Source organism: candidate division TA06 bacterium B3_TA06 (genome assembly GCA_005223075.1).
GTDB lineage: Bacteria > Hydrothermota > Tepidihabitantia > B3-TA06 > B3-TA06 > B3-TA06.
Window position 1 is genome coordinate 1 of sequence record NJBO01000001.1, and the last position, 57,671, is coordinate 57,671.

The following is a 57,671-nucleotide window of genomic DNA, read 5'->3' on the forward strand; positions in this document are numbered from 1 at the left end:
ATACCCCGAAGAGCTTTTCGGTTTTCAGATTGCAGATATCGGCAAGCTCGGGCACCGCCCCGTAGAGCTCGCCGGGCGTGAATGCAGGGATCACCGCGCCGGTGCGATAATCCAGTCTTGAGGCAATAGTACCACCCGTGCCCAGAAGGGTAACGTTCGGCTTGGCAGGGTCGTAAGGGAACTCCTGCTCCGGAATCTTGTAGTGAGCCTTGCGGAAGCCCTTCTCCTTTATCGATTTTATCCTGTCTACCGCCAGACCTATGTTGTAGCCGGTGAAGAGTTTGAGCACCACGTGCAGGTCGTCTGCCTGCTCCGAGCGCGGCAGGATTATGCCTTCAAAGATTCCCTTGTCCGTTTCTATCTCAACCTCCGCCCACACCCTTGCACCCATATACTCAAGCACCTTGCGTGCCCTTCCCCTGTAGCCCTTGAGTTGATCCTTTTCATCCATCACATGCTTCCTTTAAGCCGGGTGTTGATACTGAGAGTGATGATAGTCGGATGTAGCAAAATGTCAATCCAGCTTGTGGTTGTGGTTGGAGTTGAATACTTCAATCTTGTCAGTAGACTCCTGCGTGGTTTCTACAAGGATTGTGATTAGATGATCTGGTTGTGGGTGGAGTTTCTTGCATGTGCTGCTGTGATAGTCGCCGCTGGCTACTTCCTGGTGCGCTTCGGGGATGTGATTGCGGAGCGAACCGGCCTCGGACGATTGTGGGCCGGGGTAATCCTTATTGCTACCGCCACCTCATTGCCTGAGCTATTCACCGGGGTTAGCTCCGTTCTCATCTTCGACGTCCCGGATATCGCGGTGGGTTCTCTGCTCGGCTCCTGCGTCTTCAATCTGCTTCTTCTGGTCATCCTCGACTTTGCCTCGAAGAAGCGTTCGTTCTTCGACGGGGTTAATCCGGCATACATCGTGGAAACATCTTTCTCGTTGGTTATGGTAGCAATCGTTGCTCTGGGGTTGTTCTTGTGCAATGCTTTGGAGTGCTTCCCTTGGGTTTGGCCCGGGAGCCTTCTTATTCCGATTATATACGTCTTTGCTGTACGCGTCACTGTGAGGGAAGGCAGGTATCCTCCTTATACCCAAGAGATGGTTGCCAGAGAAGAACCCAAGTCGAAGAAACGCTCCAAACAGAGACCTGTCAGTTTAGGCAAAGCTATACTTGGCTATGCGATCTCGGCTGTTCTGGTTATTGGTGCCTCGATGTGGTTGCCTGGAGTGGCTGGAAAGATCGCTCAGCGTACTGGTTTGGGCTCTAGTTTCATCGGGGGGATACTTATTGCCCTTACTACCTCTCTTCCTGAGATCGTTACTACCCTTGTCGCGTTCCGTATAGGTGCGTCTGAGATGGCGTTCTCAAATATCATCGGTTCGAACATGTTCAACATGCTGATACTTTCCGTAGACGACATGCTTTACGTGCGTGGCCCGATTTTCTCTGCAGTCTCCGGTGTGCATCTTGCGACCGCGATTATAGTCATGGGTATGACCGGGGTGGTGATCACCGCGCTTGCCATCCGCAAGCAGCGTCAATTTCTGAGACTTTCCTGGGCAAGCTGGGTGCTTGTAGCAGGTTTCCTTCTAAACACCCTTATCTTGGCCCTACTGCGATAGGCTTCGTTTCTTGCCCCCACGTAGCGACAGGGATAAGGTGCAGAATTCATAATACTCTATTCGATTACAATATGGCTTAAAGCCCCAAATTCTCCCGAGAGCCCTTCCCCTTGACAATGAAAGGTAGGTGGCTATTATTATCTTCAATGTGCGGGTTCTTCGCAATCTCTTTTTCCAGCCAACGTTCCGATCTCGGTAAAATCCTCTACCGCGCCGGAACAAGGCTGGCCTACCGTGGATACGACACCGCAGGGGTGGCTACAATCTCTGAAGATGGTATCCTTGATCTACGCAAGGACGCGGGAGAGGTTGAGGATCTCAACGAGCGTTTGGGGTTCTCACAGATGACGGGGCAGCGCGGGATCATCCAGCTTCGCTGGGCAACCTTCGGGTTCCCCAATAAGGCAAACTCCCAGCCCCATCACGATTGCCGTCGCTTTCTGGTAGGTGCCCATAATGGGAATATCATCAACACCCGTAGCCTGCGCAAGGAGCTTTCCGAGGACGGACACACCCTTATTGGCGAGAACGACGGGGAGGTGATCCTGCATCTTCTTGAGGAACCTTTTTATCGTACCCGCAATCTTGCCTATGCTGCCCAGGAAGCTGCGGCCAGGATGAAGGGGGCCTATGCTTACGTAACCACCTCCCTTGATGGCGACGGATTTGTCTCTGTCAAGAACGGTTCCTCCCTCTTTGTAGGTATAGGGGATGGGTTCCGCTGTGTGTCAAGCGATCTGGTGGCTATCCTTGAACTTACCCGAAACGTGATTCAGTTACAGGATGGCGATCTTGTTCACTTTACGTGCGATTCCCATAGGGTTTGCAATATTCGGGATCTAGAGGTAGAGATCAATCGCGAGGTGCAGGAGCTTTCGATTACTCCTGAGAAGATAACCAAGGGGAACTACCCGCACTTCATGCTCAAGGAGATTCATGAGATCCCTTCGAAGGCTCAGGAACTCATACGTTATCTACCTAAGGCCGAGCACACCTGTACGGTGATTGAGAAGCTTGCATCGGCACGAAGGATTTTCTTCGTGGGTGCGGGCTCCTCGCACTTTGCAGGATTGCTTGGGTCCTTCTACTTTGGACGCTTGGCCAAGATACCGGTTACGCCCGCCTTTGGTAGCGAGTTCCTTGAAAAATATCCTGGTTGTGTGGATGAGCGCGACGTGGTTCTTTTGATCTCCCAGAGCGGGGAGACCAAGGATATAAAGAACGTCCTTGACGCAATCCAGAACCGAACCCAGGTAATCTCCCTTGTTAACAACATCGGCTCAACCCTTGCCATGCGCTCGAACTACGTAATACCTATAGCCTCGGATTTGGAGATCGCCGTGCCTGCGACCAAGACCTATGTGAACCAGGTGATAGCCCTGCTTTACCTTGCACTCAAGATTGCACAAACTAAAGGTACTAACGGGCTTTCGGCGCGTGAGTTCCTCTCATTGCCAGATTTACTGCATAGTGTCCTACAGGATGAAAGCAAGGTTGCTCCTTTTGCAGAAGAACTTGCCCGCTGGCCCGACGCCTACTACCTAGGCTACGGGATGAGCTATCCGGTGGTGCTGGAGGGGGCGTTGAAGATGAAGGAGATAACCTATTTGCACGTTGAAGGTATGTATTCCGGGGAGTTTAAGCACGGATCCATCTCCCGGCTTGAGGAGGGATATCCGGTTCTCTTTGTTGTATCTGAACCTGAGAAGTACTACGTTCTTTCCCACGTAAATGAGGTTCGCACACGCAAGGGTAAAGTTCTGACCATAGGTCCTCCCGACGAAGAACTTAAAGCCGAAAGTGACTTGTACTTCAAGCTGCCCGAGGCGCACCCGGTGCTTATGCCTATCCTTTCGACCGTTCCCCTGTATATGATTGCCTATCGGACCGCGGTAGACAGAGGGTGCAACCCCGATCGGCCTCGCAACATCTCCAAGACCATTACCGTCGATTGATCTTATGAGGTTGGCGCAGTCCGGACGGGTTCTGTTCCTTATTCTTCTTACGGCTGGCTCGCTTACTGCCCAGTACTACTACGGTAAAAACAAGGTTCAGCGGGAGGTTGAGCCTACGTATACCTATGAGACCGAGCACTTCTCCATATATATCCAGGAGGGGGGGGAGCCCTTAGCTCGTTTCGCCGCCCAGGTAATTGAGGAGGCCTACAAGCAACACTCATCTGACTTCGGGTTTGAGATCGGGGTAAAGATCCCGGTTATTATCTACAAATCCCAGCCTGACTTCGCCGCCACCAACATCATCCTTGAGCCGATTGAGGAGTCCATAGGCGGTTTCTCCGAACTCTTCAAGAACAGAGTTGTTGTGCCCTTCACCGGCTCCTACAAAGAGTTGCACCACGTGCTTTACCACGAGCTTACCCACATCTTCCAGTTCGAGCTTTACTTCTCGCTTGCCATCTCGAACATCTTTTCGCTCATCCCAGGCTTTATGCCGCCTCTCTGGATTATGGAAGGCTCTGCCGAGTTCTGTTCAACCCACGGTGATGAGGATGCAGACGCCTTCATGCGTGACCTGCTCGTATCCAACAATATTATTCCCTTAGAGGAGCTTGAGAACTGGTTGGGCTACATCGTCTACCGCCAGGGTGAGAGTGTGTTCCTTTTCATCGAGGAGCGTTACGGCCGGGAGAAGGTCTTTGAACTCCTGCATGCCATAAAACTTCGGAGCAACATGGACGCGGCCTTTGCAAAGGTCTTTGGGATGGACGTGGAGGATTTTGGCACCGAGTGGCTCAACTGGCTCAGGCTGCGTTACCTGCCGGATATGGAGAATCTTGAAAACCTCAAAACCCAGGCCCGGCTTCTTACCGACCACGAGAAGGATTTCAGCTACTATAACGGAAGCGTGGCGCTTTCACCCTCAGGGACCAAGATAGCCTACGCCACCAGCAAAGGCGACTACATCACCGTTAACGTGATAAGCGGTTTTGACGGCAAGCATCTCAAGAAGCTCGTTAAGGCCGGACGTTCCGCCACATTTGAGCGGTTGCCCCTTCTGCGTAGAACCCTTACATGGTCTGCTGACGAATCTCATCTTGCCGTAGTAGGCTTTTCACGCAACAAGCCGGTGCTCCTCTGGGTTGACTATGCTTCTACTAAGATAGAAAAACGCTACAAGCTCAAGGTGGACGACGCCTATGCCCCGGCTGTTTCCGCATCCGGTAAGCGCGTTGTCTACATAGGCATCAAGGAAGGGCAGAGCGATCTCTATTCCCTCGATCTTGCCTCCGGTCGTATCGAGCGTCTCACTTATGACCTGTACGAGGAGGCTGATCCTTCCTTTGACGGCGATCTTGTTCTCTACGTATCAGACAAACCTGATGCCGGTGAGGTCTGGGAGGTGGGGCATTACGCTGTATGGGAACTGCTTCCATCCGGACGAACCAGACGTATCTCTCCCCGGTTTGCGAATCTTGCTTCGCCGTATCGCATAGAGGGAAAGCTTTACTTCATCGGCCCGGATTTTCAGCTTTATGCCTTTTCTCAAGACGACTCGACCCTTACTGCGCTCACCAACTGGTTTGAGAAGATAGAAGAGTTTTCCCCATCCTCGAGCGGCAAGGCCGCGATGCTTATCTACAACAACACCGGCTGGGACGTGGCCATGCTTAACGGTCAAATTACCTCGTTGGTATCCACAGAGGAGGCTGATACATCAGAGGTTACTTCCGAACCCTACCTTTACGAGGAAGAGGAAGTTACTCTTGAAGATTTTTCCCGTTATCGTGCCTCGTTCTCACCTGACTACATCTACGGCTCAGGCGCCTACTCCTCTCTTTATGGAGCGATGGGAAACTTCAGTTTAGGCATAAGCGACATGCTGGGTGATCACCGTATCTACATAGATGCAAATCTTTACGGGGATATACTTTACTCCGATATTGCAGTCTCCTATTGGTTTCTCAAGCGCAGGGTAGATTTTGCGGTGGGTGCATTTCAGTTTGCCGATTTTTATATGTACTGGACCTCGGACTCCACCTTTAACTATATTGAACGTGCGAGACGTGGTGTAAGCACGCTTATCTCCATGCCCGCAAGCAAGTTCTTACGTATCCAGACAGGGGCGGATGCGATGGCAGTGACTCAGCACGAATATCTGGGCTGCCGGTTTGTGAGCTACTCGCAGTTTGAGCCGACTTATGACACGGTTTACACCCAACCCTTGTTCCAGGCCAACGGTGCGGTTATCTTCGACAACGCCTTGTGGAACTATGCTACGCCTATGCGCGGTCTTAGGTTAAGGCTGGGCGGATACTCCTCGGTGTTTTCTCCACTTGAGTATCAAACGGTGATGGCCGATCTAAGGGGATATCTGGGGATTACCCGCAGGGCTTGCTTTGCACTACGGAGCTTTGGCGGCGCAAGCTTTGGGGAGGATAAGGAATACTTCACCTTAGGCGGCGCATACGATGTGCGCGGTTACAGCACATACGAACCTTCGTTCGGGTCAAAGGTGATCTTTTCAAATCTGGAACTACGTGTGCCATTCATTGATCAACTGGATATGGCCTTTCCCCTCCCTCTTACCCTTGGAGGTATCCGCGGGGTTGTATTTACCGATGCAGGGGTCATCTGGGATGATGAGCCGCCTGTGTTATGGGAGAACGGCAATCTTGTGGACCTCAAGGCTAGCTACGGGGGCGGCGTACGATGGCTTTTCGGCTACTGGATGCTCAAACTCGATTTTGCAAGACCGTATCAAACAGAAGAAGATAAACCATGGCGCGTGCACTTCAGACTGGGAGCGGATTTCTGATGCGGAGATTGGCTTCTTTTGCGTTTTTTGCGGTAATCGTGGGTGCAGGTTGTGTTCGGGTTGTAAGGCCGCCTTCTGATCTGACCTACGAGGATGTTCCTCAGTACGCGTGGGAAGGTCTCAGGCAGCAGCGCTCTTTCAGGTTTGATTACTACGTGGCTCGCAGTTCTATGCAGTTTGAGGTTCAGGGCTCTGGGATCGTGGTTTTGCCGGATGCCCTGCGATTTAAGGGTACATGGCGGTTAGGTGAGGAGGAACGCGTTCTTAATCTGGCCGCCGCCGGAGACTACCAGCTTGAGAGACAGGGCAGCGAATGGGTTCCTCACCCCAAAAGCGAGGAGGCCAAACTCCTTGAGCAGGCTGATCGAGTGATCCGCAAGGCGCTTCTTCGCAGGAAGGGGAGGGGATTTGGGCTGGTTGAAGACGATGGGGAAACGATTACTTACTCATTCCAGCCGAACCTCTTTTATCTTGATCCCGGCTTTGAGAAGAAATACACCGCCGAGCTTGTGGTGGATGGACGCACGCTTCTTCCTAGAAAGATAAACGCCCGCTCCGAAGATGACGACATCCAGTTCAAATTCAGCGTCTCGGGTGTCAACAGGCGCAAAAAAATCAGGATTCCGTTTTCGGAAAACTTCAAACTCACCTATGCTCTTGAAGAAGGTAGATTTGCCAGGGCGAAGTCGGTGCTTCGCAAGCGCCTGAAGGATGTGGGCCGCGCGTCACGTATGCGTGTCAAAGCAGGTAATCTCGAAGCGGCACTCACCTTTCCTGTGGATAAGCAGATGGCGCAGATCCTTGCAGAACCTGGACAGCTGGTTATTTTGGGTCTTAACCTTGATGGCCCAGGACCTCAGATCAACACGCGTGGAGAGATCTCGGATATCTTCCACATCGCCGATACCCTGGCCTTGCCCGAGGTGCGATCCGTAGGGGTTGGATTCGACTCGCTCAGTCGCCCCATGCTTGAGTTAACCCTTGCAAAGGCAGAGCCTCGATCACGTGACTTTGACTATCTGGGGGTAGCGGTCGATGGGGTGCTTTATGAGGTCCTTACGGTTGACAATCCCACAGATATCCTTAGGATTGCTAACGTGACCACCTACGAGGAAGCCCTTGCATTGAGCATAAAGTTGCGCAGACCCTTTAATGGAGAGCTGCGGTTCCTGGATCAGGAAAGGCTCAGATGAGATTCGATTTTGTTCTTGCTCTCTACGCAGTCGTTATCATGGCCCTTACAATGTATGCCGTGCACGCGTGGATTATGTTCTTCTACTATGTTCGCTCTCGCCGCAAGAAGCCTCCCCAGGCCAAGGCCATCGAGAAGTTCCCTCTGGTATGCGTCCAGCTGCCGATGTATAATGAGAAGTTTGTGGTTGAGCGTCTTCTGCGACAGATAACGCAGCTGGATTGGCCTCGCAACAGGCTTGAGATCCAGGTACTTGACGATTCAACCGACGAGACAACCGAGATATGCCGTCGTCTGGTTAAGTATTACCGGGCGCAGGGTTTTAGAATCCGTCTCCTGCACCGGACAGACCGTAAGGGCTACAAGGGTGGTGCGCTTACCGAGGGTCTTGCAAGGACCCGCGCTTCCCTGGTGGCGGTTTTTGATGCCGATTTCCTGCCCGCGCCGGATTTCCTGAAAAGAACCATACCTCATTTCGATGACCCCAAGGTTGCGGTTGTGCAGTCGCGCTGGGAGCATATAAATCACGACTATTCACTGCTCACTCGGGTACAGGCCATCCTTTTGGATCAGCACTTTGCCATCGAGCAGCAGATGCGCAACCGTTTTGGTCACTTCATGACCTTTAACGGAACCGCCGGGGTGTGGCGCAAGCGTGCCATCGAGGACGCAGGAGGCTGGGACGGGAACTGTCTTGCCGAGGATGTGGATTTAAGCTTCCGTGCCCAGCTTAAAGGATGGAAGTTCATCTATCTCAACGACACGAGAAGTCCCTCAGAACTTCCCATTGATGTCGCAGGGTTCAAGACCCAGCAGTTCCGTTGGGCAAAGGGAACCATTCAGGCCGGGAAAAAGCTCTTGCCATCTATCTTTTCAAGCAACCTGAGCTTCCTTTCTAAGTTCGAAGCGGTGGTTCACGTTACAGCACACCTCGTCTATCCGCTTCTATTTATGCTTGCCTTGCTCACCTTCCCCCTTCTTCTGGTACGCACGACCTCCAATATAGACTACCGCTCCTACTTTGTATTCATGAGTATCTTTTCTGTTGGTGCTTTGCCTTACTTTCTGCTTTACTTCTTTGCCCAGAAGGATTCCTATCCGGATTGGAAAAGCCGCTTGGGTGCCATTCCCTTTGCGATCTCGGCGGTAATGGCACTTTGTGTGAATAACAGCATCGCAGTAATTGAAGGTTTCCTGGGCAAGGCGTCTGAGTTTGTCCGGACCCCAAAGTACAACATCACAGGCCACAACGCCTCTAAAAACAAAAAGGGGTATCGTTCCAAGCTCGAGCCCTCGACCTTTGTCGAGCTTGGGCTGGGGATTTATCTTACAGCGACCGCCGTCTACGCGCTTGTGACCATGCAGTTGGCTATACTTCCTTTTATTGTGCTTTACACGTTCGGCTTCCTTTACTTCAGTTTCTCTGCTATCTCGGCGGCGCTTAAGAAGGATCGGGTGAGTGTAAGGGAACCTGTGTATGATAGAGCTGAAACCCCTTGAAGTTCTTCGTTCTCCTTGCTGCAACCCCGAATTAAACTATAATCGAGAGGAGTTGGTTTGTAAAAAATGCAGACTGGTTTACCCTTTAGAGGACGATATACCTGTTATACTTAAAGAGGAGGCCAGGGAGAAATAATGAGAAGAATCGCTATCTATCTTTTGTTGGTTGCTTCTGGATTGTGGGCGCAGCCGCGAGTTGTTTCAACCTCCCCCACAGGGGTCAGGGTCAAGATCGATGCTCCTGGTGAGATTGGACTTTTACAATCTCACGGTGAGATAGATCTTGCCTCGCTTTATCCCGAGGCTTGGGTGGTCGGTGAGCCAGGAGGTCCGGCGTTGCCTCGTTATCGGATCGTACTTGGGGTTCCTACCGAGGGGGATGTGCATTTTAGCTACTCATTCGGCCCCTCGCGTGAGCTTCGTGGAGTTGGGGTTTCCAGCTACGAGGTCCCGGCAATCGGCCCTGAGCCAGCGCCGGCGCTTGGTTGGGCCGATAGTCTTGAGCCTGTGACCTTTAACGTTACACGATGGCGTGGATGTCGGGTGGCCGTCATTGAGGTTACCCCGTTGCGTTACGATTACCGCACCCGGCGGCTGGTGCTCTACGACGGAGTGAACCTGAACGTAACCTTTGAGAATCCTTCTGGGCTTAAAGGAGCATCTCGGAGGAATGATCCTGCAGAGCGTATCTATGAAGCTACCCTTTTGAACTATGAGCAGAGCAAGGATTGGCGTCTTTCTCCCCAGGCCGTTCCTTCCAATCCATTTGGAGGCTCAACCAACTGGATCAAGGTTACTGTTGCAGAAGACGGTGCTTACAGGATTCGCTTTAGAGACCTTAAAAAGATCGGGGTTGATCCAAAGAAAATAGATCCACGAACCCTGCGGTTGCTCTACCCTGGCCAGCGAGGCCCTGAGGATCCCTTGCCGGATACTTTGGCAGAACTACCTGTATATGTGCATGGGGAAGGCGACGGAAGGTTCGATCGCCACGACTACGTTGTTTTCTTTGCACGCGGTGCAAATCGATGGGAGTTTAGAGAGCGAAGCTTTAAGGTCAACCCCTTTGTTCATGAGAACGTCTACTGGTTAACCTGGGGCGGTGGGAAGGGACGTCGCATGCGCACTCGTGTCGCATATCCTCTATCTGAAGATGCTATAACTACTGCTCAAACCGTGCTCCACTTTGAGGAGAATCATGAATGTCCTGGTCGTTCCGGGCTTCTATGGCTGTGGAAAGCTATCAAGAAGAGCACTTTGACTGCTGTGGATACCTTCATCCTTAATCTTGCAGGGGTTAGGCGTATTGATACCTTCACCTTTAGAGCCTATGCAACCACCGAGGGTGCGGGATTTCGTTTGCTGGTTGAGGACGACACGCTTTACTACAGGCAGGTAGCGGGATGGGGGGATAGCCCACCTTACTATACTGTTGTGTCTCCGGATGTCGTTATCAGGGAAGAGTGGCCGCTCGAGGTAGAGGTGTTCGGAGCTGGTCAGCAAGAGTTATATCCTGACTGGATTCGGCTGGTGGCTGAGCGTGAGCTCTCCTTTAAGCATGGAGCGTTCTGGGTCCAGCTGGATGGGCAGGGGACTTATCTTTTAAGCAACCTCAGGTCGGCTCCGTTTATCTTCGACGTCAGTGAGCCTTCTGATCCTGTAATCTTGACGGACTGGGAACTTAGCCGTGGGAAGCTCAGGATGAGTGCTCGGACAGGGAAACCTGTGCCGGTCTGGATAACTGAGGAACGCAAATTACTAACTCCTGGTCTAGCGAAGGCCGAACCAGGAAGACTTTGGAGTGAGGACTGGGGCGTTGACTATGTAGTTCTCTCCACCAACGAGAACCTGGACGCCGCTCAGGCCTTTGTGGAGTACCGCAGCCAGAATCTGAAGATGAGTGGGGTGAGTTCCCCAAAGATTAAGGCAGTTGCTTTGGCAGACATAGTTCAAGACTTCGGTTACGGGTTGGCAGAGCCGCAGGCTGTTCGCCACTTCCTTTCCTACGCATACGAGAAAGGTGGTGGGCGTCCGTTCTACGTTTTGATCCTTGGCGACGGTACCTACGACTACAAGAACAACCTCAACTTCTCAGGTCGGGCCGAGTATTTCCTAATCTACACCTCGGGTTACGTGATCGATCCCAATGTTTACGCGTCTCAGGCCGCCGCTAATGAAGGCTGGTTTGTGGAGTTCGACGAGGAAGGGACGTTTTTTCCTGAAATGTCGATAGCGCGGATCACCGCACGCGACCTTCGAGAGGCTTACGCGGTCCTTGATAAGATAAAGGCCTACGAATCCGCCCCGCGCGAGGCTTGGAGTACCAGGGTACTCTTGCTTGCCGACGATTACTACAAGGGCACGCCTTCGGAGATAGACTCAGGGATGAATCATATACCTGCCAACGAAGGTATTGCCAAACTGCTTTCCCCGGAGTTCGATCCAGTCAAGGTTTATCTTTCCGATTACGCACTCGTCGGTGGAAAGAAGCCCGACGCCGAAAAGGCGCTGATTGATGCGTTGAATCAAGGGACATTGCTCTGGTTCTTCTTCGGACATGGTAACGGAAGCCAGTTGACCCATGAGAAGGTGTTCATGAATACCGACGTTCCAAAGATACGCAACGGTAACAAACTCCCACTTGCCTTGTTCTGTTCGTGCGGAGTGGGTCGTTTCGAGGATACCCGCTGGGAGTGCGTTGCAGAGGAGCTTTTACGCGCTGAACAAGGAGGTGTGATTGCATCCATAGCGGCCACCAAAGGGACCGGCGCCAGTTCAAACAAGCAGCTCGCGGATAGCCTGGCTCGCGCATTCCGTAACATAAAGGATTTGAATGCCGGCGATCTCTTTTTTAGTATAGCTACCCAGAGTAGCCTGTATGTCCTGTTCGGCGATCCTGGTACACCATTGCTTTTTCCCGCTGCACGCAGTTTAAGTTCACAGGTCGATAGCTTTATTACAGGAGATACCGCAGTGATCTCGTTTGAGCCACCAGTAACTTCGGGGGAATGGTTTTCCTCTGCTTACGGAAGTTGGGTGAGAAAGACATCCTCCGGAATAACTGAGACTTACTACGCCAAGGGAGAGGTGCTTTACCGCGCCCGTGGTGAGCTTGACGGCGGAGAGCGAACCCTGCGGTTTCTTGTTCCAGCAGGGATAAGGCAAGGGGATTCCGCCTACTGGCACGTGGCTTGTGCTGACGGCGACTCAATCTATACCTACCTTATCGACGGAATCAGCGTGGACAGTGTTGGCTGGACACCCACCGACGACGAAGGACCTCAAGCTCGGCTTTTGGTCAACGGGCTTGAGGTCGCCGACAGAGACACGGTGCCGCCGTCTTTTACCCTGACGGTCGAGCTCGAGGATCCATCAGGGATAAACCTTACCGGCCTGGCCGGCTGGGAGGGTGACTCACTCAGCCTTGTGATCAATAATAAGGTTATCGATCTGGCGAACTATTTCGAGTATGAGGTGACTGGCGATGGTCTTGCAACAAGGGGAACTGCTAATATCCCTGTTGACCTTACCAGCGAAGAAAATGATTTCACTCTTTACGCTGTCGATAATCTTTTAAATACAGAGGAGTACAATCTTACCCTCTACACCTCTTTTGTGCGTGAGCTTGAGATCGCGGACCCGCTGGTTTATCCCAATCCTGTTTCTACCACAGCCGAGTTTACGTTCGAGTTGAGTGCCGCCTCAAGGGTAACGATACAGATCTTCACGGTAAGCGGTCGGCTGGTGCGCCGGTTGCCTGGGTTCTCCTATCCTGCCGGATTCGGTGCTTACTCCTGGGACGGCCTTGATGCGGAGGGCAGGCCTCTGCCCAACGGGGTCTACATCTACCGCTTGAGCGCAGAAAGCGAAGACGCGTGGCTGCCTAACGCACGTACCGCGGTTACCGGAAAGTTCATCGTCGTTCACTAACCCTGTGGCAGAGATACTCTGGTTGGAGCCTACCCGAGAGACTAGCTTGCCTCCTAGTAGTATCTTCTTTGCTTCGGGTAGATTTGTTCTTTCCACCTTTGTGCTTGGTGATCTCGATGTGGATAGACGAAGTAAAGCCTACCGGAGGGTTGTTGAGGTTATCCTTAAGCGATCCCAAGAGCTCGCTGTAGGTGATGTCAGGGTGAAGCACTCCAGGTTGTCCCGCGAGATAGTAGGTTCAGCCTTCCCCCCCTATTCTTTCCCTAAACCCCCGAACGATCTTTCACCCGCGACATCCTTTCCAGATATTATTGCAGAACAGGAATTACTCCATGGGAAGCTGGAGGAGGCCGACAAACTCAAGCTTATCTTCCAGGCGGTCTACGGCGGTGAGCATCTCCTTTCCAATCCTGAAGAGGCGTGGAGGTGTCTTCAGAACGAATGGGATTTTCTAAGACCAGAAAGCAAGGCAGGAGAGAAGTGCGATACGGGTGAGTGTGTTACGGGTACGGGTGTTACGGGTGAGCCGCTTGCAGAGCGTATCTCACCTGAAGGGGGGCTTTACCGAATCAATCTAAGGCCCTGCAAGGAACTTGGTATCGATCTGCGCAGACTATTTGAAGCGGTGAAGCGGTCGGCAGAGGGAATTGCAAATGACCGCGCAAGGCGTGAGGCTCGCCTGTTGCCCCAGGCGCTATCGGTGGGGATAGAGCCGGATAAGGTTCCCAAGGGGCCTTTCCACCACTCGAAATCCTATAGAGAGAGGATTTCGCCTGCCTATCGCCTGATCCGCGCCGCCGAGATCGCGGGATTGTTGACGTCACTTAATTGATCGGGCGGTTTGACAAACTTAAGGAGGAAGTATTATGACTCAGTCCCTTGAAGATTCCTTAGTTGAATTCTTCAAGCGCACAAACGTTTCTTGTGCGATCGTAAAGACCCTTTCCGACTCCAAGGGACCCATCAAGTTCGACCAATTATTGGAGGCGGTGGGCTTACTTGTTGCTGACCGTATACCGGATTATGCCCTTGAAGGAGCGATTCGTGCCTCTCTTAAGCTCTTGAAGGCTTCAGGCTGGGTTCGCAAATCCGGTGCAGAGTTCGGGCTAACCGCTCTGGGCCGCGAACTCGCGAAAAGGGTCACGAGTTAACTCAAAGAAATATTGGCCGACATCATTGTTTGCTTCTAATAACAATGTGAGAAAGTAGTGCGAGGCTTCAGCCTCGCCAGCCCATCAAGCGAACCTAAAGGTTCGCGCTACATGCTATCTCCTTGATCTGGCTTTAGAGCAGAGTCCGTAGGGGGTGACGTTGGCGTTTCGGACTCAAGTCAAGCTGGAATCTTATAATTGAAGCAAGTCTCCTTAACTCTGGCGGGTCCCCCGCCTCAGAATCTCCTTGTCTATTTTTAATTTGAGTTCCGAGATCCGGTCGCGGTAGATGACTGCCTTCTCGAAGTCCAACTGATCCGCCGCTTCCTTCATCTCCTCCTGCAATCTGGCGATCGTCGCCAGACGCTCCTCCTCGTTCTTTGGCTCGTGACCAAGATCAAGCTCTTCTATCTTCCTGGCGTCGGCAACCCCGGTGGTGGCCATCACCTGCTGGATGGACTTTTTGATGGTCTGAGGGGTGATGCCGTGCTCTTCATTATACTTGATCTGCTTTTTTCGACGGCGCTCGGACTCGTCAATCGCCGCCCGCATCGAGTTTGTTACCTTGTCTGCATAAAGGAGCACCAGCCCCTCCACATTGCGGGCGGCGCGTCCTGAGGTCTGGATGAGCGAGCGTGTATCGCGCAGGAACCCCTCCTTATCCGCATCGAGTATGGCAACAAGCGAGACCTCGGGCAGATCCAGCCCCTCACGCAACAGGTTGATCCCCACCAGCACGTCGAACTCGCCTAATCGCAGCCCGCGCAGGAGTTCTACCCTCTCAAGCGCGTTGATCTCCGAGTGCATGTAGTGCACCCGCAGCCCCATCTCAGCAAGGTAGGTTGCCAAATCCTCGGCCATGCGCTTGGTAAGGGTTGTGACTAGAGTCCTCTCATTGCGTTCAGCTCGTATTCGTATCTCCTCGATAAGATCATCCACCTGGTTGGCAGTAGGTCGGATTTCCATGGGAGGATCAACCAGACCGGTAGGCCGTACCACCAGGTCAATCACCCGATCCTTGGAGTTGATAAGCTCGTAATCACCTGGTGTAGCCGAGGTGTAGATGCGCTGTTCCACGAGGGTTTCGAACTCTGCAAACTTCAAGGGCCGGTTATCCAAAGCCGAAGGCAGGCGGAAGCCGTGATTTACCAGATTCTCCTTGCGGAAGCGATCGCCCTTGTACATCCCGTCGACCTGAGGCACGCCTACGTGCGATTCGTCCATGATGGTCAAAAAATCCTTTGGGAAGTAGTCGAGAAGGCACCACGGGCGTGAACCCGGGGCTCTGCCTGAGAGATGTCTTGAGTAGTTCTCGATCCCCGGGCAGTAGCCGACCTCGCGCAGCATCTCGATGTCATACTTGGTTCGGGTCTTTAGTCTCTGCGCCTCAAGGAGTTTACCCTGGCCTTCCAACTCTGCCACCCGTTCGATCATCTCTTGTTCAATTGACCTCAGCGCATCCATCAGAGTCACTTCAGATACCATAAAATGCCGCGCAGGGAAGATCATGACACTTTCCGGCTCATCTATCACCTTGCCTGATACCGAGTTGAAGCGCTTGATGGAATCTATCTCCTCGCCGAAGAACTCGATGCGTAAAGCTACATCCTCGTGCGCCGGCCATATCTCAACCACGTCGCCCCGAACCCTGAAAGACGAGCGCTTCAGCTCGTAGTCGTTGCGCGAGTACTGCTCACGAACAAGATTAGCCAGAAGGTCCTCTCTGTCCAGCTCATCGCCTACCTTTACCAGCTTAACCCGGTCGGCGAACTCACGAGGTTCGCCGATGTTGTAGATGCAGGATACAGAGGCAACTATGATTACGTCTTTGCGTGATAGAAGCGATGCGGTCGCCCTCAGCCTCAGCCGCTCGATCTCCTCGTTGATGTCGGCTTCCTTCTCGATGTAGAGGTCGTACTCTGGTACGTAGGCCTCGGGCTGGTAGTAGTCATAGTAAGAGATGAAGTACTCCACCGCGTTGTGAGGGAAGAACTGGCGGTACTCGCCGTAAAGCTGTGCGGCAAGGGTCTTGTTAGGGCTCATCACAAGTGTTGGGCGTTGAACCTGGTTAATTACATTGGCCATAACAAAGGTCTTGCCCGATCCTGTAACCCCCAGAAGGGTTTGATGCTTATCACCTCTGTTGATCCCATTGACCAGTTCCCTTATCGCCTGGGGCTGATCGCCGGCTGGCGTCATGTCGGTTACCAGCTTGAATTCAGGCATAGAGTAGTTCCATGACTTCCCTTCTATCCAGGTGGGCCGCCCGCAGGATAGCCTGTATGGTGCCCATTGGCAAGTCCTTTTGGTGGAAAGGGACAGCTACTCGCGCCCCTCTGGAATCCGAGTGCATAATAACGTGGCTTCCCGAACGATGATCTTCGTGGAATCCCGCGTCTTTCAGGAGGCGCAACAGATCTTTGGATTTTAACGCAGGGACCTTATTCATCTGCGATATCGATCTCGTCAACCACGCATTCTGAATCGTCAGCGCAGCATTCCCCGTGCTCTTTCATACATTTCAGGTAGCAGGATATTGCGTCGGCGACCATCTTCTTCGCTTCCTCCAAGGTTTCACCGTACGAGATGCATCCGGGCAGAGAGGGAACAGATGCGGTGTATCCTCCATCAGGTTCGGGTTTGAACAGTACCTTGAATCTCTTCATCCGTTCAGTATAGCTCTGAGCAAGGCTTCGTCAACCTGAAGGAGGAGAGAATCTTGAACTTATCATGAATGAATCGCTTAGATTAGTTGACCTCTTTAGTTATTCGGCTACAATAACGAGATGAATAGTCGTTATTCCTACGAAGACGCGGTAAAGGACAGCGTTAGAAGAGCGCTTGCCGAGGATATAGGGATCGGCGATGTTACAACTCTTGCCACGGTACCTGCAGGAGCTCAGGCCGAAGCCATTATACTCTGCAAGGAGGAAGGGGTGCTGGCAGGGGCCCAGGTGGCCAAGGAGGCGTTTCGTCAGGTAGAGGATCGGGTTGAAGTAACCTTCTTGTTTAACAATGGGGAGAGGATAAACGTAGGTGATGAGCTGGCCAAGCTTTCCGGACCTGGGAGGGGGATTCTGGTTGCAGAGCGAACAGCGCTTAACTTCCTTCAGCACCTCTCGGGTATCGCTACCCTCACCTTCCGTTTTGTAGCCGCTGTGGACGGCACCCGTGCTAAGATCCTTGATACCCGAAAGACAACGCCTGGTCTGCGTGCGCTTGAGAAGGCGGCTGTCCGATGTGGCTGGGGCTACAATCATCGCATGGGGCTCTACGATATGATTCTTATCAAGGATAACCACATCGCGGCTTGTGGTTCGCTTGCGGCCGCGGTTAAAGCTGCACAGAACTCCCACGGAGATTTAAAGATAGAGGTTGAGTGTGCGACCCTGGATCAGGTCAAGGAAGCTCTCGAGATAGACGGTATTGACCGTATTATGCTCGACAACATGAGCCTGGATATGATGCGTGAGGCGGTCCAGCTTGTCAAGGGAAAGGTGGAACTTGAGGCTTCGGGTGGTGTGAGTCTTGAGACCGTCCGGGATATAGCACTCACAGGGGTTGCCTACATCTCAGTAGGTGCACTTACCCACTCCGCAAAGGCGTTGGATATCTCCCTGGAGATTACCGCGATTAAGCCTTAACCTCTTCCTCGGATGCGATGGACAAGTTATAAACACTATAATTTCTGGAAAGTAATCGAGGCATCTGTTGTTCTTGACATAACCCAGATTCTGTCTAGACTTGAGTATGACAGCACTGACAAGAGCAATATACCTTGCGTGGAGTAAGTCGCGTCTTGCCAGGAAAGAGATCTCTTTCCATGCCGAGTTAAGTGGAGCCAGGAATGTGCTTGTGCGTCTTGCAGAACGAGCACCACATACACTCTTCTCGCTTTATATTACAGGGGCTCTGAAAAAAGCTAAAAAGGGGCGCAAGATTACTGTGCTTTCGCCGCTGGACGCAGAGCTGCTTTTTTCGGGGCTCAACACCATATTTCAGGAAAAGATTGATCTCACAGAGACACCTTCTCACGGCTCAAAGGCCTTCAAAGCCCTGAAAGAAAGGTTCGCTAAATCCTCCTTCGATTTATTCGTGGATCTTGACCCATCCCCTTTACCTGAGCTTGCCATCCTTTCTGAGGCCAAACTACGAATCACCTACCAGGCCGAAGGACTCTTCCCCTACTTTAATATCCTGTTCGTGCCGGACAAGGAAGCGGATCTTCGAAAGCGGGCCCAGTTTATGAGCAGGTATCTGGCGTGCGGAGGAAAGATCGAGGAAAGCCTCCCCCATCTTCAAGTTACCCAACAAAGGGCCAACGAGTGGCTAAAGAAACATGGACATAGATCCGGGAACAAAACCCCCTACCTCCTCTCATCAATCTCCATTGATGCTGAACGCCTCGGTGGGATGAAGGTCTTCGGAGCCGAGAAATGGATGGAAGAAGAACCGCAGATAAAGGCAAGTTTACTTGCATCAGCCTCTGCCTACATAGGTAAACCGGATCGCAGCTTCGAGCTAGCCTACCTTTTAGGAACACCGTCCGTTGTTATCCTGCCAGATAAGGCCCGCCTCAATCTGCCTTCCTCACCCTGCATCAAGATAATTACACATCCCCCTAAAGGAACACCTCTGCTTGAGGCAATCGAAGAAGCTCTAGTAAGCCTTTCGCTTTGAACCTGCGTAGATTCATTCAGATATACGCCGTGGCCGGACTTCTGGCCTTAGCGGTATTCTGGGCCTTTTACTCTCAGCGGCTCCTCAAGAAGCTCGAAGAAGAAACCCTTTTCCGTTCAAGACTCTATGCAAGCTACATACGCTCACTGGCATCACCAGAAACTCAGATGCTCCTTGAAAATCTCCTGTTTGAAGAGATAGTGAGTCAGGTAGACTTCCCGGTGGTGATAACGGATAGCGCCGGCAACCCTCAGAGCTTTCGAAACGTCCCTCACCGCGATACCATCCCCGATGCACTGCCTCGATTCATACAAAAACTCGACCGCGAACACGAGCCTATCCCTATTCGGGCAGTAGTACCTGTTACGAACCCACTGACACTAGACACCCTGGGGTTAGATACCCTTACCTTAAGTGTGCTGCACTACGGGTTGCCTAAATCATGGACCATGTTGCAGTATTTCCCCCTTATTCAGATATCCTTCATCGTCCTGTTTGTTATCTTAGGATTCGTATTCATTGTGGCCTCAGCACGTCGGGAACAGGAAAAGCTATGGGTGGCTCTCGCACGTGAGACCGCCCATCAACTGGGAACCCCTGTCTCCTCGCTCCTGGGGTGGAGTGAACTGATTCGCCCCAAGCTGGACGCAGAGGCATCGAAAGAGATAGGAGCCGATCTTGAACGCATCAAAGGGATCCTGGATCGCTTTGCACGCATCGGAGACAAGCCGCGTCTTGAGCCCCATGAGATTGAACCGATAATAAGGAAGACGGTTCGCTTCATGCAGCACCGCGCCCCCTCTCGCATCAACTTTGAGGTGAAGGTCTCTGAGAATGCGCGCCTGCTCATTGATCCTACACTCATCTCCTGGACGTTTGAGAACCTTATCCGCAACTCCATCGACGCCATAGGACGCAAGTCGGGGAAGATAGCCGTAGCAGGCAAGAAAGCAGAAAAGAGCAACTACTACGAGATAACGATAACCGACACCGGAGCGGGGATCCAGGTAAAACACACCCGGGATCTCTTCAGAACCGGATTCTCCACCAAGAAGCACGGCTGGGGGATCGGGCTTGCACTTTCCCGTCGCGTAATCCAACAGCTCCACCGCGGTAAGCTCAAGGTAAAATCCTCACGGCCGGGCAAAACCGTCTTATCCATCTTGCTTAGAATATGGCAGGAATAACGCCGGGCGAGCAGGTCCTCTTCTACCACGATGAACGCCTTCACTACCTGAGGAGGGTGCTCGAAAAAGGCGACTTCGAGTGCCACAGGGGACGCATCCCCTGGCTGCAGATCATAGGACGCAACTACGGGGAAGTTGTAAAGACCCACATGGGGACCAGCTTCACACTTCTGAGCCCATCCTTAGCCGACCTGATGATAGGGGTCAAACGCCGCACAACCATAGCCTATCCCAAGGATGTCGGCTACATGCTTTTGAGGGCATCCATCGCCCCTGGGGTTCGCGTAGCAGAGGTTGGTTCCGGCTCAGGCGCTTTAACCTTCATCCTTGCACGCTACGTGCAGCCTCAAGGCCACGTATATTCCTTTGAGCGCCGTCCGGAGTTCCTTGAGGTAGCCATGGCCAACGTTGCCAGACTGGGTATGGAAGAATTCGTAACCTTCGAGCTGCGGGACGTAGAAAAACAGGGGTTCGGGATAAAGGAAGTGGATGTGTGCGTTGTGGACGTGCCAGAACCATGGGGTATCGTTCCTCACGCTGCCAAGGCCCTCGTATGTGCAGGCCGGTGGGTATCTCTGAGCCCTACAACAGAACAGCTGCAAGAAACCCGCAAGGCTTTAGGAAAGCATGGGTTCACCCGGTTCGAGGTCTGGGAGGTAATGCTGCGAGAGATGCTGATCCGTCCGCAGGGGGCACGACCGAGGGAAAGGATGATCTCGCATACCGCCTACCTGGCCTTTGCAGAGATTGCAGAACACAACCCTGATGCATCGAACGCACAACAAAATATTGACAATTCACCTGCGGGCAATAGACTAAGCTTGCAAGATGAGGAAAGTTCCCTATAATCGGTAAAGAAAGAGCATTGGGCCGCTAAAGGCTTAGACGAAGGAGGAAAGAGATGAGACGCCTTGTTGGTCTTTTAGGCATTGGAGTTATGGTCACACTCGCCTTTGCCGCAAGAGGAAGTCATCTCCTGGAAGGCGGGAAGGTCCACTATCGGGACGGACGTTACGAAAAGGCAGACACTCTTTTCCTGAAATCCATAGAAAAGGGCCTGGCCGTCACCGAGTCGTATATGTGGCACGGGAAGGCAAGCATAAGAATGAAGAAGCCGGATCTAATTGAAGCGGCCAGGGCGTTCCTCGAGGTGCTTAAACGCGACACAACCGCAGAGATAATAAAGAAAGACGAGGAAGCCCATGATCTTGCCCAGATCGCCTTCTACTACGGCGCGCAAAAGATGCTCTATGAGCCTTCAAAAGCAGATACCCTGATTCTGTTCCTGCGAATGGGCATCAAGCTCGACCCCAAACGCGAACAAAACTACGTGCTCCTGGGCCGTTTCCACCTGCAGAACCAAGAGCTGGATGAAGCCCTGGACGTAGCTGCAGAACTGGAGAAGATAAACCCGGAGTCCCCTGACGTAGCGTATCTTAAAGGTAGGGTAAATCTGATTAAAGGAAACAAGGAAGAGGCCGTCGAGTTATTCAAGGTATCAACCGCTAGGTTCAACACCGAGATTGAGAAACTTAAAGAAGGCATAGGTTCACAGCTGGGCATTGAGGAGGAAGATATTGACAAGATGGTCAGCGCGATAGAAGAACTCGAAGAGTCAAGGGACAGCGTATCCATGGACGACAAACAGAAACTACTCACAGAGGAGTTCGGCCTTATTCCCCCACAGGCAACAGCTTTCCTGCGGTGGCAAAGTGGCTATGCAGGCAAAAATCGCCAGCTGAGCGACGCCTATAACTGGCTGGGAAAGAGCTACATGGAAAACAAAAAATACCCGGAAGCCGATTCAGCTCTTGCCCGCTCTTTAGAGCTTGACCCGGAGAATATCAACGTTATGTGGGACAAGGCCTTAGCGTCATATTACTTAAGGAAGTATAAGGAAGCTGTGGAGCTCTTGAAGAAGGTTGAAGCAAGCGTTGAGGAAGATTATCTCGTCCACCTGTGGCTCGGCATATGCTACCTGAAGTTCGATCCTAAGGAACTCGATGAAGCAGAAAAGCATCTGGAAAAAGTGATTGAAATAGACGAAAACATAGCAGATGCTTACCGCAACCTAGCCGTTATAGCAAGGGAGCGAGGGGAGATCAAAAAAGCCAGTGAACTGTTAAAGAAATACGACGAGTTGATCAAAAAGGAAGGAGGAAATTGATGAAGTTAAAACACATCCTCACTGCTGTAATTATCGTACTCGGACTCGCCCTTGCTGCCATACTCATTATACCTCTGGTCAAGCTCTCACGTCCGGTTCAGGTGAAGGTGCTTGTAGAACCTTCTGTTTCCTCCGTTCCTGTATACTACGCTCAGGAAAAGGGTATCTTTGAAGATAAAGCAGTAAAGGTTGAAGCAACGATAGAGCGGGTCGAGGATCCCCAAAAGGCGCTTGAGGCTTTGGTTGCAGGTCAAGCCGACTTTGCTTTAGTCCCCTGGCCAGAGGCGTTGCGCTGGATGAGCGAGCGTGGTGATACCTTGCTTTGCTTCTTTGCGGTGGAGTTCAAGGTAGCAACACCCCAGGAGGGGCTCTTTCCCCGCAAGGGACTGAGATTCGATAAGATAAGCGATCTCGAAGGAAAGACTGTAGGCCTAACCCCGGGAACCGAAACGGCAATGCGGGCTGCTATTGTCTCCACAGAGATAGATCCAGCCACGGTCACAATCAAGGTCTATCCTTCAGAGAAGCTCCTTGCAGCACTTGAGTCTGAAGAGGTCGATCTTATCTTACCACTTGAGCCCTACTTCACCTTAGCCAAGGGCCATCTGAGCGAACCATTTGCAGAAGGTGCCATGTTCCTCAAGTGGATCAACTCTCCCTACCTGGGCTCCGGTCTTTTCGTAACCACCGAGTACTTTCATGACAATGAACTTGCTGTGAAACGAATGAACAAGGCCATGGAGTTAACCTATCTCGAGATGGCCAAGAATACCGATACCGCTCGTGCTGTCCTTGCACGCGCCTTCGGAATCGAAGACAAACCGTTGATCGAACGCCTGAATCTACCCGGCTTCCAGCGGACTCACGAGATCGACCAAAACGCTATCCAGGAACTGGCCGACAAGCTTGAGATATACGGGGCTATCCCGAAGGGATTGAATACCATGGATATGAAGGTAGTTATCCCTAAAGAGGAACTTCGAGACTAGTGAGGTTCGGCCGTGCTAGGCGGGAGGCTGGCGGTCTCCTTTACTCGAAACCCGCCATACGCGAGGCTGAAGGGCATCATGAGGCCGGGAGAGCGGGGGCCACTGCGGGAGCGGACGATGATGAAGATCGGGTCTTTGCTCGCAACGCCCCGCCAACCCCGCCAGGTCCGGAAGGAAGCAACGGTACGCGGACGCTGTTACGGTGCAAAGTAAGCCTGGTTGGAGTCGCCTCGTTTTTGCAGTCCTTGCCGCCCCGGACGAAGGTGCCGCACGGCCGAACACTTTTAAACCAAGGAACCCTCTAGTCAAAAAATGATGGAACCCCGCACATTCTCTCTGCGCTACCGGCCCCAGACCTTTGATGAATTATTCGACCAGAAGCACATCAAGCGCACCCTAATAAACGCCATCCAGCGCAACCGGCTCGCACATGCCTATCTTTTCGCAGGCCCAAGAGGGGTTGGTAAGACGACAACGGCAAGAATACTTGCCAAGAGTCTGAACTGCGTAGAAGGGCCAACAATCCATCCGTGCAACAAGTGCTCGACGTGCCTGGAGATAGCGGGCTCCAAGAGCTTTGACGTGCTTGAGATAGACGGAGCATCCAACCGAGGGATAGACCAGATAAGGGAGCTGAGGGAGAACGTCCGCTACAGACCTACAAGTGGGCGCTACCGCATCTATATTATTGATGAGGTTCACATGCTGACTACCGAGGCGTTCAACGCGCTTCTTAAAACCCTTGAGGAGCCTCCTCGGCATGTGATCTTCATCTTTGCTACCACCCAACCTCACAAGGTTCCTGCAACCATCCTCTCGCGCTGCCAGCGGTTCGACTTCAAACGCATAGCGCCTGACGTTATAACCAAGCGCCTTAAGATGATAATCGAGAATGAGAAGCTGGACGTCGAGGAGAATGCCATACGATTGATCGCGGATATCGCCGACGGCGGCCTGCGCGACGCAGAAGGCGTGCTTGAGCAGATAACCACCTTCAAGCAAGGGAAGGTCACTGCAAACGACGTAACCGAGCTTTTAGGGATAGTCCCATATGAACGTTTCTCCCATCTTCTCAAGCTGGTTGAAGAGAAAGACGAAGCCGCGCTGCTTGCGTTCCTGGAGCAGACCTTTTCAGCAGGATACGACGTGGCCGAGTTCTACTTCGGGATGATAGGTTTTCTACGCGTCCTTCTATTTACCAGTTTGGGCATGACGGCGGATAGATCAGCCTTCCCTGAAAGCGCCTTGAGCGAAACCCAACATTATACCACAAAGCAGCTGGTACGGATACTTGAGCGTTTTCTCAAAGCCGAAGAGGCCTTCAAGCGCAGCCGCGAGAAGGTTATCTTCATAGAAACCATGGCACTTTCATTACTGGATATGGGAGAAAAGCAACCGGTTCCTAAAGAATCCTCCCGATCACCAAAAACCTGCCCATCCTCACTGACCTCAAAACCAACCCTTGCAAATGGGAAAGAAAAGGCGGATGAAAAGCTGAAGGAAGCGGAAGAACCGGCACAAGCCGCATCCCTTAAACAGGTATGGAAACGCTTTATGGAAGAGATAGAAACCGAGGAATCCTTTGTAACCCTGGCGCTTCAGGGATCAGGGATCATAGAGGCTCAAGACAACCTTTTAACGATAGGGATAAACAACAACCCGGAGCTCAATATAGGCCGTCTTAAAGCGGAACAGGAACACCTCGAGGAAATGTTTTCAAAGCTCGCAGGGCAAAAGCTACGGCTGGAGTTTAAGGCAAGCAAGCCCCAAAAAGCAGAAAGCCGGGGTTCTAAATCCAAACCTCGCTCTGCGGTTGAGGATGTGCTGGACATCTTCAAAGGAGAGATAGTTCGATGAGACAAGCCGACTTATTACGCAAAGCCCAGGAGATCCAGAATAAAATAGCCGATATCATGGCTGCGGCACGAGGCCAGGCAGCCTCTGGCGGGGGGATGGTCAAAGCCGTAGCCGACGGAAACGGCACCATACTTGAGCTTAAGATAGAGCGAGAAGTAATCGATCCAGAAGAAAGCCAGATGCTTGAGGACCTCGTGATCGCTGCGGTCAACGAAGCGCGACGCAAGGCAAAACAGGCAGCGCAAGCCGAGGTCCAAAAGGTTATAGGCATTCCTTTTCCAGGTCTTTTCTGATTCCGAATGACTGCATTAGCCAGGCTGATCCAACGCTTTAAGCAACTGCCCGGTATAGGCGAAAAAAGCGCACAGCGTATCGCACGCTACATCTTGCGTATTGAGCATGAAGATGCCGCTAGGCTCAGCGAAGCGATACTTGAGGCGCGCAGCCGGACCCGTACCTGTAGGCGCTGCGGCAACCTGACAGAAGATGAGTTTTGTGAGATCTGCAAAGACCCCTCACGCGTACAGACCGAGATCTGCGTTGTAGAGGAGGCTTTTGATATACCGCTGATCGAGCGTGCCGGGGCCTACCAAGGACTTTATCACGTGCTTGGCGGGGTGCTTTCCCCTATGGAGGATGTATCTGCAGACGAGCTGCGTATCACGGAACTCGTAGAACGTGTCAAGAATGAAGGGACAAAGGAGGTGATACTTGCAACCTCGGCGACAACCGAGGGAGAAACCACCGCCCTTTACGTGGCCGGACAACTTAAGGGCATGGGTATACGCGTATCAAGAATCGCAAGGGGCATCCCAGTAGGTGCGGACCTTGGACTCGCAGACGAGGTTACTATCAGCAAGGCTATTCGCGGTCGTGAAAGCCTGGACAGCGGAGAGCGGACTTGAAGTTCGGCTTCCACGTAAGCATCGCCGGAGGTTTTACCAACGTTATCGAGCGTGCAAACCGTCTGGGGTGTGAGACGGTGCAGATATTTACCGCCTCCAACAAGCAGTGGAAGCGCACCCCTCTTGATCCTGATGTGGTCGCTGGTTTTCGGGCATCACTAAAAGAGGCTCAACTCCATCCGCTAACCGTTCACCTGTTTTATCTCCCTAACCTTGCAACGCCTGACGAAGAGCTGCTCGAGCGTTCGCGGCAGGTGCTTTCAGCAGAGCTTGGACGCTCATCCATCCTGGGCGCTGATTTCCTGGTTCTTCATCCCGGCGCTTATAAAAACTCCAGTCCGGATAAAGGAATCAGTCGTGTGAGCCAATCGTTGAATCGTGCGATTTTAGCTGCAGATGAAGAGAAGGTAAAGATACTTGTCGAGAATACCTCGGGCGGCGGCACACGCCTTGGGGGAAGTTTTGATGATCTGGCAAGGATAATAGATGGGGTTGATAAGAAGGATTCCGTGGGTATCTGCCTTGATACCGCTCACGCCTTCCAGGCAGGCTACCCCCTTCATACCAGCAAGGGATTGGAAGAAACCCTGGCCCAGATAGATCACCTGATAGGTCTTGAGAAACTTCTACTACTCCACCTGAATGATTCCAAGACCCCATTAGGCAGTAACAACGACCGTCACTGGCATATAGGTAAGGGCGAGATGGGTATCCAGGCGTTCCGCAGGATAATCAACCATCCTAAACTTAAGCACCTGTCTGCGGTCATGGAGACCCCAAGCGCACCAGATGGCGACGTCCGCAACATGGCTATGGTCAAGAAATTGAGAGAAGAAGGTTGATTGAGCTCAAAGATGTAGCCATAGTCATTCCCGCCTATGAGGTTGCAGATACATTAGAAAAGGTGCTGGCGGATTGGTTTCGCTTCGGTGCTGTATCTTATCAGATCTGGGTGGTTGACGACGGCTCACCTGATGGAACCGGCGATGCGGCGCGATGTATGGGGGTAGGCGTTTTGAACCATAAGAAAAACCGGGGCAAAGGAGCGGCGCACAAGACAGGGTTCGCTGCGGCAATCAAAGCAGGCTATGAATGGATCATGACCATTGACGCGGATACCCAACACGACGTAGGGGAGGCCTCAAGGTTTCTTGCCCTGAACCCGGCAGAATTCGACATGGCGATAGGCACACGACGCCACAACATGGCCGGTATGCCCTTCGACCGCTGGTTCATTAACCGTCTGACATCGATGGTACTCTCGATCTTTGGGGCACATAAACCGGTCACCGACTCACAGTGCGGATACAGGCTCATCTCCGCAGAAGTCCTGCGGAAAGTACCTCTAAGGACGAACCACTTCGACACCGAGTCCGAGCTTGTGGCCCGGGCTTTACGGGCAGGTTATCGGATAGCCGAGGTACCCATCACCACACTCTACACCTCGCCACGCTCACACATCAATCCATTCCTGGATACCCTGCGTTTCATAAGGCTCTGCTTCCGCTACCTATTCTGGTGGTAGCCCTCCTCATTCGATAGTTTAATATCCCAATATCCAAATCAAAGATTGCCCATTTAGGAATCTACACGCACAAAAAAAGCCGCCCCTTGGTCGGGGCGGCAAATCTTTAAGAATTATGTGCTTAGCGCACGAATACAGTCTTACGCGTCAGGTTAGCTGCAGGCGAAGAGAACTTGATGAAGTAAACACCGCTAGGAAGCGCACTTTCGTCAAGCGTGAACTCGTGCACACCCGCCGCAAGGTTGCCTTCATGAAGGGTCAGCCTGCGGCGACCGACCACGTCAAGCACGTAAAGCTCACCATCGGTAAGGGCAGGCAACGAAAGCATAACCGCTCCACCGGTAACTGAAAGTTCATAAGTAGTCGGGGCAATCTCCTTCTCTTTCACAGCCGCAGAAGTGCAGTAGACCGAGTCGTAGATGGTATCGTTGTCCGGTACCGAGTCGCCAGCAAGTAATGTGTAAACCCGGATGTCGTACCAGGCACTATCGTGATGAGGAATGTTCAGCCACCCATTAAAGGTAACCTCTGCTTCCTCGTCCACACCCAGCGGGCCAACGGTCTTCGTGCTTGAGTAGTCCTGAAACCCGGAGTAGAAGATCTTGAACTCCACATTAAACGTAGCTGGCGTGTTGCTCTGATTGCGAACCGTGGCCACAGGAGTATACGTGGAGTCGGGATGGATCTGTCGGAGATCCGGCGGGTGACCTTGGAACCACCACGTTACGGGTAAGACGTCCTTGATGATCTTGGTGACGTATTTTAGATCACCGTTGGTCGCATCATAGTAGGAGATGTGGGGAAAGCTGGCATCACCTTGATAGCTGAGGGCAATGGATGTATACTTTCCAACGTTACCTGTTGTATCCACCTTCTCGGTATGCCAGCCGAGGTAGTTCTCGGAGTAGGCGTACTTGAGATCGCCATTCGCTTCACTGTAGTAGCTGGCGTGGGTAGAACCAAGCGCCTGAGATCCGTATGACCCTTGATCTATTACATCGATTGCCCATGTCGATCCGGTCCAGCGAGCATACGTGAGGTATCCGTTTGTAGCATTGAAGTAGCTGATGTAGGGGAGGCTGCCTGCATCTTCGTTGATGACGATATCAGGCCAGGCTCCTATGTTATCACCGGGAACCATCTCAACGGTATCTATCATCCAGTTACCTGAAACAAGATACGCATACTTCAGGTAACCGGTGCCGGTCAAGGGGTCGCCGTCCCAGGCGTAGTAGGCGATGTAGGGGGTGCCGATGGAATCAAGAGTGATCGAGGTGCCGGATATATCGGTCCAGAATATAGGAAGCGGCCCTACGCTGTCCACTGTATCGCGCACCCATCCTGTAGCCGAGGATCGAACGTAGAGGAGATAGTTCGTGGTAGCATCATAGTAGGATATATGAGCATAATCATCTTGATCCACCGCTATATCGCATCCCTGGCCCACATCGTTGTCGCTGGGATCCGGAGTGCCGACAATCCAGTGTCCTGAACCATCAAGGCTCGCCCATTTGAGATTGGCGTTCGCCACGTCGTAGTATGCGATCTGAGGCAGGTCGGTCAGCGGACCAAGAGCCAGTGAGGCGAAGATGCCGACTCCGCCCAGGCCGCCGTTATCGTCGACAACCTCTATATCCCAATCCGTGCCGTTCCAGGCAGCATACTTGAGAAACGCACTGTCCGCGTATAAGTAGGCGATGTGTGGGCTATTCTCCGAGTCGATCGCCAGTGAGGTAAATAGCCCGACGTTGCCGGTGGTATCCACTGCCTTGATGTCCCACGCTTGCCCGAAGGCGCTAACCACCCCTATTACGAGAAGCACACTTATCCATTTCTTCATAAAGACCTCCTTGGGTTTAGATGTTCGTAACAACTCCATATATCCGTATAATCGTAAGGATTTTAGGGCGTTTGTCAAGTGGTAAGGTTAATAAAGAACCGCTCTTAAAAAATCCACTCGTGCCACAGAAGACAAGGGACTTCATCGAGAGGAAGGAGCTTTCACGACCTTGCAGTACCAGTTCTTGCCCCGAATAAAATACACCCCAGCAAGCAGCTCGGAGGCGTCAAACCTGGCCCCATGAATGTTCGCCTGAAGTCTGCCCGAGGCGTCGTAGAGCCGGGCCTGGACCGGTCTGCTGAAATACAAAACGGAACTAAATGGATTTGGCCATACATCCAATACAGAGGCAGGCAACGCCGAGGATTCATCTATCCCTAATCCAAGGAAAAGCACACGCAGCAACCCATCATATCCGTCTGCAACCAATAGGGTATCGCCGAGAGAAACGACATCCCGTGCCTCGCCGCCGGTGTTCAAACTCCCAACAAGATGCGGAAAGGATGGGTTGGCTACGTCGTATGCGTAGATTCCGGCCGCTCCATGTGCTAAAAAAAGATTGCAAGCCTCCAAGACAAGGGAAAAGTTAACGTGCTCGGTCGGGATGGTAGATAGCAGTTGCCAATCCAATCCAGAGATGTCGTAGATAGCCGCACCTTCGGTTGCTTGGGCTACGAAAAGTAGCGAGTCCTGCAAGGCCATATCAAGCACACCGCCTGCAGTAGGTTTAACTCCCAGAAGAAGCGGGGAGGCAGGCACCCTGACATCAACCACGGCTATACCGGACTCCTCGAACCCCACATACACCGTATCTCCGCTCTTGAGTACCGCAAGCGCGCGAGCATCCAGGTGAATACGCGTCGCCTCGCTTGGAAAGGACGGATTGGAAAGGTCAACCACAATAAGTCCGGAATCGCCGCAGGCAAGGTAGGCAAAACTTGAATCAACTTCCAAAGCCCAGACATGGACCTCATCCATACTAAGGCGAGAGATCAAGTTGACCACGCTTACCGGATCATCCATATGATAAAGTCCAAGCCCGGCCCAGCTCTCGGCTACGTAAAGCGTATCGTCGTGAATTTCGAGATCTCGCGGCCAGTCTTGCGTTGAAAAAAATCGCGTGAGGAAAAACGAATCGCTTCTCGGAAAGAATGCAAGTGTTCCGCCTTGCATACCCAGCACAATCCAGTCATCATTACAGGCTACTGCCTGCGATGATCCACCAAGAACCGCGTCGTCTGTATGAGAAGGAGTGGCAGGATCGGAAAGATCGAACAACCACCAAGAGCCAAGGTGACCGGCCAGTGCAGCATAATCACCTGCGATCGAGATATCGTAAGGCCATACATCAACCTCTCCGAATCCCAGGCTGGCTATCTCGTTATGCGAAACCAGATCGACGACATGGACCGAATCGTCCCATGAAGCCACGCAGGCGAGTGTATCGTCCAGATCAACATCCCACGCACCGAATATCGGTATCGAAGCAAAAAGAACAGGATCATAAGGCGCTGAAATGTCAACAACATGCATACCTCCGTCGAACGAACACACCACCGCCTTATCGCGCAATGAATCGAGTGCAAGCCCGTAGTGCTGGCCTGTAAGGTCGAGTCCTGCGATAGAACGTGGCTCACAAGGATCGGAGACGTCCAGCACCAAAAGGCCTTTAGAGACATCTGTGGCGTAGAGGAAGTCTTCGTAAAGCTCAAGCGAACGAAGATTAAAACCGGAAAGAGAACCTAGGAGCTGGGGATTAGACGGGTTGCGGCAGTCGTATATCTCAAGACCTTCTGAACCCATCGCAGTGTAAAGGGTATCGCCGCGGGTTGCAAGACCGAAGACTCGCCCGCCGGTGGAAAAGAGATTAAGTAGTTGGGGATCGTTAAGGGATAAGACATCCACAATCGCAACGCCCCGGTCGTCTATAGCAACATAAAGACGACTGTTGGATTTTATACAAGTGTAGGCCATCCCTGGAAAAATAATCTCGGAAAGCCAGAAGACTTCCCCTGAGGAGCTAACCTCACCAATTTGCAGCACCGCACCGTTTGTGTAGAAGAGGTAGTCACCATCGCGCAGCACCGAGAACCCCGACCCGTACGGCCAGTGGTCAAGAACCTCGAAGTTATAATCGGTACGAGAACGTGAATATGAAGGCATATCTAAAACATCAGGGGAACGTCCACCCCATGCAAGAAGAAGTGAAACTAACAAAGCAATCACTCTACTATCCTAGTGGTTTGACCAACGTTGTCAACTCAAGACCCGGAAATTGAAGACCGACCTACTCATTGACGGGAACCGAATTCCGGCTAAAATGGCTTAATGAAACCAGCGATTGAGGGCGGGAAGCCCGTACGTGAAGAGCCTCTTGTCTTCGGCAAACCTGACATCCGAATGGAAGATATAGCCGAGGTCGTGGACACCCTGCGTTCGGGCTGGATAGGCCAAGGTCCGAAAACCGAGCGCTTCGAGCAGATGTTTGCCGAATATACCGGAGCAAAGCACGCAATCGCGGTAAACTCATGCACAGCCGCGCTTTACCTCTCGCTTGGTATGCTTGAGCTGGGACCTGAAGACGAGGTCATAACATCTCCCATGACCTATCCCTCGACCGCCAACGTTATACTTCATCACGGGGCAAAGGTTCGCTTCGCAGACGTTGATGAACGAAGCGGAAATATTGATCCGGTTAATGTCCAGGAGCAAATCACCACCAAAACCAGGGCGGTTATTCCAGTGCATCTTCATGGCTACCCCGTTGACATGGAGGCGATACTCTATCTGGCAGAGTATGCCAGCATTGCCGTCATAGTTGACGCGGCACATGCAATCGAGGCTCGTTACATGGACAAGCACGTTGGGGTGCTGGGGGATGCGGCCTGCTTCAGCTTCTACGCCACCAAGAACGTCACTTCTGCCGATGGTGGTATGATCACCACCGATCGAGACGACTGGGCCAAGAGATTCAAGCTTCTAAGGATGCACGGGATAACCCGAACCGCGTGGAACAGATTCAAGGAAGAAGGTTTCAAGTTCTACGATACGGTGACTCCCGGCTACAAGCTAAACCTTACCGACCTGCAGTCTGCGATGGCTCTGCACCAGATGGAGCGCATCGAGGATAGCTGGAAGAGGCGGACTGAGGTGTGGAAGGCATACGATGCCGCGCTCAGCCAGATGAAAGGAATAGAAACCCCGCCTGAGCCTGGAGAAGGTCGTCACGCCCACCACCTCTACCCGGTGAGGCTGAAGTTGGAGCAACTGAGTATAACAAGGGACGAGTTTCTCGAGGCGCTCAAGGCGGAAGGCATCGGTGCCGGCATCCACTTCATCTCGCTTCATCTGCACAGCTTCTACAAAAACACCTTCGGATTTAAGCCGGATGATTTCCCGGTAGCGGCAAGGATATCACAGCGCACCCTGTCATTACCCCTCTCCCCAGCCCTCACAGATACCGACGTAGAGGATGTGATAGCCGCTGTCCGCAAGCTTCTTTCCTACTATGCCCGTTGATTTCAAACCCTGGAAGGGGATCTGGGACGCCTGTCCGTGGGCTACCCCGTTCGCCTCCCCCCTATGGCATGCGGTGACCGAAGAGATCGAGCCCGAAGATGCGAGTTTTGAGTGGAAGGGGATCATTACCCCCTTACGTAAGATCAAACTGGCCAAAGGGCTGCTCTCCGGATATGAATCTTCCGTACCCGGAGTCCCGGCAGGACCCATCGCTCTTAAAGTACCCGATGCCGCCACGATCGAGGCCTACTGGCAAGAACTACTACGTAGAACAGGGGGCAAGTTCCTTATCCACCTCCCGCCAAACTCTCCATTCATCAACGCTGTCTTCAGAAAAACAGAGATCTATACTCATATTCTTAATATCTCTGAGAAGGACAGAAAGATGTCCAAACACCATAGGGATCGAATGAAAAAAGCCCAAAAGGCAGGGGTATATGTAACCCCTGGCCTGCGTGATGAGGACTTTGAGGCCTACATGGATATGTATAACGCGTCGCTGCAACGATGGAAAACCAAACCTGCAAGGATATATCCACAAGACTTCTTCCAGCGGGTACGGGAGATACTTGTGCCGGCTGACTCGGCAGGCTTCTTTATAGCATGGAAAGACATAAAACCCCAGGCAGGATCCCTTGTGCTTTACGGGCATAAAAGAGCGGTATCCTGGCATACGGTAAGGGCCGATGACTCTGTGCGGGGTGCGAATCAACTCCTGAACTGGACGATTATGGAACAAGCGGCAAAACGGGGGATAACCGAATTCGACTTCGGACCAAGCCCTAGAATGGAGGGGGTAGCGAAATTCAAAGAGAGATTCGGCGCTGAGCTGGAATCTCAAATAACGATAGTAGGACCTGCCCGTTTATTTTCCTCCTACTTTCTACGCAGAGTAAGACAATGATATCGATAGGGCATTTCCACTACTGTTTCTTTGAACGTTCCGAGACGTTCATCCACCATCAGCTTGCGTCCTTAAAACGCTACCGACCGGTGGCTATATCTTTGATATCTCGGAACCTGGATGAGTTTTCTTTACCCAACGGAGTCCACTACGATGTTGGCTTGGCCCTTCCTAGACCTGGCCTGCAGTTCCTCGCCCCCTTCAGGTATTCGGCACTAAAACTGGCAGCGGAGCTTTTCTGCAGAGAGCAAATCGCCCTCCTGCATGCTCACTTCGGCACCTGGGGAGCCTACGCCCTGCCTTTGCAAAAAAGCCTGCGCGTGCCGATGGCAGTTACCTTCTATGGACAAGACATGTCCCTGCTCCCTAAAAGGACGATATGGCGAAATCGGTTCCAGAAGTTATGGAAGAAGGGAGACCTGTTTCTTGTCGAAGGTCCCCACATGATGGCGGAACTCATTAAACTCGGCGCTCCTCGAGAAAAGGTAGCTCTCCAGCGCATCGGGGTTCCGGTATCGGGGATAGGGTTTCGCATACCCAAGATCAAATCCGATCCCCACACCGCCCTATGGGCAGGCCGCATGGTTGAAAAGAAAGGACTGATGGATGCTCTCAAAGCGCTAGGGATACTGAGCAATAAAGGGATCGGTCTCGATCTGCGGGTGATAGGAGACGGCCAGGAAAGAGCCAAGGCGAAAAGATTTGTTCAAGAGAAAGGACTTGAGGATAAAGTGAGGTTTCTGGGCTTTCTTGATTACCAAGGCTATCTTAGAGAGCTCAAGCAGGCGGATTTCCTCATCGCCCCAAGCAGAACATCAAGCAAGGGTGAAACCGAAGGTGGAGCGCCTACCACCATACTGGAAGCCCAAGCACGCGGCCTGCCGGTCGTAGCCACCCGTCATGCCGACATCCCGTTTATCCTACCACAGAATTACCCCTATCTAGCCAACGAAGCCGATCCCGCAGATCTTGCCCGCGTGATAAAACTACTGCTCGATGATCGAAAAAGATGGCCCCAAATCGCACGTGAAGGTCGCAAACACGTTGAGCGTTTCCATGATCTCAAAGCAACCACTCAATCGCTAGAGAAACACTACGACCGCCTTTTAACCGAACGAATCCGGTAGGATGAAGCGCAAAGGCGATTTCCTGGCCAAGGCCACGGGAACGTTCCTGACAATGGGATTCAGCACGTGTTTAGGTTTCATCGTGAACCTGATCCTGGCTCGTGTGCTAGGTCCGGCTGGGAAAGGAACAATCGCACCTGCCTTGTCGGTGGCGACCATCGGGATAACCATAGCCTCACTGGGGCTCGATCACTCCGCAGCCTACTTCCTGGACAAGAAACCTTTCAGGGCGAAGGATGTACTCCTGACCTCTTTTCTGTTTGCTATCATATCAGGCGTTCTGGCGTCCATGGGTATACTCCTGGCACTTGAGTATGTAATCCCGGAAGCCACCTCGCTAACCCGCCTGTTCTTTGCGGGCGGCGTCTTCTTCACCGTTATCTACAACATATCCCACAGCGGTCTTCTGGGACGCAACCGACTCGGTCTCATAAATCTTGGACGAGTGGCCTCGGATGTCTTAAGAACCATCCTAGCGACGCTTTTCCTCTATTCCCTGTGGCCGACGATAGAGGGGTTTGCCTTCGCATATATGATCGCTCAGGCTCTGAACGCAATCCTTGTAACCGTCTTTGCCTTTAGAGAAGTAGGAATTATCGGTGCCAAGATAGACCTCTCGTTTCTCAGCAGAGCGGTAGGATTCGGAGTGGCGGTTTTCTTGGCTTCGCTTACCTTGCAGGCCAACCGGCAGATAGGGGTGCTGATTCTCAAAATGCTTAGATCGGTGGAGGAAACCGGTCTCTACGCACAGGCACAAACCTTTGCCAACCTCCTGCTTCTTCTACCCCAGGCGCTCTCCTTTGCCCTTTACGGAGCGGTGGTAGGGGAACGGGGCAAAGAGGAGTTCACTGCAAGAATCGTAAGGCTGTCGATTTTTTCTCTGCTTGTGCTCTCTGGGATTGTAGCTTTGATCGCCCCCTGGCTTATCCCCGCCCTGTTTACCGAAAAGTTTACTCCAAGCATTCCATATCTCTGGGGGCTTCTGCCCGGCGTGGTGATCTACGCCCTGCCTCAGCTTTACGCCTCATTCATAATCGCAAGCTGGGGCAAGCCCTGGTACGTTTTTGCCGCGAGTATCCTTGGACTTTCCTTGAATGTCCTGCTCAACCTGTTGCTTATCCCCTATCTTGGGGCGTGGGGAACGGTTATCGCCTTCGACGCCGCCAGCATCGCGATGGCTCTTTACTATGTCGTATTCCTTAAAAAGCAGACTGGAATAAGTATAAGAGGGCTACTGCTGCCCTCTGGAGAGGATTTCCGCTTTCTGTTAAGACGCCTCAAGTCTTTCTTTAAACGGTAAACCGGAGTCTCGGCTTATACCGAGGAAGAACTGATAAATCGCCGGTAGATAGCAACCTCCTGGTTTAGCCTTTCGGGCCAGGTTAGAAGAATCCTACGGGAGAATTCTTTTGCCCGTCTGCCGAGGTCTTTTCTGAAGGATTTCTCGCGCATGAGCCGCTCGATCCCTCGCGCCGCGCCTTCGAGGTCATAGGGTTTATAGAGCAGCCCGGTCTGGCCGTGACGGATAAACTTGCGGGTGCAGCCGACGTCCAGGGTAACGACCGGTTTACCCAAAACTAGCGCCTCAAGAACGGTGTTGTTGATGTTGGATACCTCCTGGGTGGAAAGAACCACGCTAGCCCCGGAAAGCATTTCGTGTACCTTGGCTCGCGAAACGTTTCCCAAAAAATGCACGTTGGATGAGACCCCCAGCTTCCTTGTAAGCTTTTCCAGCATCCGCCGCCGTGGGCCATCACCAAGAATGATAAACTGAACCTCAGGCAGACTCTTCTTACATAAGGCGGCTATCCGGATAAATCTATCAACGCGCTTCTCCTCAATCAGACGTGTGGCAGTCAAAACATAAGGAGGAGAAGATTCCTTGCAGTCCATGGACAAAAGAGATGGGGAGTAGCCGTTGATAAGAAAGTCGTAGTTATCCTGTGGGACACCAAATATACGCAGGGCCTCATCCCCGCAGGTCCCGTCATCGGTAAGAACGATGTGATCCGGCGGATTACGAAGGATAAAGAGCAAATCGAAGTAGCGCTCGCGAAGCAGACCTCCCCTGAGTTGCTCTATGGGAGCGCTTATGCCGTATAGCCTTGAGATCGCGGGAACCCCGAGATAACGAGCGGCGCGGCGCAAGGCAAAGGCATTCTCCAACCCGTGTCCCACCACGAGATCGAAACGCTCGCCGGATTTTCTCAGCCAATCCGACACAAGCACCGACCATGCACTGACCGCAGGCAGGCGGTATATAAACGCGATCCCCGTCTTAAGAAGGGGGCGGAAACGTACGAATGGATTAGAGATCCGGACAAAACGGACGTCACCCTTTTCTTCAATATGCGGTAGTCCCGCAGCATGCGGCGTAAGGTGCGTTACCTCAAATCCCGCCTTCACCAAGGCTTGTATTGCGTAACCCTCTGACGGCGATCCCCCACCCTGACCCATCACCCAGATGGAAGGCCACGGCGAGATGGAAAGCACCCTTCTCAACCTGTTCTCCTCAAAATATTTAGAGTGATTTTGCCTTCGGGCAAAATCACTCTATCGAGAAACCGGTCTTCTCCCAGTCGTCTAGAAACCGTTTGAGACCGATGTCGGTTAGTGGGTGCTTTACCATCTGACGGAAAACCCTGGCAGGCATGGTGCAGATATCCGCACCGATCAGTGCCGCTTGCATCACGTGCTCGGGATGACGGGTGCTGGCAAAGATGATCTGGGTATCGATGCCGTAGTTGTCAAATATCTCTCTTATGCGAGCCACCTGATTGATGCCCTCATGGCCTATGTCGTCAAGGCGGCCCACAAATGGTGAAACGTATGCGGCACCGGCATTCGCCGCAAGGATCGCCTGAAGCGGAGAGAAGGTAAGGGTCATGTTCACGTGGATTCCTTCCTCGAAGAGCACACCTGTCGCCTTAAGTCCCTCAGGGATGCAGGGGATCTTGACCACTATGTGTTCTGATATCTTGGAAAGTGATTGTGCCTGCCTCACCATACCATCGGCATCGAGAGCTGTAACCTCTGCAGAGACAGGTCCTTGAACAACGTCGCATATCTCTTTAAGGAGCGCGCGGTAGTCGCCGCGGTCGCGCTCCCTGGAAAGCAACGTAGGGTTGGTGGTTACCCCATCAACCACCCCCCAACCGGCTATCTCACGTATCTCGTCTATGTTTCCTGTGTCAAGGTAAAGTTCCATTACGCCTCCTTAGGATAGACTACTTTCACAAGCACCAGGCCGTTTGCAGGGGCAGTGATGGTCTGCACAGGTTTGGTGCGGTTGAACAATTCTGGTATGATCTGCGGTTCTATCATACCGCGTCCACACTCGGTCATAACCCCCACCATCCTTCGAACCATCTTGTAAAGGAAGGATCTCCCCTTCACCTCTATGATTATCTCATCGCCCTCCTCTCTGATATCCACTGAGCCTACGGTGATAGAAGGGCGTGGATCCTCGACCTCACAGAGTGCTGCGTAGTCGTGCTCCCCGACCAAGAGATCGATGGCGGCTCGCATCTTAGATATATCCAGAGGGTAGTGATACTCCCAGGCGGCGGCTCTCCGCAAAGGCGAGCGAGCACGGATGATACGGTAGCGATAGAGTTTAGATGCAGCATCCCGCTTCGCATCAAAGGAATCCGAAACCTCCTCAATAGATTTGATGAAGATCGATCTGGGTAAAACCGAGTTCAATGCTATCTGGAGGCGATCAGGAGGAAGCGATTCCTTGTAATCGAAAGACGCCACCTGAGCCAGGGCGTGTACCCCTGCATCGGTGCGTCCGGCGCCGGTTATTCGAATCTCTTCTCCTGTAATCTGCTTAAGGGCGTTCTCGATCTCGCCCTGCACCGTTACCCGCTCCGGCTGAATCTGCCAGCCGAAGAGGTTTGTGCCGTCGTATTCTATAACAGCCGCAAGCCTCATCTCACCACCACGGCTGCAGCCAGAAGAACCACACTCGCTGAAAACAGCACCCATCCGGGCTGCTTGCCTTTGATCTCGATAGGATGGGTAACGATACCCTGTGCATCCCCGAAGACACCCGCGACGGCTTCGGGAACCTCCTTCCATCTCCTGACCTTGGATAAAGACTCAAGAAAAAACGGTATGGAGAGAAGCGCCAAAGCAAGAACTTCACCGATGACGGGGCGGCGAAAAAGCTTCTCAGAGAGCTTTGCCAGGCCCCATACCAGCTCTTCGCGGGTACAGACGTAAACGAGGAGCAAGGAGAAGAAAAGCGCCAAAGCGAAACGAGCGCCTATTATTGACGCAGTCCAAACCGCGTCTGCACCCTTGGAGCGGTTGAGAAACCAGTTGAAGAAAACGCTGAGCACGATCAGGGGAAGTGATATCTTGAGGTATCTTCCCCAGAATCTCCATCCTGCGCGGCCTAAAAATGCAAGCACGACGCAGAGCGCACCGGCTCCGGCAAACTCCTCCCACCGGGATAAAAAGGGCACGATGGTTATAAACAAGATCGTGACAGCGATAAGCATCACCGGAGAGATTCGGGACAGCGGGGGGCGAGTTGTTCTCATAGACCGAGAATAGGGAAAGCAAGCCAGATGTCAATAAGATTTATCATTGGCTCGATCGGCGGACGATGATGCCCCAGTTACGCCCTGCCCCCCGCTCACGTCGGTGAGAGTAGAACCGGCGACGTTCACATGAGGTGCAGAGATCAAGCGACGCGCCCTCAACCGCTCCAACGGATGAAAGGAGGAAGCGATTGGCCGAGCGCAAGTCAAGATAAAGCCCCTTAGATGTCTTGCTAAAAAACCGATTCGCCTCAGGCCAGGTCTTTCGAAATGCCTCAAGAACCTCTTCATCCACCCTGTAACAGCACTTGCCGATCGAGGGACCAAGTGAGTAGCGTAGACGATGGGAAGATATGCCCTCCTTCTGGATCTTCTCAACGAACCGCAGGACTATCTTTGAAAGCGTCCCTCGCTGACCGGCATGGATCACACCGATCAGCGATCTCTTCTCGCTCCATACGAAGATTGGCACACAATCCGCAACCCGGACCGAGAGTGCAAGGTTTTCCTGGGTGGTAAAACATCCATCAGCCTTGATCTCACCAGGGCCATCCACATGAACTACGTGATTGGAATGGGTCTGATTCATGGTTACCAAGGAATCATTCCAGCCCGCAGATAGAAGCTGACCGTCCAAATCGAGGTTGTGATCCGGATCGTTGTCTCTGCTCCGGCGCGTCGTGAACAAAAGTTTTACGTCCGGTGAAGGATCAAGAAGGTAGAACCTCAATCCGTCCTTGGAAATCAAGCGCCACGCCTTCTCAGGCATCAAAATCCTCCGGTTCGTAGCGCAGCTTGAGGTCTTGAGCTATAAGCTGCATTCTTTTCTTTCCCCAGTAACTATCTTCAGCGATCCGGTAGGCAAGATCCACTGCTTCCTTGCGTCCGGCCTCGAGCTTAAGGATAAGGTCGGATTTACCGAACGCAAGAACGGGCATGGTGGTTTTATCCTTGCGCACGGTAAACTTGAGATGGTTACGCCCAAACACCCGTGGAGTCCCAACCACCTCCAGCCCACGAGTGGCAAAAGAAGGCCCAGGATTACCCACACCGAAAGGACGAAAGCGCTCGAAACAGGCGGTGGTTTCAGCATCAAGATCGCCAAGCTGGACCTCGGCCTCAAGATAGAGCCGGGGTTCGAAAACCTCACGAGGGTATCCCATGGCATGTTCGTTTATCGCCTGGGTGAAGCGGGCAAGTTTTGCCTTTTCCAGAACCAGCCCTGCCGCGGCCTCGTGCCCGCCGAAGGTAACCAGATGCTCGTGCACTGCAACCAGGGCATCATAAAGGTGAAATCCATGTACACTTCTAGCTGATCCCTTAAGCCTGCCTTCTTTTTCCGCAAACATGATGGTTGGTCGGTAGAAATCATCCACCAGACGAGAGGCGACTATCCCGATGACACCCTCATGCCAGTTGGGACGATAGCAAACAAGCACGCGTGGATCAGTTTCCCTGATCTGGTGTTCGGCGAGAATCCGAGCCTCTTCAAGGATCAAATCCTCGGTCTGTCTGCGGTTGCGGTTAAGGTGATCCAGCTTGAGTGCAAGGGACTGTGCAACTTCAGGGTCGGTGGTGAGAAGTAACCTCAGAGCCTCTAGGGCGTCTGCCATACGACCTGAGGCGTTCAAGCGAGGTGCTAAGCCGAAGGCTACATTGGAGGCGGTTATAGGCTTCCCGGCGAGTCTGGAGACGTCAAGAAGCGCTTTAACACCCACCTTATCGGTTTTTGGGATATGTTGGAGTCCGAAGCTTGCAAAGACCCGATTCTCGTCAATCAAGGGTGCTACATCGGCGATGGTGCCGAGGGCAACAAGATCGAGATCTTGGTTGAGAGCATCCAGAGATTCCCCCGCACGCCCAGAAAGCGCGGCAAGAAGCTTGTATGCCACACCAACCCCGGCAAGCTCTGCAAAGGGATAGGTTGAGTCCGCTCTCTTGGGATCAACCACAGCAATGGCTTCGGGCCATTCCTCGCCGGGCTCGTGATGATCGGTGATCACAAGATCGATCCCGGCCTCTTTTGCCAGCAGTGCTTCCTCGATCGCCGTGATACCACAGTCCACCGTGAGAATCACCGATGTCTGGTGTTCTTTGGCTGCATCTATCGCCTTGGCAGAGAGCCCGTAGCCCTCGCGCATCCGGTGAGGAAGATAGAAATCAGCCCCGATCCCTAACCTGGCAAGTCCACGCACCAGAAGGGCAGTCCCTGTAACGCCGTCAACGTCGTAGTCGCCGTGAACCAGAACCTTCTCTCCCTTACTCCGCGCATCAAGCAATCTCTCAACCCCTCGCTCCATATCGGGCAACCCGTAGGGATCGTGCAGATGCTCTAAAGATGGATTCAGAAACCTAGTAACCGCATCCTCATCCCTGTAGCCGCGCTTCCACAAAACCAATGCAGGCAGATATGGAATACCCTGGTGGGAAGCAAAATCTCTCACCAGCCGATCGTCCACAGACTCACTGATCCAGCGCCGTGTCTTGTAGATAGATGGGGACATCAATGAATTCTAGTCAATACCCCCAGCTATGTCAAACTTACCCCACCATGAGGATAGAAGATTCCCTCACACTTGACAGAAGGGGCTAAGGACGTTATTATTCCATCGTGATTGCATTGATTTTATTAACACTCATGGGTTCTGAGAAGGACAGCACCCGTGAGCTTATCCCCTATCTTGGGGGAGCCCAAGGCAGCGGGTTCATCCTCTGGGGTGATGCCGCATCCGACGAGCTGATTACAACAATCTTCCCTACGGTAACAGAAGGGATGAAAGCTGATACCTCCCGAACCTTCAGCGCAGTTGCTTTTATACAGATAGATCGCTCAGGAGCGATCGTAAAGGAGCCGGTGCTTTTAGAGGAAAGCAAAGTCCCTGAATGGGACACAACGATTATCACGACCTTACGCGGCTGGTTGTTTAGATCATCTCGCGACAGCCTGCGCCTGGATACGGTCGAGTTCCGCTACATAGCGCGCAAACCCGGGAAGGGTGGCACCTCCATTATCAAAGCGAAGGGACGGGAAGACTTCCACCCAGCCGCCTTCACCTCGGTGGATGAGATCCTGGCTAACCAGACGAAAATGCCTCCTCCTCGGGACAGCACCGCTCCAATGGGCATCAACTTCACCCTCTCAGGTGAGCTAGGTTTTAACGATCTGGAGAGCCACATCCTGCCTGATCTTGAAGAAAACATGAAGGAGAAGGACATCGCCTATGTCACCGCACGTTTTGCGATAGTGGTGAACGATAAAGGTCTAATCGAGGATGTCACGGTTATCCAATCAAGCGGGAGAACTGCCTGGGATTCGGAACTTGAGAAAGCCATGCTTCAGTGGCGATTCAAGCCCTCCTACAGGCTACAGCGTAAAACCGACGTGATATTCGTAGTAACCCTGGAGTGAGGAATTTACAACCCATTCGTTACGTTCACGCAGGGAAAACTCACCCCCAGCGTTATCAGCAATAAAATTCACCATCTCGGTTGGTGGACTCTTCCATGGTGGGGATTGTTTTTAACTTGACACCTTCATTATCCTCGTTAGAATAATTTTCTTGAGTCCCCTTTCTCATGGATCAGAGGAATTGGAGGGCAAAAACGATTGGAGAGATAAGTGGTTGGTATCCGCTATATAGACGCACATGCTCATCTTTTTGGAAGGGATAGAGAAGACATCAACGATGCTCAGCTACGCATAGGTCGTGCGGCCGAGTTGGGGGTTACGATAATCGCAATCGCGCAGGTTCCGAGGTTCTGGGAGGCGACCCTTAAGCTGGCAGAAAAACATGACAATCTGTTTGTTGTCTTGGCTGCCGCACATCCTGATGATTCAATGACCGAGACCTTTGAGCGCCTGGTTCGCTTATGCAGGGATGAACCGCGTGTTGTAGGTATAGGAGAGATCGGTCTCGATTACCGGCAAGGCAAACCTCCGGATCTTGCCAGGCGTAAGGATCAACTTTGCGAGCACATCCAGATTGCACGGGAGGTTAACCTGCCCATTGTGATCCACGACGGTAAAGCCACCAACGACGTCCTTAAGATCCTGGATGAAGAGGCGGCGAGTGATGTGGGAGGGATGATTCATTTCTTCACCGGTACCCCCAGACAGGCTCAGCGCGCTATTGAGCTGGGTTTCTTCATCTCTTTCGGTGGCCCACATACCTATGCCAAGCCGCTTGCAGAACTTGTTCGCATCGTGCCGCTTGAGAGTGTACTTGTGGAGACAGACTCCCCTATGTTGGCGCCACCCAAGCATCACAAGGACGAAGCCAACGAACCGGCTTTGGTGGTGGACGTGATGAGAGGGATAGCCGAAGTGCGTGGTATGAACCCAGAGGAGTTACGAGAGGCGACGACCGCGAACGCGATCCGCCTCTTCCGGCTGGACGAGGACTGATATAACGCCCTAACCGAGCCTTATTTCGTAACTGCAATGCCTTATCTAAAGTCGTCCAGGGTCAACACATCGTTACCAGGTAGTAGGGGGTTGAGGTCGCCGAGAAGGGGGGAGTGGATAAAGCTTTCATCAAGGTGAGCGTAGCCTAAAGATCGGAGCAATCATATTCTGAACGGAGTGGGGAGTCCGTGCCACATTCGAGCTTTGAACGCCTTGCATACGGAGAGGTGGGTGATAAACACTTAGAGATAAGCCTTCGGATACTGCCCCCTATGAGATCGCCACCATCCCTTCGGTCTGCGCCTGGTAACTATCTGTCGGCGCACAGACCAGACGGCATTGACAGCGAGCTTCTTGTCGGTAGACTTTATAGATGAAGATATCACCGACTGAGATACGGAAAAAACAGTTCCGTTCCGCGTTGCGTGGTGCAGATCTCAAGGAGGTACGTGAGTTTCTCTACGAAGTCGCAACGGTGTTGGAGGGACTTGAGACCGAGAGAGAGCTTCTTAATAGCAAGGTCTCCGAGTTGGAGGAACGGGCTACCGAGTTCCGCCAGATGGAACAAGTGCTGACGCAAACACTTGAAGAAGCCCACGAGACAGCCGAGCGACTGCGAAAAAGTGCCGAAGAGGACGCTGAGCGAATTAAAGAACAGGCCAAACAGGAGGCAGAAACAATCTTAAGTCACGCAAAGGAGGAATTTGAAGGAATCAAGTCCGCTGTCCGCAGTCTCAACGGCCAGAGGCTTGCATTCCTTGAAGAGATGGAAACCACACTTGACAGCTACAGAAGGATACTTGAAAGATTGAAGAAGGAAACCCTCAGCGATGAAGCCGCAAATTGAAGAAAGCCTGAAGTTTATCCGTTCCACAACCGATCTTGTCCCTAAAGGAGCGGTGGTTTTGGGCACCGGATTGCGAGACGCAATCGGCGAGTTAGACGAGGCGGTCACAATCCCTTACTCCCACATCCCTCATTTCCCCACCCCGACCGCACCCTCACACCCGGGCGAACTTGTGATCGGTCGCATGGGCAACTATCCACTTGCCGTGATGCGTGGCAGGGTACACTTCTACGAAGGCTATCAAATGGCCGAGATCACATATCCCCTGCGTGTGTTGCACACCCTCGGAGTAAGAACACTTCTCGTAACCAACGCAGCCGGAGCACTCAACATCAACTTCAAGGTCGGAGATATCGTAATCATATCCGACCACATCAACCTCATGGGAGCGAATCCCTTGCGAGGCTTCATGCATGAGGATAGCAGATCACGATTCCCTGTAATGACTCAAACCTACGACCCGGGCCTTATGGATATCTTCACCGCCGCATGTCTTAAGAAGAAGATACTCCCTCGTTCCGGGGTATACGTGGCAGTTGCCGGCCCTAGCCTTGAAACGCCTGCCGAGCTACGGTTCCTGCACACTATTGGAGGTGATCTGGTCGGGATGTCTACCGTTCCGGAGGCAATAGTCGCAGCCCAACTTGGCGTTCGCGTTCTTGGCATCTCCGTTGTCTCCAACATAGCACTCTTTCTTCCTCAGCCTACTAAGGGCGAGACTTTGGAAGAGATTACCTCCACAGCGACACAAGCCGCGAGTTCTCTGGCACGTATATTTAAACTCTTCTTCAAGGAGCTGGCGAATGAAGGGGCTTAAGACCCTCTTACCCGCGGCACTGCTTTTGTTGCTTGCGTGCGGCTCTAGTAACAAGCAAGCTCTGGACAGGGCCCGTGAGGCTTTGGATAAACGTGACTTCTCGCGTGCCCTTGCTGAACTAGTGGTCCTGCGCAACAGCGAAGAAGAATTGAGCACAGAGGCAAGATATCTGCTTGGCCGGGCATACCTCGGGCTTAAGGACCTTCCCGAGACCGAGATGCACTTCAAGGCCCTATTGGCCGAAGACACCATCTACGAGGACAGCGTCGCCTTGGCCTACAAACAGAGGGGGCTTGAGCTCGGCAAGGTAGGTGAACGCGAGCTGGCACTGGAGTGTTTTGAGGAGGCGATGCGGACATCTACTGCTATAGATATGAGCGATGCCTACGCCCTTATGGGCGAGCTCTACTCAAAATACGGTGAACTTGGTCGTGCGGTATACTACTACCGCAAGACACTTGCCACACTCTCAGACTCTACTACCCGTGCATTTACGTGGGAGAAGTTGATACTTATCCTTGAGCGACTTGGCGATCCTGGAGATGCGTTTATCGCTACTGAAGAGGCCATGCATGAACACCACTACTACCTTGAACCCCGCTATTGTCAAAACGGCTATCTCTACGCAAAGGACCTCTTATATCGAGGCCAGTTGGACAGCGCCGAGCTCATTATCACCCGGGTCCTGCAAGTACCCCTTTCCCCTCTGCTTCGGGATGATATCTACTTTATCGCAGGTGAGATAAGACTCAAGAATGGGGATATTGAAGGTGCACGGGCGGCTTACCGTGAGGTTCTTAAGCTCAGCGTGAACGCGTCCAGCGCCCTTGTCCAACGAGCACGCGAGCGCCTTGCCCTGCTTGGCGAGGAAGTACCATGAGATGCACAGGATTAGTCATACTTTCCATCGCTCTCCTGCTGGTCATTGGATACGCAAAACCTCCCAAGCCTGAGAAGCTCCCCGCAGACAGCGTGTTACTCGTCGGTGAAGCGTTGTATAATGAAGGTAGATACGGGAAGGCGGCCAAATATCTTAACCACTTCGTCCTAAACTACCCGCTCAAGGCTGAAGTAGCGCTGGCCCAATATCACCTCGCAGACTGCTACTACAAACTCAAGCGCTTCCAGGAGGCATCCGTCGAGTACGAGTTCCTCTACAAGCAGTTTTCCAACTCTGCTTTTGCCGAGGAGGCCCAGTTAAAAGCAGCACAGGCCACATTCGAGATATCAGAGCCATACTACCGCGAACAAAACCTCACCCTGGACTCAAGGCGCATGGCCGAAGATTTCCTCACGCGCTATCCCAACTCCGAGTTTTCCTCCCAGGCACGCAACCTGTTGGGTCGGATTGAAAACAAGCTTGCGCGCAAGGAACTTGAAGCAGCCAAGCTGTATTTCAAGTTCAAGGAGTACGAGGCGGCCATAATGATGCTTGAATATACCGTCGGTACATATCCGCTTGCCCGCGCCACGAACGCCGAAATAAACTACTACCTGGCCCTTTCCAAAGCCAGACTCGGAGAAGAAGAAGAGGCAGAAGCCATACTGGAAGAGCTGCTTGAGAATCCCAAGTGGTCAAAAAAAGCTCAAAAAACCCTGGATCGTCTGGCTGAAGATAAATAATGGAACGCATCGGTGTATTCGGGGGCCGGTTCGATCCACCTCACGCAGCTCACCTGATACATGCGAGACTGGTGCTTGAGATGTTTGAACTTGATAAAGTTCTCTTCGTCCCGGCCGCGAACCCGCCTCACAGGGAAGTATACGCATCCTTCAGTGATCGAGCCGAGATGCTGCGACTGGCGATCGAGGATGAGGCTTCATTCGAGGTATCCAACATCGAGTGGAAGGAAGATCTTTCCTACACCGTTGACACATTAGCCCGGTTGAAAGCGCTTTTTGCCCCAACTCAACTCTTCTTGATCATCGGCCTGGACGAGTACGAGTGCTTGAACACCTGGCATGAGCCGGAACGGATTATGAAGATGGCCGAGCTCGTGGTTTTGCCCAGAGGGATGAGGGGAGGTAGAAGCTCGAAGCCCGGCATCCACTTTCCTGACCTGCCGCTTCTTGAGATATCCTCTTCCCTCATCCGTAAACGCATAGCGATGGGGAGATCCATACACAACTGGGTGCCGCCAATGGTGGAGACCTATATCAGGCAGGAGAAACTTTACAAGGAGAATCCATGAGTAATTTGTGGAAGGAAGTTACAAATTGGCTTTCGGAGACTACCAAGTCAGCAATCAAGGAGACAGAGGATCTTGCGCGGCGTGGACGCGTAAATATGGAGATCCTCGGAATCAATACAGCGTTGAGCGACAAGTTCGCGGCTTTAGGCGGTGTGGTTTATGAGATAATCAAGAAGGGCGGACGCAGCTCTATCAAGGCTAATGCCAAGGTGAAGAAACTGCTAGCCGAGATAGCCAGGTTGGAAGCTCAACTGCGCGCCAAAAAGACAACTACTGGAGCAGCCAAGAAAACGCAGGGAGCGAAGAAATCTGCAACCAAGGCTTCCGGTAAGAAGCCTTCTTCGACAAAGAAGACAACCGCCAAGACTAAAGCAAAACCGAAGAAAAAGTAGAATGGTTCAGGATGAGCCGCCCAAACGTAACAGCGGCAAGTCCTTGGCGCACAAGGGACATTCCTCAGGTTTGTAAGCGGGAAGAATGTAGCGCAGAGCTGACACGTAGGAGAAATCACGAGGGGGGTCAGCAGCCCTGTCCACCAACACACCAACCCGGGCAATTTCACCACCACGTTCCCGAACAGCAGCTATGGTTTTACGTACCGAGCCGCCGGTGGTCATAACATCATCTACTACCAGTACGCGCTCACCTTTAGATACCCCATGACCTCGACGTATTACAAATTCTTCATCCGGGCCTTTTTCCGCGTAACTGGCAGGTATTCCTAGCTGACTGGCAACCTCGTAGGCCACGATCATACCACCAAGCGCAGGACCTACCACACGGTCAAAGGGCCCTTCAAGTTTTGGCAGGAGGGCTTCAACGAACTCGGAGAGTATTTCAGGATATTCCAGCAGATGAAACTTTTCCACGTATACCCCGGAGTGCAGGCCGGATGTAAGAAGGAAGTGCCCCTCCTTCACCGCCCCACATTTTTTGGCAAGCATCAAAAGATCAGCCGGACTCACTCTTAAGCCCCTTTTTATATCGCTCAATCACCGCCACCGGATCGTCGGCGTGGAGTATCGGGCGTCCCACCACTATAAAGTCCGCGCCTGCCGCAGCAGCACCCGCCGGGGTATCAACACGCATCTGATCACCGACATCCTCATCCGGCAGCCTTATCCCGGGTGATACGACAACGAAATCATCACCGCATACATCCTTGATCTTTTTGATCTCCTGAGCCGAGGCGACCACCCCGGAAAGCCCTGCACTCTTGGCAAGCCGAGCCAGAAGTAGAACGTGTTCCTCCAGACTATTGGAAGGCGAACCAAAGAGATCTCGAAACGCCGCCTCGTCGATTGAGGTAAGGATAGTAACACCGAGGATAAGCGGTGCGCCATTGTGAAAACTCCAGGTCTCCTTCACCACAGCCTCCATCATCGCAAAACCGCCCATTGCGTGCACGTTGAACATATCCACCCCAAGCTCCATGCAACAAGCCGCTGCGCGGGCCACCGTTGAGGGGATATCGTGTAACTTAAGATCCAAAAATACCTTCTTGCCCTCGTCCTTTATGAGCTTTACCGCAGCAGGGCCTGCTTTGGTATAGAGTCCTGAATCAATCTTGTAGTAGGAGACATGATCTTTTGTTTTCTTAACGAAAGCCGCCAACTCCTCAAAAGATGGCAGGTTAGCTGCAACAATCAACTCTGTCATATTCCCTCCAATCTTCCGATAAGTTCGGAAACAGAAATAATGCCTTCACGCTCTAACCAACCCTCTAACCCCTTAAGGATACGCAGAGAAGCCTGGGGGTCAACCAGATTGATGCTACCTATCTGTACCAGGCTTGCCCCTGCCAGAAGGTACTCAACCACATCGGTGCCTGAGGTAACTCCTCCAGATGCGATCACAGGTATATTTATCTGTCGAGACACCTCTTTAACGATGTAGAGAACGTATGGTTTTATAGCAGGACCGGAAAGCCCGCCAGAGCCAGCGCCCAGAAAAGGCTTCCTTCCTTTGATGTCGATGACGAGTGCATTAAGGGTGTTTATTAGAACCAAAGCGTCTGCGCCGGCATCGGCCGCAGCCGCAGCCGTCTCACGAACGTCACAGAAGTTTGAGGTAAGCTTGACCCAGATAGACTTGGTGGTAAGGGATCGGGCAAGTGAGGCAACCTTTCTTACTCGATCTGCCGATTGTCCCAATGCCGCTCCACCCTCTTTAACGTTGGGACACGAAAGGTTGAGCTCAAAGCCTGCGACCTTTTCTTCGTCGCGTAAGCCCTCAATCAGGATACGGAAATCATCGATGGTGACGCCGGCGAGATTGACGTAAAGCGGTGTTGAGGTATTTATCCGGGGAAGAATCTCTTCCTTGAAACGCTTTAACCCGACATTCTCAAGTCCGACGGAGTTAACCACGGTCTCTTTGGTGTCCCAGATGCGGGGCGGAGGATTGCCAACACGTTCCTGGACGGTGATCCCCTTAGTAACGAATGCACCTACCCGATCTATAACATCGGTATAGGTCAGTCCATAGCCGAATGTGCCGGATGCAAGAACCAAGGGGTTGCGGAAACGGGACTTGCCAAGAAAGACCTCCAGGTTCACAACTCGATCTCCTCAAGGTCAAACACAGGCCCATCGGTACAGACCCTGCGATAGCGGCCGTCTCGGCCACGAACAGCACACCCCATACATAAACCTCTCCCACATCCCATGCGGGATTCAAGAAATGCGTATACAGGCTTTCTGAAATTCAGACGTTTAAGCGCTACAAACATCGCCTCAGGACCACAGGCGTAGAATATTTCAACATCCTGGATGGCAGGGAGAGTAGGCAGGATATCGGTTAGAAGACCCTTCTGCCCGCACGAGCCGTCGTCTGTCGCAAGTATCACCTCACGGCAAAGGGAGCCGAACTCCTCGGCAAGTATAAGCTCCTCTTCGGTGCCTGCGGCAAGCAAAGCATCAACCTCTACTCTTTGCTCGTTGAGCTTTCGAGCCAGATAAAGAAGCGGCGCTGCCCCCACCCCACCGGCCAAAAGCATAACCGGCCCAGAAGAAGGCATCCTTGTTCCTTCTCCGAGCGGGCCAAGCAGGTCAAGCTTGCTACCCGCAGATAACCCTGCCAGCCACCGGGTTCCTGAACCTACAACTTTCACAACGAAACGCAGCCGATCACCGTCACGATCCGCCAAAGAGAAAGCCCTGCGCAGGAACCTTGTGTCGGTAGCAAACTCAAAGAACTGCCCGGGTTTGACCTCTCCAAGATCTGCAATCTTCACCCAAAGTGAGTAGATTTCTGGACCCAGCAGGCGGTTCTCAAGTAGAGTCGCTTGATACTTCTTCATCGCCAAGAAGCTCACGGGCGTCCTTTGCCTCTTTACTTTCCGGATAAAGCTCAAGCAGGCGCTCGAACTCCTCATGCCAGAGCGTATCGTTCAAACGATATCTGCGTAACCAGGCCATCCCGTAAAGCGCCTTGGGAGCGTACTCGCTTTCAGGATACTCATCAATAACTTTTGCGTACTCCTCAAGGGCCCGCTCAAAATCCCCAAGACTCAGAAGGTAGGTCTGCGCCAAAAGAAACTGTTCCTTTGCAGGATCAACCTCGGTGGTATCCGCGGAATCCGGCTCCAAAACGCGCGCTTGGAGCAGCGTCTTCTTACGTTCTGCAAGCGCGGCGTAGTCCGAGCGTCTCTCACGGCTTGTTAAGGTATCGTAGTAAGCAAGGGCAAGATCGTATTCCCCCTGAACCTCGTAGAGATTTGCCAGTATAAAAAACGCCTCCGCCCTAGAGTTACCGGAAGGAATCTGGGCAAGAAGCTTCTCTGCCTGACTGCTGTCTCCTTCAGCTAATTCGATCTTGGCTGTCAAGAGATCGCTTCTCTCGTCGATATCCCTGTAGCGCCCATTGATCTTCCTCAAGGTTCGACGTGCCGTGACGTAGTCTTTCTGCAGATAGTGAAGCTCAGCCAAGGTAAGAAGACGTTCGAAGTTCTCCTTGGACGTCTCTGCACGCTTAAGATAGCGCTCATAGGTATTGATAGCTGAAAGGGTATCCCCGCCTGCAAGCTCTATCTCGGCAAGGTGGAGTCGTGTATCACTGGCAAGATCACCTTGCGGGTAACGATCGAGGAACTCCTTGAATGCGCTACGCGCTGCATCCCAATCCTCTTCCTCCTTAAAGGCCAAAGCCCACCTGAAACGAGCGCCTCGCCTGAAACGTTTCGAATCAAACATCTGTTGAAGAACCAGGCGCCCCTCGGAGTACTGCTTAAGTTCTGTAAGCGTCAAAGCGTAATGGTAACGGGCTTCCTCAGTAAAAGGACTATCGGAGAAATGTTCAAGGAATCCCTCAAACTGGTTGTGAGCCTTCTCGTAGTTCTCCATCCAGTAGTAGTTCATAGCGATGAGAAAGAAGGCATCGTCTATCCAGCGCGAATCCGGATAATCACGCGCTACAATCACCGCCTTCTCAAGCGATTTCTTGAACTGGGCTTTACCCGAGCCCTTTTTTGACTCCTCATACTTTAACCCCTCCTTGTAATAACGCTTAGCGTTGTAAAACGTGTTAAAGTAAGCGCATCCTGAGGATAGTACCAAGATGATTAAGGGAAGAATCCTACGTAATCCTGAACGTATCATTATGGTAATGAAGGATTATCGAGTAAAGCCTCAGGTTCCGACGCCACAACAGGCCGAGAAACCAACCACTCCCAACAGAGAAATAATTCACAGGAAAACCCGCTCATGTCTCACGGAACTGTCTGAGGAAACGAAGATCGTTGGAGTAGAAGTGGCGGATATCATCGATACGGTAATGTATCATCGCGATCCGCTCTACCCCCATACCGAAGGCAAAACCACTGACCCGCTCAGGATCATAACCCACGTTTCTGAGCACCTGAGGATGAACCATACCGCAGCCAAGGATCTCAACCCAGCCGGTATGAGCACAGACCTTACATCCTTCACCGCCACAGATAACGCAGGAGATGGAAAGCTCAGCCGAAGGTTCTGTAAAGGGAAAGTAGGAGGGCGAGAACCGAACCCCGATATCCGAGCCGAATATCTCCTGCGAGAAGACCTCAAGGGTACCCTTTAGGTCTGCAAGACTCACACCCTCATCCACATAGAGCCCTTCCACCTGGTAGAAAACAGGTGAGTGCGAGGAATCGAACGCATCGCGTCTGTAGACCCGACCCGGTGCGATCACCCTAACCGGAGGAGGCATCTTCTCCATAACGCGAATCTGCACAGGGGAGGTATGAGAACGCAGAAGTAGCCCTCCTGGTAGATAGAAGTTTCCGAACATCTCGCCCCGAGCCGGATGGCCCTCAGGGATGTTCAGCGCCTCGAAGTTATACCAGTCAGTTTCAATCTCGGGACCGAGTATCTCCTCAAAACCCATACCTACGAAGATCTCTACGATCCGATCGGTCACAAGGGTAATGGGATGTTTATACCCAATGAAACGCTTGCGACCCGGCAGGGTTAGATCTATCGCCTCGCTCGCTGATTTAGTCTCCAGTTGGGCTCGACGTTTCTCTAGGGCCTCAGCCAACTCATTCTTCAGGGCGTTTGCCGTCTGACCCACGCTGCGGCGTTCCTTCTCGGATAAGCCTTCAAGTGAACGCAGCACCAAGGTAAGTTCCCCCGCCTTACGCCCCATATAGCGAATCCTCAGCCTCTCCAGTTCGGCAGGGGTACTTGCCGCAGCTATCTCGGCAAGGGCCTGCTTTTTAAGAAGAGCTAGCCTTTCCTGCATCAAGACCTTCCTTCACCTTCCCGACGAGAGCACCGAAATCCTCCGGATTCTCAACTGCAAGCTGGGCAAGGGTCTTGCGGGAGAGCTCGATCCCCTCTTGCTTGAGACCGTAGATGAAGCGGCTGTAGTTAAGACCTAATGGCCTTAAGGCTGCGTTGATGCGGATATTCCAAAGTGCACGCATCTGGCGCTTCTTGCGCCTGCGGTCACGATAGCTCATCTCCCAGGCCTTCTGAACCGCGTTGCGTATGCTGCGGGTCAGACGGTGTCTCGCGCCCCAATAGCCTTTTGCATGGCGACGCCACTTCTTAATGCGAGCATGACCTGTAGGTCCACCTTTCACTCGTGGCATTCCGTCTCCTTCTTCCTAAATCCTTTTCACTTACTCCGCCCTACCTTAGGCAGAAGCTTCTTCATACGTCTTTCGTTACTACCCTCCACGGTAGTCGACTGACGAAGTCTGCGTTTACGGGTTTTGCTCTTTGAGGTAAGTAGGTGACTGTGCCCTGATTTATAACGTTTCAGCTTACCCTTGCCGGTCACCTTCACACGCTTAGCCAATGATCGCTTTGTCTTCATCTTCGGCATCTTATCTCCTTATAATCTCAGCTTTCTTTAGCTCTTCCCTTCTTCACTCACTGCGGTGAGCCTCTTTTCAGAACCACTCTTCTTGCCCTCAGGTTTTTTTTGCTTAACGTCTCGTTTCGAACCCTTGATAGGAACGAACATGGCTTGCCATGAAAGCCTCGTAGTCCCTTCAAGGAACGGTTTCCCTTCAAGCATAGCGATGTCTGAGAGCCTTTCCTGGATGCGCTCTATCATCTCCAGGCCGCGATCCTTGTGAACCACCTCTCGTCCTCGCAACCTGACCGTTACCTTAACGCGATCCTTGGCCTCGAGGAACTCACTCATCTTGCGTATCTTGGTGCCGAAGTCATGTTCGCTTATCTTTAATGTGAGCCGCATCTGCCGTACGGACACGGTATGCTGATGTTTCTTAGCCTCCTGTTGCTTGGCCTTCTCCTCGTAGAGGAACCTTCCATAATCAAGGATCCGGCAAACAGGAGGGTCGGCGTTGGAGACCATCTCCACCAGATCATACCCCTGAGCAGAGGCCATTCGCATCGCCTCCCTGATGGGAAGGATACCTATCATCTTCTTGTCTATGCCGATTACTCGTACGTAGTCGGCTCTGATCTCGTGATTTATGCGGTGACGGCGTCTTGGTTTGGGCGGAGGCCCGGTAAAACGTCTTCTAATCTATCACCTCCGTTGTTTGATTTCCTTCTTAAGACGTTTAATCGCTCCAGACAGCGAAAACGCTCCCAGATCACCCTCTCCGTGCCTTCGCAGGGTGAGGGTACCTTCTTTGGCCTCTCGTGCTCCCAGCACGATCATGTAGGGAACCTTCTCGATCTCGAACCGCCGTATCTTTGCACCTATCTTCTCTGCCGAGAACTCGGTTACTACCCGGATCCCTTCGTCTATAAGCTCGGCTGCCACCTCGGATGCGTATTCCTTGGCTGCATCTGTAACCGTGAGAACGGCTACCTGATACGGGGCGAGCCAGAGAGGAAAGTTCCCTTTGTAAAACTCTATCAAACCTCCCACAAAGCGCTCCATGGCACCCAGTATCGCACGATGGATCACCCTTACCTCGTGTTCGGCACCGTCTTCTCCCACGTAGCGAAGGCCGAATCTCTCGGGCAGGTTGAAATCGAACTGGATGGTCGATCCCTGCCATGGACGTCCCAGCGCATCTACAAACTTTATATCGATCTTCGGCCCGTAGAACACAGCCTCACCCGCCATCTCCTTGTAGGCAACCTTGTTGTCAACAAGCACCCTCTCAAGGATTGCCTGCGCCTCTTCCCACTTCTGGGGGGTGCCTGCGTACTTCTCACACTTGCGAGGGTCCCAAAGCGAAAGCTCGACCTTGATATCCTTGTAGCCGAAGGCCCTGATCATATACAGACAGAAGTCAAGGACACCGGCGATCTCATCCGGAGCTTGTTCGGGTGTGCAGAAGATGTGACCGTCGTCGATGGTGAAACCGCGCACGCGCAGCATACCGTGCAGAACACCTGAGCGCTCGTTGCGGTAGACGGTGCCGAGCTCGGCGTAGCGTATGGGAAGCTCACGGTAGCTGTGCTTGGTAGCAAGGTAAAGCATCATGTGAGCCGGACAGTTCATCGGCTTGATGGCGTACTCCTGGTCCTCGATAGTGGTAAAGAACATGTTTTTCTTGTAGTAATCATAGTGTCCTGAGATCTTCCAGAGCTCGGCACGGGCGATGTGAGGGGTGGATACCAGCTGGTAACCGCGTTTGATGTGTTCAGCGGTCCAGAAGTCTTCGATAACACGACGGATAATAGCTCCCTTTGGCTTCCAGAGGATCAGACCAGGCCCCACCTCTTCAAATATCTCGTAAAGACCAAGCTGACGACCAAGCACGCGGTGATCTGACGCCTTGGCCTCCTCAAGACGAGCAAGATAGGCATCCAGTTCTTCCTGGGTTGGGAAGGATATACCGTAGATGCGCTGAAGCATCTGTTTTGTCTCATCACCACGCCAGTAAGCGCCCGCGACCGAGAGGAGCTTGAACGCGGCGATCTTGGAGGTGTCGTCCAGATGCGGACCCCGGCAGAGATCAAGGAACTCACCCTGTTCGTAGAGGCTTACCTCCTCGTCGGCGATCTCTGAAAGCAGCTCAAGCTTAAGGTCTTCACCCACGAATCGGTAGTAGTGCTCAAGCTTTGCCTTTGGGAATAAACGACGCCGGATAGGCAAATCTTGTGCGGCAAGTTTGCGCATCTCCTTCTCGATCCTGCGAAGATCCTCGTCAGTGAACGGACGGGCGACCTGGAAGTCGTAGTAGAATCCCTCTTCGATCGGAGGACCAATCGCAAGCTTAGCCCTGGGGAAAAGCCGTTTGACGGCGTGCGCCAGAAGATGCGAGGAGGAGTGCCAGAAGACCTCGCGTCCTTCCTCGTCTGAGAACGTAAGCCAGCGAATTTCGGCATCTTCCTTAAGTGATGTGGCAAGATCCACCGGCCTGCCGTTCACCACGGCGGCAAATGCCCCATCGGGGGCCAGATCGCGAAGACGAACACCGTCTTCAACGTCACGAGCAACACCATCAAGCGTTATCTTAACCATTAACGTAAGTCTACACGATCTAGGGCTTGTGTCAAGCCAACTAAGTCCTTGAAGCCAAAGAGGATGCCTTCAAAATGAGAGTGGGGAGTTATGGCTTGCAATGGGATCCAACGCCCTCTACTTTGGCATCGAACTCATTGCTGTTTATCACTTCCTCTCGCCCCACCCCTGCCTGAGCGTGGACTTCTACGACGATGAACACGGCTACGTAGGCTGCGGGTGTGGCTACGTGCTGTACTCAAATACACACGGTGAGAGCTGGTATGCGTTGGGCGACACCCTGCTTCCAAAGAAGCCGCCTTGGGACAGCGTGGGGTTTCACATAGGCTCCATCCCCCGCGGCTACCACCCAGGAGAAGGCTACTACAACCACTTCGGCGACTGGTACTGGGATATAAAGACGCACCATAACGGCAGCGACGTCTACGTGGCCATCGACAACAACGGCGTGTTCTTTGAAAGCACAGATAGCAGGACCTTTCTCCCGATCTCCGAAATATCCAGTAACTAAGTCTTTAACCCCCATTTAACAAACAACTTACATTCTTCATCGCTTTTCTTTACCCTCTGAAGGACATCAACTATCTTGTTTTTAAGTATGCAAAGCAGAGGAAAAGTTGGTAGATTTCATTGCCTGGCTCGGTCTGGGGAAGTAGGTGTATCCGATTCCTCACACAAACACCGCGTGAATACCCCTTGAACCTGCTTCGTGTACCTCCAGGGACTTTGGGGTAGTTGGCGTGCTATTTATCGATTAAGGTTTTACTGGGGCTTACTCCTGATGGTGCGCCCTCTGCCGGAGCGGATACGCTCCAGGGTTTCGATCAAAGCGGTGACCTCTTCTACGTCTTCCCTGGCGCGTGCGGCAAGATCGTTTGAAGGATCAAGCCGAATCACCTCACTCCAGGCCGCAATTGCATCCTCGTAGTGCTGGGCCGCGTAGTAACGGTTCGCCTTGCCCATAAGGCGCTCCTGTTTCTTGCGAACCTCACGCGAAACCACACGGGTAGTGGTATCCTGATCAAGTGGTTCAGCCTCGGCAAGATAGACCGTATCCACACGCCCGGGAAGATTGCGATATACAATCACCTCCCTGGTTCTTTGAGCGCG

General features: G+C 52.6%; 54 protein-coding genes, 1 other RNA gene and 1 pseudogene (1 of these 56 running past the window's edge). 34 read left to right on the forward strand and 22 right to left on the reverse strand.

Features of this window, described 5'->3' with window-relative positions; genetic code table 11:
* Positions 1-7 precede the first annotated feature (7 nt).
* Positions 8-451, reverse strand: a pseudogene (locus CEE36_00005) (Glu-tRNA(Gln) amidotransferase GatDE subunit D).
* A gap of 150 nt (positions 452-601) precedes the next feature.
* Between CEE36_00005 and CEE36_00010 the strand changes: the two are divergent.
* From CEE36_00010 to CEE36_00050, 9 genes are all read left to right on the forward strand, one after another.
* Entirely contained in the window at positions 602-1,621 is a 1,020-nt protein-coding gene (locus CEE36_00010; protein ID TKJ44164.1) for a hypothetical protein, read from the forward strand.
* A 116-nt stretch (positions 1,622-1,737) separates the two neighbouring features.
* Positions 1,738-3,576: a glutamine--fructose-6-phosphate transaminase (isomerizing) gene (gene glmS / locus CEE36_00015; protein ID TKJ44165.1), complete on the forward strand. Its 1,839-nt coding sequence runs from the start codon at positions 1,738-1,740 to the stop codon at positions 3,574-3,576.
* A gap of 4 nt (positions 3,577-3,580) precedes the next feature.
* Entirely contained in the window at positions 3,581-6,397 is a 2,817-nt protein-coding gene (locus CEE36_00020; protein ID TKJ44166.1) for a hypothetical protein, read from the forward strand.
* Entirely contained in the window at positions 6,397-7,590 is a 1,194-nt protein-coding gene (locus CEE36_00025) for a hypothetical protein (protein TKJ44167.1), read from the forward strand. The genes CEE36_00020 and CEE36_00025 overlap by 1 nt, the downstream gene beginning before the upstream one ends.
* Positions 7,587-9,089, forward strand: coding sequence for a glycosyl transferase family 2 (locus CEE36_00030; protein ID TKJ44168.1), 1,503 nt, complete (start codon positions 7,587-7,589; stop codon positions 9,087-9,089). The genes CEE36_00025 and CEE36_00030 overlap by 4 nt, the downstream gene beginning before the upstream one ends.
* Positions 9,070-9,225 carry a tetraacyldisaccharide 4'-kinase gene (locus CEE36_00035; GenBank protein TKJ44450.1) on the forward strand — a complete coding sequence of 52 codons (156 nt, stop codon included), beginning with the start codon at positions 9,070-9,072 and terminating at the stop codon, positions 9,223-9,225. Before CEE36_00030 ends, CEE36_00035 begins: the two co-directional genes overlap by 20 nt.
* Entirely contained in the window at positions 9,225-13,019 is a 3,795-nt protein-coding gene (locus tag CEE36_00040) for a hypothetical protein (GenBank protein ID TKJ44169.1), read from the forward strand. Before CEE36_00035 ends, CEE36_00040 begins: the two co-directional genes overlap by 1 nt.
* Positions 13,020-13,065: 46 nt before the next feature.
* Positions 13,066-13,851 carry a hypothetical protein gene (locus CEE36_00045; GenBank protein ID TKJ44170.1) on the forward strand — a complete coding sequence of 262 codons (786 nt, stop codon included), beginning with the start codon at positions 13,066-13,068 and terminating at the stop codon, positions 13,849-13,851.
* Positions 13,852-13,885: 34 nt separating this feature from the next.
* Positions 13,886-14,170, forward strand: coding sequence for a hypothetical protein (locus tag CEE36_00050; protein TKJ44171.1), 285 nt, complete (start codon positions 13,886-13,888; stop codon positions 14,168-14,170).
* 213 nt (positions 14,171-14,383) lie between these two features.
* Here the strand turns inward: CEE36_00050 and CEE36_00055 are convergent, their stop codons facing one another.
* From CEE36_00055 to CEE36_00065, 3 genes are read right to left on the reverse strand one after another with little or no spacing between them, the layout of a single operon-like run.
* Positions 14,384-16,396 carry an excinuclease ABC subunit B gene (locus CEE36_00055; protein ID TKJ44172.1) on the reverse strand — a complete coding sequence of 671 codons (2,013 nt, stop codon included), beginning with the start codon at positions 16,394-16,396 and terminating at the stop codon, positions 14,384-14,386.
* Complete coding sequence (locus CEE36_00060; GenBank protein ID TKJ44173.1) at positions 16,389-16,619, reverse strand: hypothetical protein; 231 nt, start codon at positions 16,617-16,619, stop codon at positions 16,389-16,391. The genes CEE36_00055 and CEE36_00060 overlap by 8 nt, the downstream gene beginning before the upstream one ends.
* Positions 16,612-16,836: an antitoxin HicB gene (locus CEE36_00065; GenBank protein TKJ44174.1), complete on the reverse strand. Its 225-nt coding sequence runs from the start codon at positions 16,834-16,836 to the stop codon at positions 16,612-16,614. The genes CEE36_00060 and CEE36_00065 overlap by 8 nt, the downstream gene beginning before the upstream one ends.
* 120 nt (positions 16,837-16,956) lie before the next feature.
* Between CEE36_00065 and nadC the strand changes: the two genes are divergently transcribed.
* The 12 genes from nadC to CEE36_00125 all read left to right on the forward strand — a co-directional run bounded on the left by nadC (position 16,957) and on the right by CEE36_00125 (position 27,480).
* Entirely contained in the window at positions 16,957-17,814 is an 858-nt protein-coding gene (gene nadC, locus CEE36_00070) for a nicotinate-nucleotide diphosphorylase (carboxylating) (protein TKJ44175.1), read from the forward strand.
* A 106-nt stretch (positions 17,815-17,920) separates the two neighbouring features.
* Positions 17,921-18,850: a hypothetical protein gene (locus tag CEE36_00075; protein TKJ44176.1), complete on the forward strand. Its 930-nt coding sequence runs from the start codon at positions 17,921-17,923 to the stop codon at positions 18,848-18,850.
* Positions 18,847-20,037, forward strand: coding sequence for a hypothetical protein (locus CEE36_00080; protein ID TKJ44177.1), 1,191 nt, complete (start codon positions 18,847-18,849; stop codon positions 20,035-20,037). The genes CEE36_00075 and CEE36_00080 overlap by 4 nt, the downstream gene beginning before the upstream one ends.
* A complete protein-coding gene (locus CEE36_00085; protein ID TKJ44178.1) occupies positions 20,025-20,885 on the forward strand; it encodes an SAM-dependent methyltransferase in 861 nt (286 codons plus the stop codon). The genes CEE36_00080 and CEE36_00085 overlap by 13 nt, the downstream gene beginning before the upstream one ends.
* A gap of 53 nt (positions 20,886-20,938) precedes the next feature.
* Positions 20,939-22,204, forward strand: a complete 1,266-nt coding sequence (locus CEE36_00090) for a hypothetical protein (GenBank protein TKJ44179.1) — start codon at positions 20,939-20,941, stop codon at positions 22,202-22,204.
* Positions 22,204-23,193, forward strand: coding sequence for a hypothetical protein (locus tag CEE36_00095; GenBank protein TKJ44180.1), 990 nt, complete (start codon positions 22,204-22,206; stop codon positions 23,191-23,193). Before CEE36_00090 ends, CEE36_00095 begins: the two co-directional genes overlap by 1 nt.
* A 10-nt stretch (positions 23,194-23,203) precedes the next feature.
* Positions 23,204-23,467: signal recognition particle sRNA large type (gene ffs, locus CEE36_00100), an RNA gene on the forward strand.
* Between the two features lie 38 nt (positions 23,468-23,505).
* Positions 23,506-25,050: a hypothetical protein gene (locus CEE36_00105; protein TKJ44181.1), complete on the forward strand. Its 1,545-nt coding sequence runs from the start codon at positions 23,506-23,508 to the stop codon at positions 25,048-25,050.
* Positions 25,047-25,343: a nucleoid-associated protein, YbaB/EbfC family gene (locus tag CEE36_00110; GenBank protein TKJ44182.1), complete on the forward strand. Its 297-nt coding sequence runs from the start codon at positions 25,047-25,049 to the stop codon at positions 25,341-25,343. The genes CEE36_00105 and CEE36_00110 overlap by 4 nt, the downstream gene beginning before the upstream one ends.
* A 6-nt stretch (positions 25,344-25,349) precedes the next feature.
* Positions 25,350-25,955, forward strand: coding sequence for a recombination protein RecR (locus CEE36_00115; GenBank protein TKJ44183.1), 606 nt, complete (start codon positions 25,350-25,352; stop codon positions 25,953-25,955).
* The gene (locus CEE36_00120) at positions 25,952-26,797 is read left to right on the forward strand and encodes a hypothetical protein (GenBank protein TKJ44184.1); all 846 of its coding nucleotides are present in this window, start codon (positions 25,952-25,954) and stop codon (positions 26,795-26,797) included. Before CEE36_00115 ends, CEE36_00120 begins: the two co-directional genes overlap by 4 nt.
* Positions 26,779-27,480: a hypothetical protein gene (locus CEE36_00125; protein ID TKJ44185.1), complete on the forward strand. Its 702-nt coding sequence runs from the start codon at positions 26,779-26,781 to the stop codon at positions 27,478-27,480. Before CEE36_00120 ends, CEE36_00125 begins: the two co-directional genes overlap by 19 nt.
* A gap of 121 nt (positions 27,481-27,601) precedes the next feature.
* Here CEE36_00125 and CEE36_00130 read toward each other — a convergent pair whose 3' ends face one another.
* Together CEE36_00130 and CEE36_00135 are read right to left on the reverse strand one after the other, a co-directional pair.
* Positions 27,602-29,320, reverse strand: coding sequence for a hypothetical protein (locus CEE36_00130; GenBank protein ID TKJ44186.1), 1,719 nt, complete (start codon positions 29,318-29,320; stop codon positions 27,602-27,604).
* Positions 29,321-29,461: 141 nt separating this feature from the next.
* Positions 29,462-31,546 carry a hypothetical protein gene (locus CEE36_00135; protein ID TKJ44187.1) on the reverse strand — a complete coding sequence of 695 codons (2,085 nt, stop codon included), beginning with the start codon at positions 31,544-31,546 and terminating at the stop codon, positions 29,462-29,464.
* Positions 31,547-31,648: 102 nt separating this feature from the next.
* On the opposite strand from CEE36_00135, the gene CEE36_00140 reads away from it, so the two are divergent.
* From CEE36_00140 to CEE36_00155, 4 genes are read left to right on the forward strand one after another with little or no spacing between them, the layout of a single operon-like run.
* Positions 31,649-32,839, forward strand: a complete 1,191-nt coding sequence (locus CEE36_00140) for a UDP-4-amino-4,6-dideoxy-N-acetyl-beta-L-altrosamine transaminase (protein TKJ44188.1) — start codon at positions 31,649-31,651, stop codon at positions 32,837-32,839.
* A complete protein-coding gene (locus CEE36_00145) occupies positions 32,829-33,743 on the forward strand; it encodes a hypothetical protein (protein TKJ44189.1) in 915 nt (304 codons plus the stop codon). Before CEE36_00140 ends, CEE36_00145 begins: the two co-directional genes overlap by 11 nt.
* Positions 33,740-34,870 (forward strand): hypothetical protein, encoded by a 1,131-nt coding sequence (locus CEE36_00150; GenBank protein ID TKJ44190.1) that lies wholly within the window; start codon positions 33,740-33,742, stop codon positions 34,868-34,870. The genes CEE36_00145 and CEE36_00150 overlap by 4 nt, the downstream gene beginning before the upstream one ends.
* A 1-nt stretch (position 34,871) precedes the next feature.
* Entirely contained in the window at positions 34,872-36,170 is a 1,299-nt protein-coding gene (locus tag CEE36_00155; protein TKJ44191.1) for a hypothetical protein, read from the forward strand.
* Positions 36,171-36,184: 14 nt separating this feature from the next.
* On the opposite strand, the gene CEE36_00160 is transcribed toward CEE36_00155, so the two are convergent.
* From CEE36_00160 to recJ, 5 genes are all read right to left on the reverse strand, one after another.
* Positions 36,185-37,372: a hypothetical protein gene (locus CEE36_00160; GenBank protein TKJ44192.1), complete on the reverse strand. Its 1,188-nt coding sequence runs from the start codon at positions 37,370-37,372 to the stop codon at positions 36,185-36,187.
* 46 nt (positions 37,373-37,418) lie between these two features.
* Positions 37,419-38,078 (reverse strand): fructose-6-phosphate aldolase, encoded by a 660-nt coding sequence (fsa, locus tag CEE36_00165; protein TKJ44193.1) that lies wholly within the window; start codon positions 38,076-38,078, stop codon positions 37,419-37,421.
* Positions 38,078-38,953: a tRNA pseudouridine(38-40) synthase TruA gene (locus CEE36_00170; GenBank protein TKJ44194.1), complete on the reverse strand. Its 876-nt coding sequence runs from the start codon at positions 38,951-38,953 to the stop codon at positions 38,078-38,080. The genes fsa and CEE36_00170 overlap by 1 nt, the downstream gene beginning before the upstream one ends.
* Before the next feature lie 510 nt (positions 38,954-39,463).
* The gene (locus tag CEE36_00175; GenBank protein ID TKJ44195.1) at positions 39,464-40,189 is read right to left on the reverse strand and encodes a hypothetical protein; all 726 of its coding nucleotides are present in this window, start codon (positions 40,187-40,189) and stop codon (positions 39,464-39,466) included.
* Complete coding sequence (gene recJ, locus CEE36_00180) at positions 40,182-41,924, reverse strand: single-stranded-DNA-specific exonuclease RecJ (GenBank protein ID TKJ44196.1); 1,743 nt, start codon at positions 41,922-41,924, stop codon at positions 40,182-40,184. Before recJ ends, CEE36_00175 begins: the two co-directional genes overlap by 8 nt.
* A gap of 107 nt (positions 41,925-42,031) precedes the next feature.
* Here recJ and CEE36_00185 point away from each other — a divergent pair, with 107 nt between their 5' ends.
* From CEE36_00185 to CEE36_00220, 8 genes are all read left to right on the forward strand, one after another.
* Positions 42,032-42,829, forward strand: a complete 798-nt coding sequence (locus CEE36_00185; protein ID TKJ44197.1) for a hypothetical protein — start codon at positions 42,032-42,034, stop codon at positions 42,827-42,829.
* Positions 42,830-43,039: 210 nt separating this feature from the next.
* Positions 43,040-43,825: a hydrolase TatD gene (locus tag CEE36_00190; protein ID TKJ44198.1), complete on the forward strand. Its 786-nt coding sequence runs from the start codon at positions 43,040-43,042 to the stop codon at positions 43,823-43,825.
* Between the two features lie 373 nt (positions 43,826-44,198).
* Positions 44,199-44,672 carry a hypothetical protein gene (locus tag CEE36_00195; protein TKJ44199.1) on the forward strand — a complete coding sequence of 158 codons (474 nt, stop codon included), beginning with the start codon at positions 44,199-44,201 and terminating at the stop codon, positions 44,670-44,672.
* Positions 44,656-45,489, forward strand: a complete 834-nt coding sequence (locus CEE36_00200; GenBank protein ID TKJ44200.1) for a purine-nucleoside phosphorylase — start codon at positions 44,656-44,658, stop codon at positions 45,487-45,489. The genes CEE36_00195 and CEE36_00200 overlap by 17 nt, the downstream gene beginning before the upstream one ends.
* Entirely contained in the window at positions 45,476-46,369 is an 894-nt protein-coding gene (locus CEE36_00205; protein TKJ44201.1) for a hypothetical protein, read from the forward strand. Before CEE36_00200 ends, CEE36_00205 begins: the two co-directional genes overlap by 14 nt.
* Complete coding sequence (locus CEE36_00210; GenBank protein ID TKJ44202.1) at positions 46,366-47,112, forward strand: hypothetical protein; 747 nt, start codon at positions 46,366-46,368, stop codon at positions 47,110-47,112. Before CEE36_00205 ends, CEE36_00210 begins: the two co-directional genes overlap by 4 nt.
* Entirely contained in the window at positions 47,112-47,681 is a 570-nt protein-coding gene (gene nadD, locus CEE36_00215) for a nicotinate (nicotinamide) nucleotide adenylyltransferase (protein ID TKJ44203.1), read from the forward strand. The genes CEE36_00210 and nadD overlap by 1 nt, the downstream gene beginning before the upstream one ends.
* On the forward strand, positions 47,678-48,073 hold the full coding sequence (locus CEE36_00220; protein TKJ44204.1) for a hypothetical protein: 396 nt from the start codon (positions 47,678-47,680) through the stop codon (positions 48,071-48,073). Before nadD ends, CEE36_00220 begins: the two co-directional genes overlap by 4 nt.
* 6 nt (positions 48,074-48,079) lie before the next feature.
* Here CEE36_00220 and CEE36_00225 read toward each other — a convergent pair whose 3' ends face one another.
* From CEE36_00225 to CEE36_00270, 10 genes are all read right to left on the reverse strand, one after another.
* Positions 48,080-48,625 carry an orotate phosphoribosyltransferase gene (locus CEE36_00225; GenBank protein ID TKJ44451.1) on the reverse strand — a complete coding sequence of 182 codons (546 nt, stop codon included), beginning with the start codon at positions 48,623-48,625 and terminating at the stop codon, positions 48,080-48,082.
* Positions 48,626-48,632: 7 nt separating this feature from the next.
* Positions 48,633-49,340 (reverse strand): orotidine-5'-phosphate decarboxylase, encoded by a 708-nt coding sequence (gene pyrF, locus CEE36_00230; GenBank protein TKJ44205.1) that lies wholly within the window; start codon positions 49,338-49,340, stop codon positions 48,633-48,635.
* Positions 49,337-50,239, reverse strand: a complete 903-nt coding sequence (locus tag CEE36_00235) for a dihydroorotate dehydrogenase B catalytic subunit (protein TKJ44206.1) — start codon at positions 50,237-50,239, stop codon at positions 49,337-49,339. The genes pyrF and CEE36_00235 overlap by 4 nt, the downstream gene beginning before the upstream one ends.
* Positions 50,236-51,057, reverse strand: coding sequence for a hypothetical protein (locus tag CEE36_00240; protein ID TKJ44207.1), 822 nt, complete (start codon positions 51,055-51,057; stop codon positions 50,236-50,238). Before CEE36_00240 ends, CEE36_00235 begins: the two co-directional genes overlap by 4 nt.
* On the reverse strand, positions 50,954-52,279 hold the full coding sequence (locus CEE36_00245) for a hypothetical protein (protein ID TKJ44208.1): 1,326 nt from the start codon (positions 52,277-52,279) through the stop codon (positions 50,954-50,956). Before CEE36_00245 ends, CEE36_00240 begins: the two co-directional genes overlap by 104 nt.
* Positions 52,280-52,382: 103 nt before the next feature.
* On the reverse strand, positions 52,383-53,402 hold the full coding sequence (locus tag CEE36_00250; GenBank protein ID TKJ44209.1) for a phenylalanine--tRNA ligase subunit alpha: 1,020 nt from the start codon (positions 53,400-53,402) through the stop codon (positions 52,383-52,385).
* The gene (locus CEE36_00255) at positions 53,377-53,754 is read right to left on the reverse strand and encodes a 50S ribosomal protein L20 (GenBank protein ID TKJ44210.1); all 378 of its coding nucleotides are present in this window, start codon (positions 53,752-53,754) and stop codon (positions 53,377-53,379) included. The genes CEE36_00250 and CEE36_00255 overlap by 26 nt, the downstream gene beginning before the upstream one ends.
* Before the next feature lie 26 nt (positions 53,755-53,780).
* Positions 53,781-53,990 carry a 50S ribosomal protein L35 gene (locus CEE36_00260; GenBank protein TKJ44211.1) on the reverse strand — a complete coding sequence of 70 codons (210 nt, stop codon included), beginning with the start codon at positions 53,988-53,990 and terminating at the stop codon, positions 53,781-53,783.
* Between the two features lie 27 nt (positions 53,991-54,017).
* Positions 54,018-54,611 carry a translation initiation factor IF-3 gene (locus CEE36_00265; protein TKJ44212.1) on the reverse strand — a complete coding sequence of 198 codons (594 nt, stop codon included), beginning with the start codon at positions 54,609-54,611 and terminating at the stop codon, positions 54,018-54,020.
* Between the two features lie 54 nt (positions 54,612-54,665).
* On the reverse strand, positions 54,666-56,561 hold the full coding sequence (locus CEE36_00270; GenBank protein ID TKJ44213.1) for a threonine--tRNA ligase: 1,896 nt from the start codon (positions 56,559-56,561) through the stop codon (positions 54,666-54,668).
* Positions 56,562-56,661: 100 nt separating this feature from the next.
* Here CEE36_00270 and CEE36_00275 point away from each other — a divergent pair, with 100 nt between their 5' ends.
* Positions 56,662-57,072 (forward strand): hypothetical protein, encoded by a 411-nt coding sequence (locus CEE36_00275; GenBank protein TKJ44214.1) that lies wholly within the window; start codon positions 56,662-56,664, stop codon positions 57,070-57,072.
* Positions 57,073-57,323: 251 nt separating this feature from the next.
* Here the strand turns inward: CEE36_00275 and CEE36_00280 are convergent, their stop codons facing one another.
* On the reverse strand, positions 57,324-57,671 hold the 3' portion of the coding sequence (locus CEE36_00280; GenBank protein ID TKJ44215.1) for a hypothetical protein. It continues 735 nt past the right edge of the window; only the last 348 of its 1,083 coding nucleotides appear in the window; its start codon lies beyond the right edge, outside the window; it ends in the stop codon at positions 57,324-57,326.

What these genes read in the sequence shown, in the direction of transcription:
- CEE36_00010 (TKJ44164.1), top strand. Translation starts at nt 602, where the DNA reads ATGATCTGGTTGTGGGTGGAGTTTCTTGCATGTGCTGCTGTGATAGTC.
- glmS (TKJ44165.1), top strand. Translation starts at nt 1,738, where the DNA reads ATGAAAGGTAGGTGGCTATTATTATCTTCAATGTGCGGGTTCTTCGCA.
- CEE36_00020 (TKJ44166.1), top strand. Translation starts at nt 3,581, where the DNA reads ATGAGGTTGGCGCAGTCCGGACGGGTTCTGTTCCTTATTCTTCTTACG.
- CEE36_00025 (TKJ44167.1), top strand. Translation starts at nt 6,397, where the DNA reads ATGCGGAGATTGGCTTCTTTTGCGTTTTTTGCGGTAATCGTGGGTGCA.
- CEE36_00030 (TKJ44168.1), top strand. Translation starts at nt 7,587, where the DNA reads ATGAGATTCGATTTTGTTCTTGCTCTCTACGCAGTCGTTATCATGGCC.
- CEE36_00040 (TKJ44169.1), top strand. Translation starts at nt 9,225, where the DNA reads ATGAGAAGAATCGCTATCTATCTTTTGTTGGTTGCTTCTGGATTGTGG.
- CEE36_00050 (TKJ44171.1), top strand. Translation starts at nt 13,886, where the DNA reads ATGACTCAGTCCCTTGAAGATTCCTTAGTTGAATTCTTCAAGCGCACA.
- CEE36_00055 (TKJ44172.1), bottom strand. Translation starts at nt 16,396, where the DNA reads ATGCCTGAATTCAAGCTGGTAACCGACATGACGCCAGCCGGCGATCAG.
- CEE36_00060 (TKJ44173.1), bottom strand. Translation starts at nt 16,619, where the DNA reads ATGAATAAGGTCCCTGCGTTAAAATCCAAAGATCTGTTGCGCCTCCTG.
- CEE36_00065 (TKJ44174.1), bottom strand. Translation starts at nt 16,836, where the DNA reads ATGAAGAGATTCAAGGTACTGTTCAAACCCGAACCTGATGGAGGATAC.
- nadC (TKJ44175.1), top strand. Translation starts at nt 16,957, where the DNA reads ATGAATAGTCGTTATTCCTACGAAGACGCGGTAAAGGACAGCGTTAGA.
- CEE36_00075 (TKJ44176.1), top strand. Translation starts at nt 17,921, where the DNA reads ATGACAGCACTGACAAGAGCAATATACCTTGCGTGGAGTAAGTCGCGT.
- CEE36_00085 (TKJ44178.1), top strand. Translation starts at nt 20,025, where the DNA reads ATGGCAGGAATAACGCCGGGCGAGCAGGTCCTCTTCTACCACGATGAA.
- CEE36_00090 (TKJ44179.1), top strand. Translation starts at nt 20,939, where the DNA reads ATGAGACGCCTTGTTGGTCTTTTAGGCATTGGAGTTATGGTCACACTC.
- CEE36_00095 (TKJ44180.1), top strand. Translation starts at nt 22,204, where the DNA reads ATGAAGTTAAAACACATCCTCACTGCTGTAATTATCGTACTCGGACTC.
- CEE36_00105 (TKJ44181.1), top strand. Translation starts at nt 23,506, where the DNA reads ATGATGGAACCCCGCACATTCTCTCTGCGCTACCGGCCCCAGACCTTT.
- CEE36_00110 (TKJ44182.1), top strand. Translation starts at nt 25,047, where the DNA reads ATGAGACAAGCCGACTTATTACGCAAAGCCCAGGAGATCCAGAATAAA.
- CEE36_00115 (TKJ44183.1), top strand. Translation starts at nt 25,350, where the DNA reads ATGACTGCATTAGCCAGGCTGATCCAACGCTTTAAGCAACTGCCCGGT.
- CEE36_00130 (TKJ44186.1), bottom strand. Translation starts at nt 29,320, where the DNA reads ATGAAGAAATGGATAAGTGTGCTTCTCGTAATAGGGGTGGTTAGCGCC.
- CEE36_00140 (TKJ44188.1), top strand. Translation starts at nt 31,649, where the DNA reads ATGAAACCAGCGATTGAGGGCGGGAAGCCCGTACGTGAAGAGCCTCTT.
- CEE36_00145 (TKJ44189.1), top strand. Translation starts at nt 32,829, where the DNA reads ATGCCCGTTGATTTCAAACCCTGGAAGGGGATCTGGGACGCCTGTCCG.
- CEE36_00150 (TKJ44190.1), top strand. Translation starts at nt 33,740, where the DNA reads ATGATATCGATAGGGCATTTCCACTACTGTTTCTTTGAACGTTCCGAG.
- CEE36_00155 (TKJ44191.1), top strand. Translation starts at nt 34,872, where the DNA reads ATGAAGCGCAAAGGCGATTTCCTGGCCAAGGCCACGGGAACGTTCCTG.
- fsa (TKJ44193.1), bottom strand. Translation starts at nt 38,078, where the DNA reads ATGGAACTTTACCTTGACACAGGAAACATAGACGAGATACGTGAGATA.
- CEE36_00170 (TKJ44194.1), bottom strand. Translation starts at nt 38,953, where the DNA reads ATGGAAGGAGGTTCCCGAAGCCGTCGCGGGTGTCTTCGGGGATGCACA.
- CEE36_00175 (TKJ44195.1), bottom strand. Translation starts at nt 40,189, where the DNA reads ATGCCTGAGAAGGCGTGGCGCTTGATTTCCAAGGACGGATTGAGGTTC.
- recJ (TKJ44196.1), bottom strand. Translation starts at nt 41,924, where the DNA reads ATGTCCCCATCTATCTACAAGACACGGCGCTGGATCAGTGAGTCTGTG.
- CEE36_00195 (TKJ44199.1), top strand. Translation starts at nt 44,199, where the DNA reads ATGAAGATATCACCGACTGAGATACGGAAAAAACAGTTCCGTTCCGCG.
- CEE36_00200 (TKJ44200.1), top strand. Translation starts at nt 44,656, where the DNA reads ATGAAGCCGCAAATTGAAGAAAGCCTGAAGTTTATCCGTTCCACAACC.
- CEE36_00205 (TKJ44201.1), top strand. Translation starts at nt 45,476, where the DNA reads ATGAAGGGGCTTAAGACCCTCTTACCCGCGGCACTGCTTTTGTTGCTT.
- CEE36_00210 (TKJ44202.1), top strand. Translation starts at nt 46,366, where the DNA reads ATGAGATGCACAGGATTAGTCATACTTTCCATCGCTCTCCTGCTGGTC.
- nadD (TKJ44203.1), top strand. Translation starts at nt 47,112, where the DNA reads ATGGAACGCATCGGTGTATTCGGGGGCCGGTTCGATCCACCTCACGCA.
- CEE36_00220 (TKJ44204.1), top strand. Translation starts at nt 47,678, where the DNA reads ATGAGTAATTTGTGGAAGGAAGTTACAAATTGGCTTTCGGAGACTACC.
- CEE36_00225 (TKJ44451.1), bottom strand. Translation starts at nt 48,625, where the DNA reads ATGCTTGCCAAAAAATGTGGGGCGGTGAAGGAGGGGCACTTCCTTCTT.
- pyrF (TKJ44205.1), bottom strand. Translation starts at nt 49,340, where the DNA reads ATGACAGAGTTGATTGTTGCAGCTAACCTGCCATCTTTTGAGGAGTTG.
- CEE36_00240 (TKJ44207.1), bottom strand. Translation starts at nt 51,057, where the DNA reads ATGAGGAGTTCGAGCGCCTGCTTGAGCTTTATCCGGAAAGTAAAGAGG.
- CEE36_00245 (TKJ44208.1), bottom strand. Translation starts at nt 52,279, where the DNA reads ATGATACGTTCAGGATTACGTAGGATTCTTCCCTTAATCATCTTGGTA.
- CEE36_00250 (TKJ44209.1), bottom strand. Translation starts at nt 53,402, where the DNA reads ATGCAGGAAAGGCTAGCTCTTCTTAAAAAGCAGGCCCTTGCCGAGATA.
- CEE36_00255 (TKJ44210.1), bottom strand. Translation starts at nt 53,754, where the DNA reads ATGCCACGAGTGAAAGGTGGACCTACAGGTCATGCTCGCATTAAGAAG.
- CEE36_00260 (TKJ44211.1), bottom strand. Translation starts at nt 53,990, where the DNA reads ATGCCGAAGATGAAGACAAAGCGATCATTGGCTAAGCGTGTGAAGGTG.
- CEE36_00270 (TKJ44213.1), bottom strand. Translation starts at nt 56,561, where the DNA reads ATGGTTAAGATAACGCTTGATGGTGTTGCTCGTGACGTTGAAGACGGT.
- CEE36_00275 (TKJ44214.1), top strand. Translation starts at nt 56,662, where the DNA reads ATGGGATCCAACGCCCTCTACTTTGGCATCGAACTCATTGCTGTTTAT.